The sequence below is a fragment of the Nonomuraea longispora genome (genome assembly GCF_004348345.1).
Lineage (GTDB): Bacteria > Actinomycetota > Actinomycetes > Streptosporangiales > Streptosporangiaceae > Nonomuraea > Nonomuraea longispora.
The window spans coordinates 1-45,876 of record NZ_SMJZ01000053.1; the positions used below are offsets into that span (position 1 = coordinate 1).

General features: G+C 71.3%; 44 protein-coding genes and 1 tRNA gene. 27 read left to right on the forward strand and 18 right to left on the reverse strand.

Annotated features, from left to right (window positions below; translation table 11 throughout):
• Positions 1-65: 65 nt before the first annotated feature.
• Positions 66-443, reverse strand: coding sequence for a hypothetical protein (locus tag E1267_RS16100; RefSeq protein WP_132333311.1), 378 nt, complete (start codon positions 441-443; stop codon positions 66-68).
• A gap of 150 nt (positions 444-593) precedes the next feature.
• A complete protein-coding gene (locus tag E1267_RS16105; protein WP_132333313.1) occupies positions 594-4,298 on the reverse strand; it encodes a S8 family peptidase in 3,705 nt (1,234 codons plus the stop codon).
• Positions 4,299-4,516: 218 nt separating this feature from the next.
• On the opposite strand from E1267_RS16105, the gene E1267_RS16110 reads away from it, so the two are divergent.
• From E1267_RS16110 to E1267_RS16145, 9 genes are all read left to right on the forward strand, one after another.
• A complete protein-coding gene (locus E1267_RS16110; RefSeq protein ID WP_132333315.1) occupies positions 4,517-5,311 on the forward strand; it encodes a hypothetical protein in 795 nt (264 codons plus the stop codon).
• 54 nt (positions 5,312-5,365) lie between these two features.
• Entirely contained in the window at positions 5,366-6,184 is an 819-nt protein-coding gene (locus E1267_RS16115) for an ABC transporter ATP-binding protein (protein ID WP_132333317.1), read from the forward strand.
• An 11-nt stretch (positions 6,185-6,195) separates the two neighbouring features.
• Entirely contained in the window at positions 6,196-7,182 is a 987-nt protein-coding gene (locus E1267_RS16120; protein WP_132333319.1) for an ABC transporter substrate-binding protein, read from the forward strand.
• Complete coding sequence (locus tag E1267_RS16125; RefSeq protein ID WP_132333321.1) at positions 7,179-9,281, forward strand: iron ABC transporter permease; 2,103 nt, start codon at positions 7,179-7,181, stop codon at positions 9,279-9,281. The genes E1267_RS16120 and E1267_RS16125 overlap by 4 nt, the downstream gene beginning before the upstream one ends.
• Positions 9,278-9,439 carry a hypothetical protein gene (locus E1267_RS44350; RefSeq protein WP_165959638.1) on the forward strand — a complete coding sequence of 54 codons (162 nt, stop codon included), beginning with the start codon at positions 9,278-9,280 and terminating at the stop codon, positions 9,437-9,439. Before E1267_RS16125 ends, E1267_RS44350 begins: the two co-directional genes overlap by 4 nt.
• A gap of 301 nt (positions 9,440-9,740) precedes the next feature.
• A complete protein-coding gene (locus tag E1267_RS16130; RefSeq protein ID WP_132333323.1) occupies positions 9,741-11,582 on the forward strand; it encodes a DUF2264 domain-containing protein in 1,842 nt (613 codons plus the stop codon).
• On the forward strand, positions 11,566-12,615 hold the full coding sequence (locus E1267_RS16135; protein ID WP_220449509.1) for a LacI family DNA-binding transcriptional regulator: 1,050 nt from the start codon (positions 11,566-11,568) through the stop codon (positions 12,613-12,615). The genes E1267_RS16130 and E1267_RS16135 overlap by 17 nt, the downstream gene beginning before the upstream one ends.
• A 43-nt stretch (positions 12,616-12,658) precedes the next feature.
• Positions 12,659-13,123 carry a hypothetical protein gene (locus E1267_RS16140; RefSeq protein ID WP_132333327.1) on the forward strand — a complete coding sequence of 155 codons (465 nt, stop codon included), beginning with the start codon at positions 12,659-12,661 and terminating at the stop codon, positions 13,121-13,123.
• Positions 13,124-13,286: 163 nt separating this feature from the next.
• On the forward strand, positions 13,287-13,811 hold the full coding sequence (locus E1267_RS16145; protein WP_132333329.1) for a phospholipase: 525 nt from the start codon (positions 13,287-13,289) through the stop codon (positions 13,809-13,811).
• A gap of 492 nt (positions 13,812-14,303) precedes the next feature.
• On the opposite strand, the gene E1267_RS16150 is transcribed toward E1267_RS16145, so the two are convergent.
• Positions 14,304-14,380 (reverse strand) — tRNA-Lys (locus tag E1267_RS16150).
• Between the two features lie 103 nt (positions 14,381-14,483).
• Here E1267_RS16150 and E1267_RS16155 point away from each other — a divergent pair.
• Positions 14,484-15,323, forward strand: coding sequence for an AAA family ATPase (locus E1267_RS16155; RefSeq protein ID WP_132333331.1), 840 nt, complete (start codon positions 14,484-14,486; stop codon positions 15,321-15,323).
• Positions 15,316-16,689 carry a vWA domain-containing protein gene (locus E1267_RS16160; protein ID WP_132333333.1) on the forward strand — a complete coding sequence of 458 codons (1,374 nt, stop codon included), beginning with the start codon at positions 15,316-15,318 and terminating at the stop codon, positions 16,687-16,689. The genes E1267_RS16155 and E1267_RS16160 overlap by 8 nt, the downstream gene beginning before the upstream one ends.
• A 4-nt stretch (positions 16,690-16,693) precedes the next feature.
• Here E1267_RS16160 and E1267_RS16165 read toward each other — a convergent pair whose 3' ends face one another.
• Positions 16,694-17,440 carry a nuclease-related domain-containing protein gene (locus E1267_RS16165; protein ID WP_246063931.1) on the reverse strand — a complete coding sequence of 249 codons (747 nt, stop codon included), beginning with the start codon at positions 17,438-17,440 and terminating at the stop codon, positions 16,694-16,696.
• A gap of 174 nt (positions 17,441-17,614) precedes the next feature.
• Here E1267_RS16165 and E1267_RS16170 point away from each other — a divergent pair, with 174 nt between their 5' ends.
• The gene (locus E1267_RS16170) at positions 17,615-18,235 is read left to right on the forward strand and encodes a TetR/AcrR family transcriptional regulator (RefSeq protein ID WP_132333337.1); all 621 of its coding nucleotides are present in this window, start codon (positions 17,615-17,617) and stop codon (positions 18,233-18,235) included.
• Here the strand turns inward: E1267_RS16170 and E1267_RS16175 are convergent.
• The 3 genes from E1267_RS16175 to E1267_RS16185 are packed head-to-tail and all read right to left on the reverse strand — an operon-like array spanning position 18,206 to position 21,656.
• A complete protein-coding gene (locus E1267_RS16175) occupies positions 18,206-19,267 on the reverse strand; it encodes an acyl-CoA dehydrogenase family protein (RefSeq protein WP_181957809.1) in 1,062 nt (353 codons plus the stop codon). The genes E1267_RS16170 and E1267_RS16175 overlap by 30 nt on opposite strands.
• Before the next feature lie 26 nt (positions 19,268-19,293).
• Complete coding sequence (locus tag E1267_RS16180; RefSeq protein ID WP_132333377.1) at positions 19,294-20,457, reverse strand: acyl-CoA dehydrogenase family protein; 1,164 nt, start codon at positions 20,455-20,457, stop codon at positions 19,294-19,296.
• Complete coding sequence (locus E1267_RS16185; RefSeq protein WP_132333340.1) at positions 20,454-21,656, reverse strand: acyl-CoA dehydrogenase family protein; 1,203 nt, start codon at positions 21,654-21,656, stop codon at positions 20,454-20,456. The genes E1267_RS16180 and E1267_RS16185 overlap by 4 nt, the downstream gene beginning before the upstream one ends.
• A 107-nt stretch (positions 21,657-21,763) precedes the next feature.
• Between E1267_RS16185 and E1267_RS16190 the strand changes: the two genes are divergently transcribed.
• Both E1267_RS16190 and E1267_RS16195 read left to right on the forward strand, forming a co-directional pair.
• Positions 21,764-22,357, forward strand: a complete 594-nt coding sequence (locus E1267_RS16190) for a GNAT family N-acetyltransferase (RefSeq protein WP_132333341.1) — start codon at positions 21,764-21,766, stop codon at positions 22,355-22,357.
• Between the two features lie 36 nt (positions 22,358-22,393).
• Complete coding sequence (locus E1267_RS16195; protein WP_220449511.1) at positions 22,394-23,020, forward strand: VOC family protein; 627 nt, start codon at positions 22,394-22,396, stop codon at positions 23,018-23,020.
• Here the strand turns inward: E1267_RS16195 and E1267_RS16200 are convergent.
• Positions 23,007-23,603, reverse strand: a complete 597-nt coding sequence (locus E1267_RS16200; RefSeq protein WP_132333345.1) for a TetR/AcrR family transcriptional regulator — start codon at positions 23,601-23,603, stop codon at positions 23,007-23,009. The two genes, E1267_RS16195 and E1267_RS16200, sit on opposite strands and share 14 nt — an antisense overlap.
• Positions 23,604-23,681: 78 nt before the next feature.
• On the opposite strand from E1267_RS16200, the gene E1267_RS16205 reads away from it, so the two are divergent.
• Positions 23,682-24,866, forward strand: a complete 1,185-nt coding sequence (locus E1267_RS16205; RefSeq protein ID WP_132333347.1) for an FAD-dependent monooxygenase — start codon at positions 23,682-23,684, stop codon at positions 24,864-24,866.
• Between the two features lie 6 nt (positions 24,867-24,872).
• Here the strand turns inward: E1267_RS16205 and E1267_RS16210 are convergent, their stop codons facing one another.
• The 4 genes from E1267_RS16210 to E1267_RS16225 all read right to left on the reverse strand — a co-directional run bounded on the left by E1267_RS16210 (position 24,873) and on the right by E1267_RS16225 (position 29,272).
• Positions 24,873-27,245 carry a right-handed parallel beta-helix repeat-containing protein gene (locus E1267_RS16210; RefSeq protein ID WP_165959639.1) on the reverse strand — a complete coding sequence of 791 codons (2,373 nt, stop codon included), beginning with the start codon at positions 27,243-27,245 and terminating at the stop codon, positions 24,873-24,875.
• Positions 27,246-27,420: 175 nt separating this feature from the next.
• Positions 27,421-28,302: a DMT family transporter gene (locus E1267_RS16215; protein WP_132333349.1), complete on the reverse strand. Its 882-nt coding sequence runs from the start codon at positions 28,300-28,302 to the stop codon at positions 27,421-27,423.
• A 156-nt stretch (positions 28,303-28,458) separates the two neighbouring features.
• A complete protein-coding gene (locus E1267_RS16220; protein ID WP_132333351.1) occupies positions 28,459-28,833 on the reverse strand; it encodes a VOC family protein in 375 nt (124 codons plus the stop codon).
• Between the two features lie 94 nt (positions 28,834-28,927).
• A complete protein-coding gene (locus tag E1267_RS16225; RefSeq protein ID WP_132333353.1) occupies positions 28,928-29,272 on the reverse strand; it encodes a PRC-barrel domain containing protein in 345 nt (114 codons plus the stop codon).
• Positions 29,273-29,431: 159 nt separating this feature from the next.
• Between E1267_RS16225 and E1267_RS16230 the strand changes: the two genes are divergently transcribed.
• The 4 genes from E1267_RS16230 to secA2 all read left to right on the forward strand — a co-directional run bounded on the left by E1267_RS16230 (position 29,432) and on the right by secA2 (position 34,841).
• Positions 29,432-30,523, forward strand: coding sequence for an acyltransferase family protein (locus tag E1267_RS16230; RefSeq protein ID WP_132333355.1), 1,092 nt, complete (start codon positions 29,432-29,434; stop codon positions 30,521-30,523).
• 78 nt (positions 30,524-30,601) lie between these two features.
• Positions 30,602-31,417, forward strand: coding sequence for an SAM-dependent methyltransferase (locus tag E1267_RS16235; protein WP_132333357.1), 816 nt, complete (start codon positions 30,602-30,604; stop codon positions 31,415-31,417).
• A 201-nt stretch (positions 31,418-31,618) separates the two neighbouring features.
• On the forward strand, positions 31,619-32,503 hold the full coding sequence (locus E1267_RS16240; RefSeq protein ID WP_132333359.1) for a DMT family transporter: 885 nt from the start codon (positions 31,619-31,621) through the stop codon (positions 32,501-32,503).
• 154 nt (positions 32,504-32,657) lie between these two features.
• A complete protein-coding gene (gene secA2, locus E1267_RS16245) occupies positions 32,658-34,841 on the forward strand; it encodes an accessory Sec system translocase SecA2 (RefSeq protein ID WP_132333361.1) in 2,184 nt (727 codons plus the stop codon).
• Positions 34,842-34,854: 13 nt separating this feature from the next.
• On the opposite strand, the gene E1267_RS16250 is transcribed toward secA2, so the two are convergent.
• The gene (locus E1267_RS16250; RefSeq protein WP_132333362.1) at positions 34,855-35,451 is read right to left on the reverse strand and encodes a nucleotidyltransferase; all 597 of its coding nucleotides are present in this window, start codon (positions 35,449-35,451) and stop codon (positions 34,855-34,857) included.
• 369 nt (positions 35,452-35,820) lie between these two features.
• On the opposite strand from E1267_RS16250, the gene E1267_RS16255 reads away from it, so the two are divergent.
• Both E1267_RS16255 and E1267_RS44355 read left to right on the forward strand, forming a co-directional pair.
• Positions 35,821-36,306, forward strand: a complete 486-nt coding sequence (locus E1267_RS16255) for a DUF1360 domain-containing protein (RefSeq protein ID WP_132333363.1) — start codon at positions 35,821-35,823, stop codon at positions 36,304-36,306.
• A 106-nt stretch (positions 36,307-36,412) separates the two neighbouring features.
• Positions 36,413-36,562: a GPGG-motif small membrane protein gene (locus E1267_RS44355; protein WP_165959640.1), complete on the forward strand. Its 150-nt coding sequence runs from the start codon at positions 36,413-36,415 to the stop codon at positions 36,560-36,562.
• 146 nt (positions 36,563-36,708) lie between these two features.
• Here the strand turns inward: E1267_RS44355 and E1267_RS16260 are convergent, their stop codons facing one another.
• Genes E1267_RS16260 through E1267_RS16270 form a run of 3 tightly spaced genes read right to left on the reverse strand, consistent with a single transcriptional unit; the run spans position 36,709 to position 38,778 of the window.
• On the reverse strand, positions 36,709-37,449 hold the full coding sequence (locus E1267_RS16260; RefSeq protein WP_132333365.1) for a metallophosphoesterase family protein: 741 nt from the start codon (positions 37,447-37,449) through the stop codon (positions 36,709-36,711).
• Positions 37,433-37,681 carry a BON domain-containing protein gene (locus E1267_RS44360; protein ID WP_165959641.1) on the reverse strand — a complete coding sequence of 83 codons (249 nt, stop codon included), beginning with the start codon at positions 37,679-37,681 and terminating at the stop codon, positions 37,433-37,435. The genes E1267_RS16260 and E1267_RS44360 overlap by 17 nt, the downstream gene beginning before the upstream one ends.
• A 44-nt stretch (positions 37,682-37,725) precedes the next feature.
• Positions 37,726-38,778, reverse strand: coding sequence for a DNA topoisomerase IB (locus tag E1267_RS16270; RefSeq protein ID WP_246063936.1), 1,053 nt, complete (start codon positions 38,776-38,778; stop codon positions 37,726-37,728).
• A gap of 54 nt (positions 38,779-38,832) precedes the next feature.
• On the opposite strand from E1267_RS16270, the gene E1267_RS16275 reads away from it, so the two are divergent.
• The 3 genes from E1267_RS16275 (at position 38,833) to E1267_RS16285 (ending at position 42,023) form a co-directional block, all read left to right on the forward strand.
• Positions 38,833-39,090 carry a hypothetical protein gene (locus E1267_RS16275; protein WP_132333367.1) on the forward strand — a complete coding sequence of 86 codons (258 nt, stop codon included), beginning with the start codon at positions 38,833-38,835 and terminating at the stop codon, positions 39,088-39,090.
• A 7-nt stretch (positions 39,091-39,097) separates the two neighbouring features.
• On the forward strand, positions 39,098-40,111 hold the full coding sequence (locus tag E1267_RS16280) for an SDR family oxidoreductase (RefSeq protein WP_132333369.1): 1,014 nt from the start codon (positions 39,098-39,100) through the stop codon (positions 40,109-40,111).
• 82 nt (positions 40,112-40,193) lie between these two features.
• Positions 40,194-42,023 (forward strand): transketolase, encoded by a 1,830-nt coding sequence (locus E1267_RS16285; RefSeq protein ID WP_246063938.1) that lies wholly within the window; start codon positions 40,194-40,196, stop codon positions 42,021-42,023.
• Positions 42,024-42,264: 241 nt separating this feature from the next.
• Here the strand turns inward: E1267_RS16285 and E1267_RS16290 are convergent, their stop codons facing one another.
• Both E1267_RS16290 and E1267_RS16295 read right to left on the reverse strand, forming a co-directional pair.
• Positions 42,265-42,648, reverse strand: coding sequence for a ChaB family protein (locus E1267_RS16290; RefSeq protein ID WP_132333371.1), 384 nt, complete (start codon positions 42,646-42,648; stop codon positions 42,265-42,267).
• A 13-nt stretch (positions 42,649-42,661) separates the two neighbouring features.
• Complete coding sequence (locus E1267_RS16295) at positions 42,662-42,943, reverse strand: hypothetical protein (protein ID WP_132333372.1); 282 nt, start codon at positions 42,941-42,943, stop codon at positions 42,662-42,664.
• A gap of 37 nt (positions 42,944-42,980) precedes the next feature.
• Here E1267_RS16295 and E1267_RS16300 point away from each other — a divergent pair, with 37 nt between their 5' ends.
• The 3 genes from E1267_RS16300 to E1267_RS16310 form a co-directional block, all read left to right on the forward strand.
• Entirely contained in the window at positions 42,981-43,490 is a 510-nt protein-coding gene (locus tag E1267_RS16300; RefSeq protein WP_246063940.1) for a shikimate kinase, read from the forward strand.
• A gap of 11 nt (positions 43,491-43,501) precedes the next feature.
• Entirely contained in the window at positions 43,502-44,056 is a 555-nt protein-coding gene (locus tag E1267_RS16305) for a GNAT family N-acetyltransferase (RefSeq protein WP_132333373.1), read from the forward strand.
• A 106-nt stretch (positions 44,057-44,162) separates the two neighbouring features.
• Positions 44,163-45,876: serine/threonine-protein kinase (locus tag E1267_RS16310; RefSeq protein ID WP_165959642.1), on the forward strand; the 1,714-nt coding region annotated here is incomplete at its 3' end.

The window sequence follows — 45,876 nt, forward strand, 5'->3', positions numbered from 1 at the left end:
GGGTGCGTCCGGGGCGGGGAGGATGGGCCATCGCGCGTCTCCTTGATCGCTGGGGATCCGGCAGGCTAGCGGCGCCACTTCTCCATGAGCCAGGCGCAGACCTGCGGCTCGGTCATCTCGGGGAACTCCGCGACGAACGCGGCGAGCGCGCGCAGGGCCTCGTCGCGGTCGAGACCCTGTGCCAGGGCGGCGTTCAGGTAGTCCTGGCGGGCCGCGGACGGACGGCCGCCGCCCGCGCCCCTGCCGGGCAGGCCGTCGCGCCATCGCACGATCTCCTGCACCCGGTCGGGACGCCAGCCGGGCGCGCCGTCGATCTCGACGTCGGGCTCGGGGAACGGGTGATCGGAGTCTCCCGGATAGCGGGAGCGCCATTTGTGCACCGCGTGCCGGGTCACTCCCAGCGCCTCGGCGATGCCGAGAACGCCCAGGTAGTGCTCGGTCATGGTGCCAACTCGGTCTTTCCTGCCTCCTCCGCGGATCTCATTACTACCACGACGGGCAGAAGCACCCGCGCGGCAAAAACATCGTCTCTGGCGGAGACAGACTTTATCCGGATCCGTAATCTTCGTCAACGCCGGAGACGATGTTTCGGGTCAGCGGGTCCCGTACGCCCGGATCACCTCCTGCGTGACCGTCGAGCCCGCGGCGTCCGAGGCGGTCACCCGCAGCGACACCACGCCCGGCGCGGGCCGCTCGATGGTGGCCGCGTACGTGCCGTGGCCCGTGTCGCGCAGCCGGCGGGCGGGACGCCAGGTCCTGCCGTCGTCCGACGACGTCTCAAGGCTCACCTTCCTGATCGGGTGGCCCTGCGCGCCCGCCTGGTGGGACACGGTCAGGCCGAGCCTGGTCGAGGCGGTGCGGTTGCGCAGGTCGACGGGCGCGTCGTACGCCACGGCCAGCAGCGGCAGCCTGACCGGATCGCCCTCGGCATGCTCCGAGTCGAACGTCCACACCGTCCTCGTCCTGGTGGACAGGCGAGCCCAGGAGGAGCGGTTCTCCACGGTGTACTCCACGCGGTAGCCGGCCCGCTCCGGCGGCAGCACGATCCGGCCTGAACCACCCGTTTGTGTCCTGCCGATCAGTTCGTCACCCTTGTAGATACGCCAGTCCGAGACGTATCCGTGCGGGAACGGGTCGGTCGGCCGGCTGCCGGTGTTCCCCTCGGCGTCGACGAAGGCGCGCATGTCCACGGTCAGCACGTCGCCCTGCCGCTGCGTGGGCGAGTCCGCCGCGAACCCCGGCGCCACCGGATGCCTCAGCCACGTGCGCTCGATCCGCTCGCCCGCCCGGTAGCCGCGCGTGGCGTCCCTGACGGTCATCACGCCCTGCTTGTCCTCAGGGAAGATCGCGTTGTACGACCGCTCCGGCATGTCGGCCGCGCTGTGCCACCGGACGCCGGGGGCCGGGCTCAGGTAGTCGGTCCGTACGCGCGGCGCCCTGGCCACTGTCCTGGACGAGTCCCACGAGAAGTTCTCCCACGGCATCCAGCCGTACTTGACCTCGGAGAGCGTGACATCGTCGGTCAGCTGAGCGTGGAAGGCCGTGTCCACGCGGGCCAGCGAACGTTGCGCCGCCACGTACGACGGCCGCTTCCTGACCCGGCCCTCCTCGCTCAGGTACAGGTCGTAGACGTAAGGGCTGGCCACGACGCCCTTGGCGACGACCTGGACGCGCCGGCGGCTCGCCCGCTCGGCCAGCCGTTCGCCCTCCGGCTCCGCGAGCGTCACCGTCGGCACGGTGAGCAGGCTCTCGTTCCCTGTCACGTGCGTGTCGCCGTAGATCGCCACCATGCGGGCGCCGGCCGCTCCCGCCGCGTTGGCGAGGGCCGAGACGGAGGCGCCGGGCGTGCGGCGGATCAGCGCCAGCCGGCCGCGCAGGTCAAGGCCCTTGAGCGCGCCGTCACCGGCGTCGGCGACCGTCAGCACCGCGGTCCCGTCGAGCCGCGGGTACTGCGTGGACCGGTTGCTGAAGTAGACCGGATCGACGTATCTGGGATGGAGGTCGACGCCGGGCGTCCGCATGGTGATCGCCGGGGCCTCCAGCCGCCACCGCGTGGCCACGGCGAACTCACCCTTGCTCACCGTGCCGGTGGGCTGCAGGTAGTAGTTCTCCTCCAGGCGGCCATCCAGGAGGAAGCTCTCCGTGTGCCTGGGGCCCTTCACCGGCAGCCTCGTGTGGACGAGCTTGGTGGCCGCGCCGCGGTTGCGCGCGGTGCGGTGGCCAGGCGTGTCGATCCTCACCGCGACCGCCTTGCGCGCGTCGAGCACGACGTGGGTGTCGCGGGTGAGCTTCATCTCCGGATAACCGGTGAAGCTCTGGTCGACGACGTCTCCGCGGCCTTGCCTGGTGGCTCCCGGGCGCAGGGTGTTGATGATGCCGAGGATCGAGTACGTGCCCGGCGGGACGAGCCAGCAGAACCCGTCGTCCGACTCGCACGGCCTGTCCGGGTCGCTCGGCAGGCCGCGGCCGAAGAGGGCGCCGTCGTCCACGTCGACCACGCTGGGCAGTACGCGGCTGGGCCGGCCGTCCCGCGCGACGGCGGACACCCGGAGCTCGACCCGCCGCTCCTCGACGTTGCCGGTCAGCAGCGTCCGCAGTGCGGCGCCGCCGGCGGGTGTCGCGACCAGTTCTGCGCGGGCCCAGCCCGCCGGCGTCCTGGCGGGGTCGAGCGTGACGTCCACTTGGCCCTTGCCGCCCGCGGGCAGGGTGAGCTCGGTCGCGGAGAGGGTGAACGGGGCGGCGGCGTCGAGGGCGACCGTGGCGGGTTCCGCGCCGAAGTTGCGGTAGGAGACCGTACGCGTCACCGGCTCGCCGGCGCCGGCCGTCGTGAGCCCGAAGTCGAGCACTGCGTCGCCGGCCAGCACCGTGCGCGCGAGCGCCCCTGCCACGTCGAGCCGGCCCGCGCCGCCCTCGTCCACGGGCACGCCGGGCAGCGCTTCCGAGCCGCCCACGAGCGCGGACCTGATCTCGGGAGCGGTGATGCCTGGCCTGGCCTGGCGCAGCAGCGCGGCGGCGCCCGCGGCGTACGACGCCGACAAGGCGGTCCCGGAGAAGCGGCCGTAGTGGTCGCCGACGGGCTCAGCGGGCTGGAGGTTCGCCGCGCTGGTCGAGACGACGCCTACGCCGGGCGCGCTCAGTTCGGGCTTGACCGCGCGGTGCAGGCCCACCGGCCCGTGGCCGGAGAACTCCGCCGGCTCGCCGTTGGCGTCCACGGCTCCGACCGTGAGCGCGGCCGGGGCGTCCGCAGGACTGTCGACGCAGGCCTCGCAGCCCCGGTCGCCCGTGCTCATGACGAAGAGCGTGCCGTTCCTGGCGGTCAGCTCGTTGACGGCGTCGGTGAGCGGGCCGCCCTGGCCGGGGACGCTCACCGCCATCGTCACGACGTCGGCGCCCGCCTCCCCCGAGGCCCACTCCATGCCGGCGATGGCCCAGGAGGCGAGCCCGCCGCCGGAGCCGTCGATGACCTTGCCGTTGAGCAGCCGCGCGCCGGGAGCGACGCCCGTGTACGTGCCTCCGGACGACGCGCCGCTGCCCGCGATGACGCCCGCCATGGCCGTGCCGCTGCCGTACCGGTCGACCCCGTCGCCGTCGTAGGTGAAGTCGCGCGCGCCCGCGACCTTGCCCGCCAGGTCGGGGTGGCCTGCGTCGATCCCGCTGTCGAGGACGGCGACGGTGGTGCCGGCGCCGGCGCCGTCGGCCGCCGCCCTCGCCGCCGCCCCGGCGGTGGACGCGCTGGTGACCGGCCGTACGGTGATCTTTCGGTCCAGCCAGATCTTGTCCACGCCCGCGGCCAGGCCGGCCGCGAACGTGGCGGCGTCCTTCTTGGCGAGCTTGACCGCGGTCGCGCCGATGCTCTCCAGCCGGGTGACGGCCGTCAGCCCGGTCGGAGGCGCGGCGCCCGCGCCCTGCCGCACGATCAGCGGGATGGAGCCGGTCTGCTGGTCGGTGTAGCCCTGGGCGGCCAGCGAGGTCACGTTGAACAGCGCGGGGTCGAGCTTCTCCGGCACGAGGGCCGCCACGTCGGCGGGCACCACGGACAACTCGCCGCCGTGGTCCACCATCCGGAAGCCGGAACGTGCCGGGTCTCGCGGGGTCACGCTCGCCCGCTGCCTGCCGTCCTCGCCGACGGTGATGTGCACCTTGTCACCGGTGATCAGCGTGACGTCGTAGTCGCGCGGGCGCTCGGCCGGTAAGAGCGCGGGCACGGCGTCGGCCCGCGCTCCCGGCACCGGTGTCACGCCCATCGCCAGCACGGCCGCGACCGCGGCCCCTCGCCGGACCCATCGACCAGGCCACATCACATTCCTCCATATGTACGTCATTTCAGCCGGTCCAATGTGACACAACCTTGCTGGTCATGGGGCTTCAAGGCTTGGCGAGGTTCGGTCATGTCAGGAACCAGCCACGGACCAGCCGAGGGTGAAAAGCTGGTGTTGTCCCGATGCGGACACAACTGTCAACCAAATGCCGTCGTGCGCCGTCTCCTCTTGCGCACCATCTGCCTCAAGGAGCCGCCTTGCGCGTACGACTGGCCGTCCCGGCCTTAGCCCTGGCCCTCGCGTACGCCGCGCTGCCCTCGGCGGCGCACGCCGACACGGTGGCGTACACGTGCGAAACCACCGCGACGGGCATGCGACAGCAGATCAGCCTCGACATCGAGCTGACGGTGCCCACGGACGCCACGGTGGGCACGCAGATGACGATCGGCTGGCGCGGCTCCTACGTCGGTTCCGCCCGCCTGCTCGCCCCCACGACCGGTCTGGACGGGCTCAAGATGTACGCCTACGCCGGCATCAGCGGCATCGACCGGCTGACCTCCGCGACGGGAGCCGGCGAGCTCGGCACCGTCACTCCGGGCCAGGCGATCACGCTGCCCGCGACCACCGTCGAGATGAGGACCACCGCGACCTCCCCGGGCACGGGCACGGTGCACGCGGCCGCCGTCAACTTCGGCCCCACTCCCCAGCAGCGGGTGATCGAGTGCGAGGTCACCGACAAGGACTCGCTCCAGGAATATCCCCTCACCGTCCCGGGAACCGGGGAGTCCACCAGCCCCAGCCCTGACGAGACCACCGGCTCGCCGACGCCCGACCCGGACACCTCCACCCCGGAGGACACGACCACCAGCCCGGCCCCCACCACGACGAAAACCGTGACGGAGACCCCCGAGGGCGGCGTGGCGACCGGAGGCGGCGGCATGGCGGGGCCCGACGGCCGGTTGCTGGTGGCGACGGGGTTGCTGGTGGTCCTCGCCGCCACCGGCGGTCTGTGGTTGCGCCGGCCCGCCCGGCGAACGCCAAATAGCCCGTAAAGTGCGCAACCGCGACATAGTGATTATTTGGCAAGGTTAGCCTAACCTATCCTCATGACCGAGGAGATCTCTCTGCGCGGGGCGGAGCTATGCCTCAGCTACCACGGAACCACCGTGGTCGAGGACGGCCGCATCGCGCTGCGGCCCGGCCGCGTCACCGCGCTGGTGGGGCCGAACGGCAGCGGCAAGTCCACGCTGCTGCGCGCTCTGGCCCGCCTGCACCGCCCTGACCGCGGCACGGTGACGCTGGCCGACGGCGCCTCCGCGCTCGACCTGTCGGCCCGCGACTTCGCGCGGCGCGTGACGCTCCTGGCGCAGAGCCGCCCCACTCCCGGCGGCGTGCAGGTCCGCGACGTCGTCGGGTACGGCCGCCACCCCTACAGGGGGCGCTGGAGAGCCGGCGACCCCGGCGGCGCCAAGGCCGTCCGCCGGGCGATGGAGCTGACCGGCGTGACGGCGATGGCCGGACGTCCCGTCGACGAGCTGTCCGGCGGCGAACTGCAGCGCGTGTGGCTGGCCACCTGCCTCGCGCAGGACACCGGCGTGCTGCTGCTCGACGAGCCCACCACGTTCCTCGACCTGCGCTACCAGGTCGAGCTGCTGGAACTCGTCCGCGACCTGGCCGACGAGCACGGCGTGGCGATCGGCGTCGTGCTGCACGACCTCAACCAGGCCGCCGAGATCGCCGACCACGTCGTGCTCCTGAGGGAGGGCCGGGTCCTCGCCGACGGCCCGCCCGCGCAGGTCCTCACCGAGGACCGGCTCAGCGACACGTACGGCATCCGCATCGAGGTCAGCCACGACCCCAGGACGGGGACCGTGATCACCCGGCCGATCGGCCGGCACACCCGAGACGTCCCCGCCACGACATGACAGGAAGCACCATGACCTCACTGCGCAGCGCGTTGACGGCGCTCGCCGCGATCGTGACCCTCGGCGCCTGCGGCACCACCGAGGCCCCCGTCTCCGAGCAGGCCCCCTCCCCCGGCGGCTCGACCGCCGCCGCCGTGACCGTCACCGACGACCGCGGCAAGCAGGTCACCCTCGACCGCCCGGCGACCAGGGTCGTCAGCCTGGAATGGGGCGAGACCGAGATGCTGGCCTCCCTCGGCGTCATGCCCGTGGGCGTGGCCGACGTGAAGGGCTACGCCACCTGGAACACCTCCATCAAGCTCGACGCCTCGGTCAAGGACGTCGGCAGCCGGCAGGAGCCCAGCGTCGACTCCATCAGCGCGCTCCAGCCCGACCTCGTCGTCATGGAGGCCGAACGCGACACGGCGCTGGTGAGCCAGCTGGAGAAGTTCGTGCCCGTGCTGGCGTTCAAGGGCAGCGACGCCAAGGACAACCTCAAGCGCATGCGCGACGACCTCGACAGGATCGCGGCCGCCGTCGGCAGAACCGCCGAGGCCGGCAAGCTCATGGCCGACTTCGACGCCGCGATGACCGCGGCCAAGGAGAAGATCGCCGCCGCCGGCGCCGCGGGCAAGCCCTTCGTCATGGCCGACGGGTGGAAGCAGGGCAGCACGATCTCGATCCGCCCCTTCGGCGAAGGCTCGCTCGTCTCCCAGGTCGCCATCCGCCTCGGGCTGAAGAACGCCTGGACCGGCAAGGTCGACGAGGTGTGGGGGCTCGGCGCCACCGACGTCGAGGGCCTGTCCGCGCTCAAGGACCCGGACATCCGCTTCTTCTACAACGCCTCCGACGGCGTGGACGTGTTCGCCGACGGCCTGGAGGACAACGCCATCTGGAAGTCGTTGCCGTTCGTGGCCAAGGGGCAGGTCACCAAGCTGCCCGACGGCATCTGGACCTTCGGCGGGCCGCTGTCGTGCCGGCAGTACGCCGAGGCGCTGGTGAAGGCGTACGCGGGTTGAGCGTCCCCGTCCTGACTCCGGCGCCCCCGGCCACGCCCCTGGGGCGGCTGGGGGCCGCCGGGGTCTTCCTGATCGCCGTGGCCGCCACCGTCCTGGTGGCGGCCGTGCACGTGACGCAGGGCACCTCGTCGGTGGGCGCGCTCGACCTCCTTGCCCTGCTCTTCGACGGAGCCTCCGGCGGCAGCGAGGAGGCCGCCCGTGTCCTGCTCGCCTCGCGGCTGCCCCGGCTGCTGGCGGGCGTCACCGTCGGCTGCGCGCTGGGCGTGGCCGGCTCGCTGCTGCAGTCGATCGCCCGCAACCCGATGGCCTCGCCGGACACCCTGGCCGTCAGCTCCGGCGCGCACCTCACCATCGTCACGGCCGCCGCGTTCGGCCTGACACTGCCCCTGCCGGTGTCCGGCGGCCTCGCCCTGTTCGGCGGGCTGGCCGCGGCCGCCCTGGTGATGGCCATGTCGGCGGGCGGGCGCAGCGGCACGACCCGGCTGATCCTGGCCGGCTCCGCCACGGCGATGGCGCTGCACTCGCTCACCAGCCTCGTGATGATCCTTTTCGAGGAGGAGACCACCGGGTTGTACGCCTGGGGCAGCGGCTCTCTCGTGCAGGGCGACCTGCGCGCCGTCACCCAGTTCGGCCCCGTGATCGCGGTGGCGATGGCGGCGGCGATCCTGGCCGGGCCGCGGCTGGACATCCTCGGGCTCGGCGACGACACGGCCTCGGTGCTGGGCGTGCACGTACGGCGCCTGCGGTTGTGGCTGACGCTGCTGGCCATCGTGCTGGCGGCCGCGGCGGTGACCGTGGCAGGGCCGATCGGTTTCGTCGGCCTCTGCGCCCCCGTGATCGTCCGGCTGCTGCCGAGGTCCATCCCCGGGCTGCACCGGCACAGGTCGCTGCTCCCCCTTTCGGGGGTGGCCGGCGTGCTCATCGTGCTCGGCTCCGACATCGCGCTGCGTGCCGTGATGGGTGCGCAGGCCGGGGTGGAAGTGCCGCCGGGCGTCGTGACCACGCTGCTCGGCGCGGGCGCGATGGTGTGGCTGGCGCGCCGCTACCGGGACGCCGGGCCGACGCGCCGCCCGCCGGCCGCGCGCATCGGCTCCACCCGGTCGCGCGCGGCCTTCCTGGCCGTGGCCGGCACGTTGGCGGCGCTGCTGGCCGGGGCGCTGGTCCTCGGCCTGCTGGCGGGTGACCGGTGGCTGCTGACCGGTGACGTGCTCAACTGGCTGCAGGGCCGTACGAGCCGGGGTCTGACGTTCGTGCTCGACCAGCGTTACCCGCGTGTCCTGGCCGCCGTGCTGGCGGGGGCGGCCCTGGCCGTGGCGGGCACCGCCGTGCAGGCGGTGTGCCGTAATCCGCTCGCCGAGCCGGGCGTGCTGGGCGTCACGGCAGGGGCGGGCGTCGGCGCGATCTCACTGCTGACCATGGCCCCGGTGGCCGGGATCTGGGCCATGACCGGCGCGGCGGGCGCCGGCGCGCTGACCGCGTTCGGCCTGGTCTACGGGCTGGCCTGGCGCGGCGGCCTGAGCTCCGACCGGCTGGTCCTCATCGGCATCGCCGTGCAGTACGCCTGTACGAGCCTCACCGTGCTGATCATCGTCAAGGCCGACCCGTGGAACACCGCCCTGGCCCTGACCTGGCTGTCCGGCTCCACGTACGGCCGCGTGCCGGCGCAGCTGATCCCGGTCGCGCTGGCTCTGCTGCTGGCCGTGCCGCTGCTGGCCTGGCTGCGCCGGGACCTCGACCTGCTCTCCCTCGACGAGGACAGCCCTCGCATCCTGGGCGTGTCCCTGGAACCGGTGCGGCTGACCGCGCTCGCCGGCGCCGTGCTGCTCACCGCCACGGCGGTGTCGGCGGTCGGGGTGGTCGCCTTCGTCGGCCTGGTGGCCCCGCACGCCGCACGCGCCATGGTGGGCGCGCGCACCGCCAGGGTCCTGCCGGTGGCGGCACTGCTCGGCGCGCTGCTGGTGAGCCTGGCCGACACACTGGGGCGTACGGTCATCGCCCCCGCGCAGGTGCCGGCTGGGCTCGTGACGGCGCTGATCGGCACGCCGTACTTCGTCTATCTCCTGTGGCGGGCCCGCGCCCACGCGGAGGGATCATCGTGACGGCTGGCGATCACCAGGCGGGGTCCGGTGATCAGAACGCGCGCGATGTTGATGCGCTGCCGCTGCCCGCGGTCGGCCGCCACCGGCAGGCGTTCGGCCAGCGGCGGCAGCTTGCCCACCCGTACGAGCTCGGCGCGGGCCCGCGACTCCAGGGCTGAGTCCGGGAAGGTCGATCCGATCGGTCATGTCGAGGCTCCAAGGATCGAGGGGGAGCAGGTGGCGTAGTAACCGGTTACTCGACGAGTTGCGCTGCACGTTAGGAGCCTGTTACACGATCGTCAAGACCCGACTCCGAGGTTCGTGACCGGCTGTGGCCGGTTCGGCCTGGGCGTTCACCGTTCAGTTCCAGCGATTTGTCAGCAGGCCGTTACTCCGCGGCCACCCGGGCCATTGACGCACAACGGGACGGCTGCTTATCGTCAGGGCGGTCTTGATGTAACCCATTACTATGGAGGTGTCATGCGCGGTGACCATGCTCGCGAGCACTGGGTCGACGTCGCCGACGGGCTGCTCGACGCGGTGACTCCCTACGCCACGCCTGGTCACGCGCAATACCGGCTGCCCGGCCGCACCAGCAGGTCGGGGCCTGAGTCCGACGGGCTCGAAGGGTTCGCGCGCACCTTTCTGCTCGCCGCGTTCCGCCTCGCCGGCGACCCGGCCGCCGCGCCCGCGGCCCTGCTGGAGCGCTACGCCGAGGGGCTCCGGCACGGCACCGACCCCGGCCACGAGTTCGCCTGGCTGCCCGTCGCCGACGGCCACCAGACCATCGTCGAGGCCGCCTCCGTCGCGATCGCGCTGCACGAGACCCGGCCGATGCTCTTCGACCGGCTCGACCCCGGGGTCCAGGAGCGGGTGGTCGCCTGGCTGGGCGGCATCGTCGGCAAACACGCGTGGCCGTGCAACTGGGTGCTGTTCAAGGTGATCGTCGAGCAGTTCCTCGCCGGGGTCGGCGGTCCGTACGACCAGGACGAGATCGACCGGCACCTCGCCGACGTGGAACGCTGGTACGTCGGCGACGGCTGGTACACCGACGGCGCCGGCCAGAACTACGACTATTACTGCGGCTGGGCGATCCACCTCTACACACTGTTGTGGACCAGGATGTCGGGCGCCGACGCGACGGTCCACCGGGAACGGCTGCGCACGTTCCTCGACGGCTACCGGCACCTGTTCGCCCCCGACGGCGCCCCCATGCACCAGGGACGCTCGCTCACCTACCGGATGGCGAGCCTGGCCCCCCTCTGGCTCGGCGCGCTCTTCGACGCCTCCCCGATCGAGCCGGGCGCCACCCGCCTGATGGCGGGCCGTACCCTCGACCACTTCGCCGCCCACGGCGTGCCCGACGAGCGGGGCCTGCTCAGCCTGGGCTGGCACCGCCCCTTCCTGCCCGTGACCCAGAACTACTCGGGACCGGCCTCCCCCTACTGGGCGAGCAAGGGTTTCCTGGGATTGCTGCTCGGCCCCGGCCACCCGGTGTGGAGCGCTCCTGCGGCCGAACCCGACGCCGGAGATCTCAGCCTGGCCCTCCCCGCGCCCGGCTGGCTGCTGCACCGGAGCGAGGGCGTCACCCGCTTGGTCAACCATGGCAGCGACGGCAACGATCCCGACACCGCCAGGGACGACCCCCACTACGCCAAGCTCGGCTACTCGACGCACACCGCGCCGGAGACCGGCCCCGGCGGCCGGGCCGAGAACATCGACAACCACCTCACCGTGCTGCTGCCCGACGGGCGGGCCACCCGCCGCCGCCGCATCGAGCGCATCGGCGTCGCCGACGGCTTCGCCGCCTCCCGCTACGCCGACGGGGAGGTGGTCGTGGAGACCGCGTCCGTGCTCGACGGCCCGTGGGAGGTCCGCGTGCACCGGGTGAGCGCCCCCGCGGGCAGCGTGGTCCGCGACGGCGGGCACGCCGTCGCCTCCGGCGAGCCGTGCGAGGTCACACCGGGCGGGCTCACCGCCTCGGTGACCGCCGCGGCCGGGAAGGAACTGGTCAGCGAGATCGCCGGGCTGCACGGCTGGCACACCGCCGCCGCCGCGCTCCGCCACGACGAGAACGCGTTCGGCACCTGCTCCGCGACCCCCTACCTCGTCGGCGTCCACCCGTGCGGCCGCGTGTCGATCTTCGTCTCGGCGGTGCGGCTGGGGCGGTCCCCGAACGCCGAGGGCCCGCAGATCTCGGTGCACGGCGAGCAGGTCTCGTGGAATGATTCCGACGGCTCGCGGGTGGAAGTCCGGCTCGGACGCGAGCCCCACTACCGCCGGCACGGATCCGTGGGAGAACGCGTTGTCTGGACCGGCTAGACGTGTCACCATCCGCGACGTCGCCGCGCACGCGGGCGTCTCGGTGGCGACCGTCTCGCGCGCACTGGCCGGTGACTATCCGGTGCACCCGAGCACCAGGCGCAAGGTGCTGCGCGCGGTACGCGAGCTCGACTACGTGCCCAACGCGCAGGCCAGGGCGCTGTCCGTGGCCTCGCCCGGCGCGGTGGCCATCGTCATCCACTCGGTCGACTCGCCCTACTACGCCCTCATCGCCCAGGGGGTGGAGGAGCAGGCCGCCGCCGAGGGCCGCCTGTCCCTCATCTGCACCACGGGCAGCGACCCCGAACGTGAGCTGGCCTTCGTCCAGACCATGCGCGAGCAGCGGGCCGAGGCGGTGATCCTGGTGGGCGGCGTGGTGCTCGACGACGACTACCGAGAACGCATGTCGCGCTACGCGCACGGGCTGGCGGCCTCCGGCTCCCGTCTGGTGTTGTGCGGCCGGCCCCCGCTCGGTGACGGGGTGCCGGCCTTCACGGTCGACTTCGACAACACCGGCGGAGCCCGCGCGATCACCGCGCACCTGCTGTCCGCCGGGCACCGCCGCATCCTCTACCTGGGGATCCGCCCCGGCAACAGCACGTCGAACACCAGGGTCGCCGGTTATCGCGCCGCCCTCGCCGATCACGGGGTCACCGCCGCCCCCGCGCTGGAGATGTGCTGCCACTTCGACCGGCGCAGCGGCTACGTGACGATGAAGCGGCGCCTGACCGAGGGACCGCGCGACTTCACCGCGGTCTTCGCCGCCACCGACCTCATCGCGGCCGGGGCCGTCAAGGCACTGCGCGAGCACGGGCTGCGCGTCCCCGATGACGTCTCGATCGTCGGCTACGACGACGTGCCCCCCGCCGAGGACATCGGGCTGACCACCGTTCACCTGCCGCACACCGAACTGGGCCGGGCCGCCGTACGCCTGGCGTTGTCGGGCAAGGATCCGCTGGCCGAACCGCCGATCACGCTCGGCACCCACACCGTGGTCAGGTGCTCGGTGAAGCCGCTGGGCAGCGGACGCTGAAGGGCGGGCGCATGCCCGCCCGCGTGGCGGTAAGACTTGTCTCATGGCAGACACGGCATCTCCCTCAGGACGGGGCCTTCTCGCGGCCGCCGCGGGCTGCGCGCTGGCCGTACCGGTGGCCGTCTGGTGGCTGGTGGGCGACCTCAGCGCGGAGGTGCCGCCCGGCACGACCCTCGACCATCTGATCAGCCCGCCCGGCCTCGGCCCGTGGGCCGAGCGCGCCGTCGGCGTGGGCGCGCTGGTGGTGGCGGGCGTGACGGCGGCCCTGCTGGTGCGGGCGTCGCGTCGGCGCCGGTTCGACCGCCGGTGGTGGGCGGCGCTGATCCCGGTGCTGCTTGCGGGCGCCGTCGTGGGAGCCGGGTGGCGGGTCGTGACGGCGGGCACGGTCGGGGCCAACATCGGCGCCGGGCTGACGATCATGCTGGGCGGCGCGCTCGTGGCCCTGCTCCTGCTGTGGGCCGCCGGCTGGTCGGCGCGGCTGCTGCTGGCCCGGCGCACCGTCCGCTGACCGCACAGCTGACAGAACCGCGCCGCATTGTAAAGATCAATGCTGCGCGAAGCCTGCCCGGAAGTTTGGGCAAGATCTGCTTCGGATTTTCCCGGAATCGCGCGTCATCGTAAGGACATCAGGCGAACCCTGCCATCTCCCCGGGCCTCTGGAGCAGGTTTTCATGGTCAGACGTTCAATCGCCCTCGTCACCCCCGCCGTCGTCCTGCTGTTCACCTTATTCGGATTCGCGCTGCCGGCCCACGCGGTGACGCTGGAGCAGAAACTCGCCGCTCTCTCCTCGTTCAGCCAGCCCACCACCACGAGCGCCAACGCGTGGCGCAACGCGTGGGAGAACCAGTCCGCATGGGCCGACTACGCCTTCGACTGGTCCACCGACCTCTGTTCGAGCAGCCCCGACCAGCCGCTCGGCTTCGATTTCCGCATGTCGTGCAGACGGCACGACTTCGGTTACCGCAATTACAAGGACGTCAACCAATTCCCGGCCAACAAACCACGCATAGACGACGCCTTCTACTTCGATATGCGTCAGGTGTGCGCGCGTTACTCGGGAGTGTCCAAGGCCACCTGTGACGGGCTCGCCTGGACCTACTACCAGGCGGTCAAGGAATTCGGCAACCTGGTCGTCACCGACGAGCAGATCCAGAAAGTCAAGCGCGAGGCCGAACGGTCCGCCGCGCAGCGGTAAGCAGCGAAGGAGGCTCCAGGTCACGGGCGTGACCTGGAGCCTTTCGTGTACGCCGGCCGACGGCAGGCAGCGCGGACGGATCCCCCTCTCTCTCGGCCATCCGGTGGACCGCCGCCACAAGGCTGGGGCAGGCTGCCCGCTCATCTTCGGGCGCAGGCTCGGACAGGCTCAAGGGGCGCACGATCACCCGCGGCGCCTTCAAGGGCGAGACGGTCCACACCTTCCGCGGCTGGCTCGCCGCCATGCGCGCGAGCAGGTGATCGGCCTGGTCGAGATCAAACCGGAGGCACGGCACTCTCTGCTCAGCCGGTCGGCCGCCATCCGGACGCGTGCCTGGCGCGAAGTCCTGGACCCGGTCAGGGAGACCTACCGTTCGCAGGAGGTCGAAACCACAGCTGGATGGGGACCGTACGGTGGCACGCGGGAGGCGCCGGCGGATACGGCCGAGAACCGAAACACCCCGGGCCACACAAGTGGCCTGGGGTTTCCTTCTGGTGCGCCGCCAGGGACTCGAACCCCGGACCCGCTGATTAAGAGTCAGCTGCTCTGACCAACTGAGCTAGCGGCGCTGGCACTGCTGAGGAATATACCGGTGATCCGCATCCTGGTCGAATCGGTATCAGCCCGGCCCGAACGCTAGAATAAAGTTCGGCACCGACGACAGGAGCATCGATGTTCGACTCGCCCGCCGACGTGACGGAGCGGCTCGCCGCCGTGGACTACCTCTCCGACGACGCCATCTCCACGTCGGTGTTCCTGGCCGCGGCGCTGGGCAAGCCGCTCCTCGTCGAAGGGCCGGCGGGGGTCGGCAAGACGCAGCTGGCCAAGGCGGTGGCGCAGGCCACCGGCGCCGGGCTGATCAGACTCCAGTGTTACGAAGGGCTCGACGAGGCCAGGGCGCTCTACGAGTGGAACTACAAGAAGCAGCTGCTCAGGATCCAGGCAACCAGCGCCGACGACGACATCTTCACCGAGGAGTTCCTGCTGGAGCGGCCCCTGCTCAAAGCGATCAGGTCCGCCGAACCCGCCGTGCTGCTCATCGACGAGACCGACAAGGCGGACGTCGAGGTCGAGGGGCTGCTGCTGGAGCTGCTGTCCGACTTCCAGGTGACGATCCCCGAGCTGGGCACCATCACCGCAACGCGCCGGCCGTACGTGGTGCTGACCTCCAACGCGACCCGCGAGCTGTCGGAGGCGCTCAAGCGGCGCTGCCTCTACCTGCACATCGAATACCCCACCCCCGAGCGGGAGCGGGACATCGTGCTCGCGCAGGTGCCGGGCCTGCGGGCCGGCCTCGCCGAGCAACTGGCCGGTACGGTCGCCACGCTCAGGGCGCTGGAGCTGAAGAAGGCGCCGTCGGTGGCCGAGACCGTCGACTGGGCCAACACGCTGCTGGCGCTCGGGCGGGCCGAGCTGGACGAGGCGACAGTCGCCGGCACGCTCGGCGTCGTGCTCAAGCACGCCTCCGACCACGCCAGGGCGATCAAGGAGCTGGGGCTGACGGATGCCTGAGCCCGGGTCGCTGATCGACCGCCACGTGGGCTTCGTGCACGCGCTGCGCGAGGCCGGGGTGCCGGTGTCGGTGGCGGAGGGGCTGGACGCGGCCGGCGCGCTGCGAGCGATCGAGCTGACCGACAGGGAGTCGCTGCGCGCCGCGTACGCGGCCACGCTGGTCAAGAAGCCCGCCTACCGGCCGGGGTTCGACGTGCTGTTCGACCTGTGGTTCCCGGCGTCGACGACCGGGTTGCGGGCCGCGCGACCCGGCGGCGCGGCCGATCCGGAGACGGCCACGGTCGCCGAACTCCGCGAGCACCTGGCCGGCCTGCTGACCGGCGGCGCCGACCCGGAGCTGCGCGCGTTCGCCCAGGCCATGGTAGGGCGGTTCGGCCGCCAGGACTCCGGGCCCGGGCGGCAGAACTGGTTCTCCTACAGCGTCATGCGCGCCCTGTCCCCCGAGACGCTGATGGCCGGCATCCTCCGCGCCGGGCTGCCGGACGGCGAGCGCGGCGGACTGGCCGAGAAGACCCTGCGGCAGCGGGTCGGCGCCGGGCTGCGGCGCTTCGAGGAGGCCGTGGCCACCGACGTGCGCCGCCGGATCGCCGAGGACTCCGGCATCGAACGCATCGCCCGCTCCGCCGTACGCCCGCCGCTCGACCAGATCGACTTCCTGCGCATCGCGAGGGCCGACCTGGCCAGGCTGCGCCGGGAGGTGCGTCCGCTGGCCCGCCGCCTGGCCGCGCGGCTGACGATCAAACACAGGAGGGGCAGGCGCGGCCGGCTCGACTTCCGCAGGACGATGCGGGCCTCGTTGCAGAGCGGCGGCGTGCCGCTGATCGTCCACGTCAAGCCCCCGCGACCGCACAGGCCCGAGCTCGTCGTCCTCTGCGACACCAGCGACTCGGTCTCGTCGTTCGCGCACTTCACGCTGCTGCTCACGTACGCGCTGAGGGAGCAGTTCGCCAAGGTGCGGGCGTTCGGCTTCGTGGACACGGTGGACGAGATCACCCGGTTCTTCGCCCCGGGCGCCGACGTCGTGGAGGCCATGGCCAGGCTGGCGGACGAGGCCGACATGGTGCGCTTCGGCCGGACGAACTACGGGCACGCGCTGGAACGTTTCGCCGAGCGGTACGGCGACGCGATCGGCCCGAAGACCTCGCTGCTGATCCTCGGCGACGCTCGCTCCAACTACCAGCCGCCCGCCCTGGACGTGCTGGAGTCGCTCGTGTCCCGCGCCCGCCACGCCTACTGGCTCAACCCGGAGCCGCGGCGGCAGTGGGACACGGCCGACTCGCTCGCGAGCGACTACGGGCAGGTCGTGCCGATGCACGAGTGCCGCAACGTCGCCCAGCTCACGGCGTTCATCGAGACGCTGGCCTGAGGGGTCAGACCCGCTGGAGCTCCCTGGCCGCCGTACGGGTGAGCACCTCGATCTGCTCGTCGCTGAGCACGCCGCCCTCGGCCGATCTGATCAGCTTGCCGGTCAGGCGCGGTTTGAGCAGCGTGATGCCCTCCGCGTGCACGATGCCGCTCTTGGGCAGCAGGCCGCAGTGCACGGCGAGCAGGGGCGTGATGGTCACCGCGATGCCCGTCTCGCGGTTGAGCAGCTCGGCGAACGCCTCGGCGGCCTCCACCAGCGGCTTGGCCGTCTTGGAGCCGTACTTCTCGCCGAAGAAGAGCCGCCCCGCGTAGCAGGCGATCTCGGTGTCGGGGCTCCACGACTCGTTGTCGACGACCCAGACGCCTCCTGGGCCGATCACGAGGTGGTCGATGGAGGCCTTCCCGCGGATGGCGCGGCCGTCGAGGACGTTGTAGCCAAGGCGCCGCAGTGACCGGCGCAGGTGCCTGCGGGTGATCACCTCACCCCGCCGCGCTCCCCGCCAGACCGCTGTGGCGTGGAAGGCCCGCCAGTGGTAGAGCCAGTCTCCCGCGGCCACGAGGCCGGCGAAGAGCAGCGCGAACAGCGGCGAGAAGGCGGTGAGGTCGAACCTGATCGCCACGGCGGCGCCGAGCACGAGCCCCACCCCGGCCTTGATGTACCGAGACCTGCGCCGGTTCTGGGCGTCCTCGCGCCAGAACTTCTCGTACCACCATTGCGGGGATGATCCTGTGTACTTTTCGTCCTGCTTCACGTAGATAGAGCCACCTGGCACGGCAAACTCCCCGAATGAGTAGATGTCTAGCAGGATCTGCCACGCCGAAGATCCCTCGCCGGTCAAGAGATACCCGCTCCTAACCAAGGCGAGCCTAAGGTGACGGAATTAGTACCTGCAAGACCACCCAATGCGCTCAACCGACCAGTCGGTATGCTAAGGCGGGTGACCAAGGGGGACCACGTGAAAGAAGAACCGGTCAGGCAGCGCATCCTCGCCGAGGCGACCAGGCTGTTCGCCGAGCGAGGCTTCGAGGGCGCCTCCGTTCAGGAGATCGTGGTGGCCGCGGGCGTCACGAAAGGCGCCATGTACCACTACTTCGACTCGAAGGACGACCTGCTGCACGAGATCTACGGCCGGGTGCTGCGCATGCAGACGGACAGGCTGGCGCAGATCGCCGACGGCCCGGGCACGCTGAAGGAACGCCTGCACCGGGCCGCCGCCGACGTCGTCGAGACCACGACCGCCAACCTCGACGACTCCAAGATCTTCTTCCGGTCGATGCACCTGCTCGCCCCCGAGACGCGCAAGACCGTACGCGCCGAGCGCCGCCGCTACCACGAACGGTTCCGCGACCTCGTGGCCGAGGGGCAGCGCACCGGCGTCTTCAGCGACCGGGTCCCCGCCGAGCTGGTCGTCGACTACTTCTTCGGCTCCGTGCACCACCTGGGCACCTGGTTCCACGCGGACGGCCCGCTGAGCGGCGCCCAGGTGGGCAGGCACTTCGCCGACCTGCTCCTCACCTCACTCGGGGCCGCGGACGTCGACCAGTGAGGCCAGCGCCTCCCGGTGGTCGCCCGGCGTACCGAGCGCGATCTCGCCGGCCTTGGCACGCTTGAGGAACAGATGCACGGGGTGCTCCCAGGTCATCCCGATCCCGCCGTGCAGCTGCACGGCCTCCTCCGCCGCGTGCACCGCCACGCCGGCGTTCCACGACTGGGCCACGGCCACCGACACGGCCGAGGGGTCGGCGGCGGCGCTCCTGGCGGCGGCCCTGGCCCTGACCACGTCCAGCCACAGGTCCGCCAGCCGGTGCTTGAGCGCCTGGAACGAGCCGATCGGCCGGGCGAACTGGTGACGCTCCTTGACGTGGGCGAGCGTCGTGCCGAGGCACCATTCGGCCACCCCGAGCTGCTCCGACGCCAGCAGCGCCGCCCCTGCCCGCAGCACCTCCGCCAGGTCGCACGCGCCCAGCCGCCTCGCGCTCGCCCGGTCCAACGTCACGGTGGCGACCGGCCTCGTCAGGTCGAGCGAAGGCACGACCTCGACCGCGATGCCCCCGGCCGTGGGCACCTCGACCGCGTACAGGTCGCCGTTCACGGGGGCCAGCAGCACGTCGGCCACGTCCGCACCGGCCACGCCGGTGACCTCGCCGGAGATCCGGCCCTCGCCGTCCACGCTCAGCGACGCCCCGAGCTCCGGCCGGTAGGGGGAGGCGGCGAACGAGACCGCCAGCGCGGCCATGCGCCTGCCCTCGGCCAGCTCGCCGAGCAGGGTGTCACGGGTCGGAAGCAGCGCGTACGTGGCCAGCACCGCGCTGGTGAGGAACGGCACCGGCGCCACCGCCCTGCCCAGCTCCTCCAGCACGACGGCCGCCTCGCTGGCCGACGCGCCCGCGCCGCCCAGCTCCTCGGGAATGAGCAGCCCGGCGACCCCGATCTCCCCGGCCAGCGTCTTCCACAGGTCAAGGTCGTAGGGCTCGGACTCGACGCGCTTGAGCACCGCCGCGGGCGGGCACCGGTCGGCGAGCAGCCCTCGTACGGCGGCCCGCAGCTCCTCCTCGACGTCCGAATACAGCAGCGTCATGCTCACCGCTCCTCCCTCGCTCCGTGTCATCGCGGCAGGTCCTTCCAGGGCACGTCCTTGTCGACGCGGGGCTCGGAGGGGAGGCCGAGCACCCGTTCGGCGATGATGTTGCGCAGGATCTCGGAGGTGCCGCCCTCGATCGAGTTGCCCTTGGCCCGCAGATAGCGGTAGCCGGGCCCGCGCCCGTAGAAGTCGACGTTCTCGGAGCGCCTGAACGTCCAGTCGTCGTAGCCGAGATCCCGTCTGAACTCGACGTCGAACCCGGTCAGCGCCTGGTTGAGCCGGGCGAACGACAACTTCATGCCCGAGCCCTCGGGTCCCGGCTGCCCCGCGGCGAGCTGCTCGCGCAGCCGCGCCCCCGACAGCCGCGTCACCTCGGCCTCCACCCAGAGCGACAACAGCCGCTGGTGCAGGTCGTGGCTGCGCAGCTCGGGGTGCTCGCGCCAGGCCTCGACCACGGAGGCCACCATGCCGCCGCCGCGCCGCGCGGGCGCGCCGCCGATGGCGACGCGCTCGTTCATCAGCGTGGTCTGCGCGACCCGCCAGCCGTCGCCGACCTCGCCCAGCCGCAGGTCGTCGGGGAGCCGGACACCGGTCAGGAACACCTCGTTGAACTCGGCCTCGCCGGTGATCTGCCGCAGCGGCCGCACCTCGACGCCCGGCGCGTGCATGTCGCAGACGAAGTACGTCATCCCGCGGTGTTTCGGCACGTCGGGGTCCGTACGGGTGACGAGGATGGCCCACCGGGAGTGGTGGGCGCCGGACGTCCACACCTTCTGCCCGTCGATCACCCACTCGTCGCCGTCCCTGACCGCCCTGGTCGCCAGCGTGGCCAGGTCGGACCCGGCGCCGGGCTCGCTGAAGAGCTGGCACCAGATCTCCTCGCCCGTCCACAGCGGCCGCAGGAAACGTCGTTTCTGCTCCTCCGTCCCGAACGCCAGGATCGTCGGCGCCGCCATGCCCAGGCCGATGCCCTGGAGGCCGCCGTTGATCTGCGGCGTGTGCGCCAGTTCCCGCTCCACGACCTGCTGCAGCTCCCGTGGCGCCCCGAGACCGCCCAGTCCTTCGGGGAACCACACCCAGGCGAGCCCGGCGTCGAACCTGGCCCTCAGGAACTCCAGCCGGTCGCCGCCCGGATCGTGCTCGCCGAGGAACGCGGCCACGCGCTCCTTGATCTCCGCCTCGTTCACATCCACCTCTTCAGCTCGCGATAGGCCAGTGACCTCTTGTGCACCTCGTCGGGGCCGTCCGCGAGGCGCAGCGAGCGCGCGTGCGCCCAGAGCGCGGCCAGCGGGAAGTCCTGGGAGACGCCGCCCGCGCCGTGCACCTGGACGGCCTTGTCCAGGATCCACTCCACGGTGATCGGCGTGGAGATCTTGATGGCCTGGATCTCGGTGTGGGCCCCCTGGTTGCCCACCGTGTCCATGAGCCAGGCCGTCTTGAGCACGAGCAGGCGCAGCTGCTCGATCCTGATGCGGGACTCGGCGATCCAGTCCTGTACGACGCCCTGATGGGCGACGGGCGCGCCGAACGTGTTCCTCGTCAGCGCCCTCCGGCACATCAGCTCCACGGCGCGCTCGGCCATGCCGATCAGGCGCATGCAGTGGTGGATGCGGCCGGGGCCGAGCCGCGCCTGGGCGATGGCGAAGCCGCCGCCCTCCTCGCCGATCAGGTTCTCCGCCGGCACGCGTACGTCCTCGAACACGATCTCGGCGTGGCCGCCGTGGTCGGCGTCGGAGTAGCCGAACACGTGCATGCCCCGCTTGACGTGCACGCCCGGGGTGTCGCGCGGCACGAGGATCATGCTCTGCCTGCGGTGTTTGGGCGCGTCGGGGTTCGTCTGGCCCATGACGATGAGGATCTTGCAATTGGGGTTCATCGCTCCCGAGATGAACCACTTGCGGCCGTTGATGACGTACTCGTCGCCGTCGCGGACGATGGAGGTGGCGATGTTCGTGGCGTCGGAGGAGGCCACGTCGGGCTCCGTCATCGCGAACGCCGAGCGGATCTCGCCGTCGAGCAGCGGCCGCAGCCACTCCTCCCGCTGCCATGGGCTGCCGAACATGGAGAGGACCTCCATGTTGCCGGTGTCGGGGGCGGCGCAGTTGGTGGCCGTCGGGGCGAGCGTGGGACTCCGGCCCATGACCTCCGCCAGGGGCGCGTACTGGAGGTTCGTCAGCCCGGCGCCGTGCTCGCCGGGCAGGAACAGGTTCCACAGGCCGCGCTTCCTGGCCTCGTCCTTGAGGTCGGCCATCAGCGGCGGCGGGCTCCACCCGCTGGTCGCCGCCTGCTCCTCGAAAGCGGGCTCAGCGGGATAGACGCATTCGTCCATGAAGCGCAGCAGTCGGTCGCGCAGGTCCTCGGTGACGGTGTCGTAAGCGAAGTCCATGCCGGTGAGCCTACCGACCGGCCGGTATGAGTGTCGACAGTGGTTCTCCGTAAAAGGGCCCAGGTGGCCATCACGGAGAGCGCCCGGCCGTCCGTAGGGTGGCCGCCATGACCTCCAAGCTGCCCGGACCCGTGGTGCTCGAGAACGCCGTCGTCCGGCTGGAACCCCTGGCCATGGAGCACATGCCCGACCTGTTCGCCGCCGGCGGCGGGGACGACGAGGTCTGGCGCTGGATGCCCGCGGGCACGCCGCACACCGAGTCGGAGCTCGCGAAGGTCGCCCGCCACCTGATCGACGACGACCGGCACGTCCCGCTTGCGGTCGTGCACAGGCGGAGCGGACGCGCGGTGGGCTGGACCACGTACGCCGACGTGCCCGGCTTCGACGAGAGCATCGAGATCGGCTGGACGTGGTACGGCCGCGCGCACTGGCGCACGAACGTCAACACCGCCTGCAAGCTCCTGCTCATCGACCACGCCTTCGCGCTCGGCTACAACCGGGTCCTGCTCAAGACCGACGTGCGCAACGTACGCTCGCAGGACGCCATCAGGCGCATCGGCGGCGTGCACGAGGGCACGCTGCGCCGCCATCGCAAGAGGCCCGACGGCACCTGGCGCGACACGGTCTGCTTCGGCATCCTCGACGACGAGTGGCCGCCGCACCGGGAACGCCTGAGCACGCCGCGAGAGGGCCACGCCTGACCTGCCGGTGACCCGCCGTCACGCAGAATTACCCGTATGAGCCTCGACCACCTCGTGTACGCCACCCCCGACCTGGAGTCCACCGCCGCGGAACTGGAGCGGCTGCTCGGCGTGCGCCCGGCGGCCGGAGGGCGGCACCCGGGGTTCGGGACGGCCAACCGGCTGGTCCGCCTGGGCGGCATGAGCTACCTGGAGATCGTCGGGCCCGACCCGGAGCAGGAGCCCCCCGCCGGGTCCCGGCCGTTCGGCATCGACAGGCTGGAAGCGGCGGCGCTGGTCGGCTGGGCGGTGGCGGTCGACGACATCGAAGCGGTCACGGCCAGGGCCCGCGCCCGCGGTTACGATCCCGGCGACCCGCTGGACATGTCGCGGCGCACGCCGACCGGCGACCTACTCGAATGGCGGCTCACCCCGCCCGAACGGGCCGGGCACGACGGGCTGGTGCCGTTCCTCATCGACTGGGGCGACACCCCGCACCCCGCCGGTCCCGGGCTGCCGGCGGCCGAGCTGGTGTCGCTCGCGGGCGGCCATCCGGACGCCGAGGGCGTACGCGCGGCACTGGCAGCCGTCGGCGCCCGGCTCGACGTGGACGAGCAAACCCATCCGGTCCTGACGGCCATCCTGTCCGGCTGCCACGGCCTGGTGACCCTCACGGGCCCCTGAAGGTTTCGCGGCCCTCACCGGGGTCCTGGGGCAGCATACCGGCCAGGAGGTCCTCGACGGCCTGTCTCAGCTCCTCGAAGGTCGGCATGGCGCCGGCCCCCACGATCGCGTCGAACATGAGCCCTTCGCCGAAGGCCACGAGCTGACGGGCGTGCCGCACCGGGTCGCGGGAGCCCTGGGCGGCCAGCAGCGCCACCGCCGGATCGCGGAAACGACTGCCCGCGGCGTCGTAGATCTCGCGCAGCTCCGGCCGCCGCGTCGCCTCCAGCGCCAGCTCGTAGCGGGCCAGCGTGCGCCGACGGTCGTTGAGCTGCACGAGCAGCCCTCCGGCCACCCGGTCCACGATTCCCCCCGCCGGGCCGGCCGCCGGGCTCGCGAGGGCGGGGCCGAGGGCCCGCAGCTCCAGGTCGGCGAGCCGGGACAGGGTCAGCTCCAGCAGGGCGGCGCGCGTACGGGCGAGGTTGGAGGTCGACCCCGGCGGCAGCCCGGCCGCCTCGTCGACGGCCCGGTGGGTGAGCCCGCGCATGCCGCGCTCGGCCAGCAGCGTGATGGCCGTGTCCGCGACCAGCTCTGAGCGTTTCACGGGACCCGATTCTACCGCCGCCCGACTACGGGCGTAGTATGCGGGAACTACAGACGTAGTGAGAGAGGGGCAGAGGACATGCCGAAGGCCGTGGTGATCGGCGGTGGCGTCGGAGGGCTGACCGCCGGGGTGGCGCTCCGGCGCGCCGGATGGGACGTGACCGTGCTCGAACGCGCCGCCCACCTCGCCCCGGTGGGGTCGGGGCTGGCCATGGCGCCGAACGCGTTGAAGGCGCTCGACGCGCTCGACCTGGGCGATCGGGTGCGCCGGCTCGGCCGGTTCGAGGGGCAGGCGGGCATCCGCCGCCCGGACGGACGCCCGCTCGTGCACACCACGGACGACGACGCGCAGGCGCGCTACGGCGACTCGGTGGTGGTCATGTTGCGGGCCGCGCTGTTGGACGTGCTCGCCGGCGCCCTGGGCGAGGCCCGCCTGCGCCTGGGCGTCACCGTCTCCGGCGTGGACGCAGCCCGCGGGGTCGTCCGCACCGGCGCGGGCGACCTGGAGGCCGACCTGGTCGTGGCCGCCGACGGCATCCACTCGGCGACCCGCAAGGCGCTCTTCGCCGGCCATCCCGGCCCCGCCTACTCCGGCGTGACGGCCTGGCGCGGCCTCGTGCCCAGGGCCGGACTGCCCATCCAGAGCACGGAGACCTGGGGCAAGGGGCTGTTGTTCGGGGTCCACTTGCTGGCGGGAGATCTCGTCTACGTGTACGCGACCGACGTCTCCCCCGCCGGAGCCGTCCACGAGGACGGGCGGGAGGAACTGCTGCGCAGGTTCGGCGACTGGCACGAGCCGATCCCCGCGCTGCTGCGGGCGGCCGACCCCACGCGGATCATCCGCAACGACATCTTCTCCTTCGCCACGCCGCTGCCCGCGCTCCACAGCGGCAGGGTCGCGTTCGTCGGCGACGCCGCCCACCCCATGACGCCCAACCTCGGCCAGGGAGCCTGCCAGGCGATCGAGGACGCCGTCGTCCTGGCCCACCTGGCGGCCGGCTCCCCCGCGGCCGAGGACGCGCTGCCCGCCTACACCGCCGCCCGCCTCGACCGCACGTGGCAGGTGGTCCGCCGGTCCATGACGATCTGCCGGCTCACCAAGGTCCGCAACGCGCCGGCCGTACGGCTGCGCGACCTCGCGATGTCCACGGCCGCCCGGCTCCGTCCCGACCTGATGCTGCGCTCCATGGACGAAGTGCTCGGCTGGCGTCCTCCCGCGCCGACCGGCCGGAAGGACGCGCCGAGCATCCCGTCCGACGGCTGAGACTCCCTACCGGGGCCCGATGCCGTCCAGGGTGAAGCGCCTGTTCCACTCGCGCACCCACGCCGGGCCGAAGCCCTCGGCCCGGTTGAGCGGCGTGGCCCTGGCGTCGAACTTGCCGGTGGCGGGATCGAAGGCGACCTCGGCGGCGCTGTCCTTCTTGACGTTGTGCGCGTCGAAGTCCGGGTTGAAGGTCTTGACGTTCAGTCCGCCGGCGTCGTCGGTGTAGGCGAAGTCGCCCGTCGCGATGCTGACCGACCGGGTCAGCACGTTGTGCGACGGCACGTACACGGAGTCCGGGTTCTCCCACACGTGCGCTCGCGTGCACTCGGTGGTGTCGACCGAGGTGCACAGCTCGCCGTCGGCCTTGGACGGGACGTACCAGTCGCGGATGTTCGGGTACTGCCGGCCGTAGCGGCGGTACCACGTCTCGATGTTCTCCCGGGTGTTCGTGAAGCCGCTGCCGTCGCCCGGCTTCAGCATGTCGTTGAAGCGCTCGACCACGACCTTCGAGTTCGGCACCGGCAGGTCGTCCTCGTGGTAGAGCTTGTCGTGCCCGATGTACGTCACGTCCTTGAAGACGTTGTCCGAGGCGACGTTGCTGTGGCCCGCCTGGAAGAACAGGCCGTGCTGGACGTTGTCGAACACGTTGTGGTGCACGACCATCCCCGACATGCCGTCGTCCATGTAGACGGCCTGGTTGCCGTCCGCGCCGATGTCCTTGAACAGGTTGTACGCGACCACGTTGTTCAGGTACGTGTAGTCGCGGCCCGCGTAGATCACACCCTGGTCCGAGGCGTGCGTCACCAGCCGCTCGAACCTGTTGTGACTGATCTCCATGTCGTTGCCCATGATCTGGATCGCCATGTGGGGCGCGTCGTGGACGTGGTTGTAGCGGAAGGTGTTGCCGACCCCGTACATGTAGCCGGCGGGCGTGTAGGTGGCGAGCTTGGAGAAGTCGTAGATCTCGTTGTGCTCCACGACGTGGCCGCCGCGCTCCAGCGAGTCGCGGTCGCCGCCGGCGGTGAACACCCCGCCGCCGCCGAGGTCGTGCAGGCGGCTGTTGACCACCTTGTTGCGGTGGCCGCCGCGGCTCGTGCGGTATTCGGCGACGGCCGTGATGGCGTCGTTGGCCTCGCCGATCGCGATCGCGTCCATGCTGGCGTTCAGGATCTCCAGGCCGTCGACGGTGCACGACTCCGCGTCGAGCAGCCGCACGGCTGTGCCGGTGGTGCCGTTCAGCTTCAGGCCCTTGAGCGTCACCCCGCGCACGTTCTCCAGCTGGAAGAACGGCGCGTCGAAGGAGGTCAGGCTGATCTCCCTGCCTTCGACGGTTCCGCCCGGCGGGTAGTAGTAGAGGATGCCGGCGTCGTTCCAGCGGTCGATGTAATACTCACCCTCGGTGTCGAGCTCGCTCAGCACGTTCTGGGCGACGAACGAGGTCCACTTGTCGGTGGCGGCGTACATCGTGGGATATGTCGTGCGCAGCTCCGCCTCAGCGGGGTCGACGGAGGCGATGCGTACGCGGTCGTTGGCGTAGTTGTTGCCGAAATAGCCGGACAGCCAGCCGTCGGTCTCGAACACCGTGTTGTCGAGTTCCTGGCCCTGCGGCGGCGCCCAGGCGGAGGAGCGCTCCTTCAGGGCGGCGTCGACGGCGGTGTAGACGGGTCCCGGCAGCTTGAGCATGTCCTCGTACGGCAGGGTGGTGCCGTCCTCGGTCTTGTCGGAGAAGTAGTCCCTGGCTCCCTTCGGCGCATCCTTGACCGTGATGGCGGCGCTGTCGAGCTTGCCGGCGTCGTTCGGATACTGCGCCAGGGTCTGGGCCGCGTCGTCGGTGATCAGCTCGGGCGCGAACGGCTGAGGTTTCCAGTTGAACCCGTTCTTCATGATCACCCCGGCGGGGATGCCCGCGGCGCCCAGGTCGTAGACGTGGACCTGGCCGGCCACCGCGTCGGGGACGCGCGCCTTCGACGACCACTTGGCCTCGTCCGGCAGGTCGCTCAGCCTGCGGAACGCGCCGGGATCGAGGGTGGTGACGCCGGCGAACTCGACCTGCTCGCCCGGGTGGGCGGCGTAGGTGACATGGGAGTGCTCCGGGCCGCTCAGCTCGATGGTCTCGGACGTCTGGTAGACGCCTTCCCTGATGTAGACGAGGCCGGGCCGGCGCGCGCTCGTCCGTCCCGCCAGCGCGTCGCGGGCCTGCTCGACCGTCGGGAACGGATCCGTTCTCGTACCGGTGGCGCCCTCCCTGCCGTCCTCGGCCACGTAGACGACGGTCTTCGCGCCGGATAAGCCGGGCTCCGCCAAGGCCGGCGCCGGCGCTCCGGCCGCCGTGACCACCAGGACGGACGCGATCAGGACACCCATCGATCTTCTCGCCATGCTCGTGCCACTCCTGCTCGTATCAGAGCACATCGCTGCAATGTGACAGACCACCATGGTCATCGCCGATGCACCGTAACCCCGCAGGCCATGACAATTCAACCGTTTGACCAACGCGACCGCCGAAGGCGTCACCGCCGCGCGGCGTCACGAGGGGCCGCGCGGGTCGCGTGGCTCAGCTTGCGTCCGACGTCGCCGACACCGGGACGGGGGCCGGTTCGTTGCCGGTCCGAGCCGGGCGGTGGTCGGGGGCCAGGCGGCCGAGCGTGATCGTGCCGCCGATGGTCAGCGCGCCGGCCAGCAGGGCGGGGATCGCCGTGGACGGGGCCGTGGGCAACGGCTCGCCGAGCAGGATCGCGCCCGCGAGCACCGAGGTGATGGGGTCGATGACCTGCACGCCGGCGTAGGCGATGCCGAAGTAGCCGACCGCGTACGAGCGCTGGAGCAGCACGACCGCGCAGACCAGCAGCAGGGGGATGGCGAGGGTGAACCAGTGGGCCAGGCGCCCCAGGTCTCCCTCGAGGCCGCCGCCGACCACGCGGACGAACGTGGAGACGCTCGCGGTCACGGCCCCCGCGCCCACCGAGAGCAGGGCGGCCTTGGCCGGCCCGTGCACCCGGCGGGCCATCAGCTGGGTGACCAGGGTGATCAGCCCGATCACGGCGATGAACCCGATGGCCGCGCCGTCGCCCAGCCGGGGCGGCACGTTGTGCTCCGGCACCAGCATCATGAGCCACAGCAGACCCACCGCCACGGCGATCGATCCGAGGATCTCCGCACGGTAGGGCCTGCGCCCGTACAGGAACGCCGCCAGCGGCACCGCGAACACGAGGGTGGCGACGCTGATCGGCTGGACGGCGACCAGCGGCGCTAAGCTCAGCGCCACCGCGTGCAGGCACGCGCCGGTGAAGCCGATGACGCCGCCGATCCACCAGCGGGGGCGTCGCACCAGCCGGAGGGAAGCGCCCTCGGCGACGGCTTCGTACTGCTGCAGTGCGGCGCCGAGCGCGTAGCCCAGCGCGCCGGCCAGAGCGATCAGCAGGCCGATCCAGGTCATCGCGGCCCGCGCAGGAGCAGGCGTCCTTCCAGGAGCATTGCTCCAGCTTATGAGCCCAACGACCTTCTAGAATCCACCTTTAGGCTGATAAATCCACCTGAACCCACTTTGAACAGCACGAACATGTGACTCATCCATGAACCGGCCGGGCCCGCCCTAGGAACGTTCAGGACAGACGCAGAACAGGTGCCCCTCGGGATCCCGCAGGACCACCCAGCCCGTGCCCTCCTCGGTGACACCCGGCTGGAAGTCGGGCCTGGTCGCGCCCAGCGCGACGTACTCGCCGACCGCCTTGTCCACGTCCGGCACCCTGAAGTCGAGGTGGAACTGCTTGCCCTCACCGGGCCACGCGGCCGGCTTTCGGCCGGGGACCCGCCCGAAGTAGATGTTCGTGGTGCCGTCGCCCACGGCCGCGTACTCGTCCTCGGAGTACTGGATGTCCAGCCCGGTGACCTCGTGGTAGAACGCGGCCAGCTTCCTGGGCTCCGCGCAATCCAGAGTGACCGCCAGGAGCTTCGCTTTCGTCGTCATGGCTTCAGCGTTCCAGCCGTACCTGCCAGCTTCTGTCAGGTACGGAAAGGGCCGCGCCCCGAAGCGGACGCGGCCCTCCCCTCACGACACGGAGTCACCCGTGGAAGCGGCCGTAGTAGTCACCCAGCCGCGTCCGGTATTCGGGCTCCTTGAACGTGCCCTCGTCGAACTCGGGCGCGTCCTTGATCTCGGCCTTGGTGCGCGCGACGAACACGTCGCGCTCCTGCGGGTCGATGCTCGTGACGACCTGCGCCGGAAGCATGACCTTCTTGCCGAAGATCCAGGGGCCGGTGTCGACGATGATGTAGCTCTCGCCGACCTCGTACGTCGCCTCGTCGACGGTCCCGATCTTCCCGTCGGTCGCCTGCACGCGGAAGCCCGCGAGGTCCAGGCTCCTGCCACGGTCGTAGACGTCAGGTCGGTAGTCCCAGAGCTCCATGGGAACTCGTCCTCTCCTCTTGCCGTCTTTCTCGGGCCCCCGTCCGCTACCCGAACAGAGCTCCGTAAACCGGTAACAAAGCGGTTAACAGCTAGCGATCATTTACTAGTCAGCAAGCGGTCTAGGCCACCCTCTTCTAGGACAAGAAGGGTGAAAAAAATGCCAACTAGCTCAGACCGTCTGTACGAGATCGACGGCCTCCGGCTACTGGCGGCGCTCTGCGTCGTGCTGTTCCACTACACGTTCTCCGGCTGGGCCGGCGACCACAGCCCGGTCGTCTTCGCCGCGGAGAGCGCCTGGTCCAAGTACGGCTACCTGGGCGTGGACCTGTTCTTCCTGGTCAGCGGCTTCGTGGTGCTGATGAGCGCCTGGGGCAGGACCCCGCGCGCGTTCGTCGTCTCGCGCGTCGTGCGGCTCTACCCCGCGTACTGGGTGGGCATCGCCGTCACCAGCGTGGTCACCGTGACGCTGGGACAGGGCGTGTTCGAGGTGAGCCTGCCGCAGGTGCTGGCGAACCTGACGATGTTCCAGTCGGTGCCGAACATCGCGAACGTGGACGTGGTCTATTGGACCCTCTGGGCCGAGATGCGGTTCTACTTCCTCATCCTGGCCTTCACCTTCGTCGGCATGACGCGCACCCGGGTCATGGTGGGACTCTGGGCCTGGCTGGGGCTGACGGTCCTGGTCCAGGCTGGGCTGCTGCCGGGCATCGCCGACCTGGTCGTGCAGTCGGAGTTCTCCCACTACTTCATCGCGGGCATGGCGCTGTTCATGCTCTACAGGTTCGGGCTGAGCGTGCAGATCGCCCTGCTGGTGCCGATCTGCCTGGGCAACGCCGTCTACCGGGCCGTCGGGTACGCCGACGCCGTGGGCGAACGGTACTCCGTGGAGTACTCGCACGGCGTGATCATCGCCGTCGTCGTGCTGATCTTCCTCGTCATGACGCTCATCGCGCTGCGCGCCACCCGGTGGCTGGGCAGGCCGTGGCTGGTGACGGCCGGCGCGCTGACGTACCCGCTCTACCTGCTGCACGCGCACGTCGGGTTCGTGATCTTCGCCCGCGTGGGCGACGCGGTCAACAAGTACGTGCTCCTGGCCGGGCTGATCGCGGTCATGCTCGGGGCCGCGTACCTGGTTTACCGGTTCGTCGAGCGGCCGCTCGCGCCCCGGCTGAAGGTCATGTTGTCGGGTCCCGCGCCTGCTCACGTGCCCCGGCACGCGCAGCGTGAGATGTCCGACAGGCCGGGCTGACTGTCCTGACAACCGCCGGCACGCGGGACATCAAGGCTCCAGGTGCGGATACGATCCGCGTCACGGAGAGGGGGCCGCATGAGCGTCACCGACGAGCCGGAGTGGGCTCCACCCGGAGTGGATCCGGCGCAGCCGAGCGTGGCGCGCGTACACGACGCGCTGCTCGGCGGCATGGAGAACTTCGCCGCCGACAGGTCGGTGGCCCGCAAGCTGAAGGACACGGTGCCCGAGGTCGTCGACCTCGTCTGGTGCAACCGCGCCTTCATCGGCAGAGTGGTCGACTTCCTGGTCCGCGAGGCGGGCATCAGGCAGATCATCGATCTGGGTGCCGGGCTGCCCACGATCGAGAACACCCACGAGGTCGCCCAGTTCGCCGACCGCGCGTGCAAGGTCGTCTACGTCGACATCGACCCCATGGTGGAGCCGCACGCGCGGGCGCTGCTGAGCGCCAACCCGAACGCGGGCGCCGTCACCGCCGACGCCCGCGACGTCGACGCCGTGCTCGGCCATCCGGTGCTGCACGGCCTCGTCGACCTGTCACAACCCACCGCGATCATGGCCATCGGGCTGCTGCACCTGTTCTCCGACAAGGAGGACCCGCACGCCCTGGTCAGGCGCTACATGTCGGCGCTGGCCCCTGGCAGCTACCTGGCCGCCTCCAACATGCTCGCCAGCGCCAACCCCAAGGCCAAGGCGCTGGAGGTGATGTTGCAGGCCACCATGGGGGCCGGGTTCTTCCGCGACCGCGCCGCCGTCACCGCGTTCTTCGACGGTCTGGTGCTCGTGGAGCCGGGCGTCGTGCACTTCCCCGAATGGCATCCCGACGAGCGCGTCCCCGGGCCGCTCGCGCCGTGGGAGGTACTGCTGCTGGGCGGCGTCGCCCGCAAGCCGTGAGCCCTACCGGATCATCGGGGTGAGCGCCGCCGGCGTACGGCGGTAGGGTGGTCCGCATGCCGCGACGCATGCTCATCTGCTCTCCCCCGCCCGCCCGCTAAGCGGGCGGCTCTCCGACACTTTCCCGGGTCTGACGGATCCGTGGGTGGTCGCTGCCCGCACACCGGGCCCTTTCCACCACTCCATCCGGAGCAATCTGTCATGACCCATGTCTCCGCGCGGCGGGGCGCCTTCTACGCGTCCATGGCCGCGACCGCCTGGGGCACCGGCGGCGCCGCCGGCTCCCTGCTCTTCCAGACCGGCCAGTTCGGCCCCGTCGGCGTGTCGCTGTGGCGTCACCTCCTCGGCGCCGCGTTCCTGTTGCTGATCGTCCGCCGTCTCGTCCTCGCCGACCACCTCGACTGGCGCGTGCTGCCGGTCGGGGCCGGCATGGCCGTCTACCAGACCGCCTACTTCGCCGCGATCGCCCACTCGGGCGTGGCCGTCGCGACCGTGGTGACGATGGGCGCGACGCCCGTCCTCACGGCCGTGGGCAGCCGGCTCTTCCTGCGCGAACGGCTCACCCGCGGCGCGCTCCTCGCGCTGGCCGCCGCGCTGGCCGGGCTCGTCCTGCTCACGGTGGAGCCGGCGCTGGCCACCTCGGCCACCCCAGCGGCCTCCCCGGTGCTCGGCGTCGCCTTCGCGCTGGCCTCCGCCACCGGGTACGCCGGGGTGACGCTGGTGTCGCGGCGGCACAAGGACCGCGACCCGCGGACCACGGCCATCGGCGGGTTCGCCGTGGCCGCGGTGTGCCTGGCCCCGTTCGCCCTGGCGGACGGCGTGGTGCCGGAGCTGAGCTGGCCGTCGCTGGCCCTGCTCGTCTACCTCGGCGCGGTGCCGACGGCGCTGGCGTACGGGCTGTACTTCGTGGCGCTGACCGTGCTGCGGGCCACCACGGTCGCCATCATCTCGCTCGGCGAAGCCGTGGGCGCGGCGCTGCTCGGCGTGGCGCTGCTCGGCGAACGACTCACGCCGCTCGCCTGGACCGGCTGCGCGCTGCTGCTGGCCGCCGTGACCGTGCTCGCCGTCCGGGCCGACGCGGGGTGACTCGGCCGGGAGCGTTGTGACGGCACAGGCGGCCGGATGGGTTAAGGTCCGGTACGGCGGCGCTTGCCGTATCGTCGCTCCGCTCCCACCCCTTGGCCGAGGGAACGGTCTCGGCGAAGCGTGCGTTGGAGGAACTGTGGCGTCAATAACGGGAATGCTGAGGAACCTGCTGGACCGCCCAGGCGGAGTTCCTCTGGTCCCCTACCAGAAGATCGTCAAGGCCGCCGGAGCGCGTGCCGCCAAGGTCGGCGAGCTCGACGAGCTGCCCAGACCGGAGATGGACGATCTGGCCGGGTTCTGCGCCATCGTGCGCGAGGCCGCGGACCGCACGCTGGGGCTGCGCCCGTACGACGTGCAGTTGCTGGGCACGCTCGCCCTGCTCGACGGCAAGATCGCGGAGATGGCGACCGGCGAGGGCAAGACGCTCTCCGGCGCCATGGCCGCCGCCGGCTACGCGCTGCAGGGCAAGCGCGTCCACGTGATCTCCGTGAACGACTACCTCGCCCGGCGCGACGCCGAGTGGATGGGGCCGTTCTACGCCTCGCTCGGCGTCAGCGTCGGCTGGATCGGCCAGAACTCCACGCATGAGGAGCGGCGGGAGGCGTACGCGAAGGACGTCACCTACGGCCCGGTCAGCGAGATCGGGTTCGACGTGCTGCGCGACCGGCTGCGCACCGACGCCGCCGAGCTGATCGTGCCCGCGCCCGAGGTGGCGCTCGTCGACGAGGCCGACTCCGTGCTCGTCGACGAGGCCCGGGTGCCGCTGGTCATGGCCGGCGCGGCCGACCCCGGCAACGCGGTGCCAGAGATGGCGGCGCTGGTCAGGCAGCTCGTACGCGGCTACCACTACGAGATCGACGAGCAGGCGCGCAACGTCTACCTGACGCCCAAGGGCGCCGACAGCGTGGAAAACCTCCTGGGCGTCGAGCTCTACGACGAGCACGAGCCGGGCACGCTCATCGAGCTCAACCTCGCCCTGCACGCCCACGCCCTGCTCGCCCGCGACGTCGACTACATCGTGCGCGACGGCAAGGTGCAGCTCATCAACCCCTCGCGCGGCCGGGTCGCGCTGCTCCAGCGCTGGCCCGACGGACTGCAGGCGGCCGTGGAGGCCAAGGAGGCGCTGCCGCCGAGCGAGAAGGGCGAGATCCTCGACTCGATCACCGTGCAGGGCCTGATCCGCCGCTATCCGCAGATCTCCGGCATGACCGGCACGGCCGTGGCCGTCAGCGAGCAGCTCGGCGAGTTCTACGACCTCAAGGTGGCGGTGATCCCGCCCAACCGGCCGTGTGTCCGGGTCGACGAGCCCGACCGCATCTACCCGACCGTGCCCGACAAGGACGCCGCCCTGGTCGAGGAGATCCAGGAGGCGCACGCCACCGGCCGGCCCATCCTCATCGGCACGCTCGACGTGGCCGAGTCGGAGAACCTCGCCAAGCTCCTCCAGCGCCGCGGGCTGGAGCCGGTGGTGCTCAACGCCAAGAACGACGCCGAAGAGGCGGCGATCATCGCCAGAGCGGGCGAGCGCGACGCCATCACGGTCTCCACGCAGATGGCCGGCCGCGGCACCGACATCCGCCTCGGCGAGGGCGTGTCCGAGCTGGGCGGCCTCTACGTGATCGGCTCCGGCCGCCACGCCAGCAGCCGGCTCGACGACCAGTTGCGCGGCCGGGCGGGCCGCCAGGGCGACCCGGGCGGCTCGGTCTTCTTCGTCAGCATGCAGGACGACCTGATCACCCAGTTCATCCCCGACGAGCGGCCGCCTGCGGCCGATCCCGACGGCCTCGTCCGCCACCGGCGCGGGGCCTACCTCGTCGGCCACGCCCAGCGCGTCGCCGAGGGCGTCAACCTGGAGATCCACCGCAACACGTGGCGCTACACGCGCCTGCTGGAGCGCCAGCGCGAGCTCATCCTGGAGTGGCGCGACAAGGTCCTGCACGGCGACGCCGCCTCCGACGCACTGGCCAAGGCCGACAAGGAGCGCTGGGAGTCGCTGCCCGAGGACACCCGCGACGAGACGGCCCGCCAGATCGTCCTGCACGCCATCGACCGCTGCTGGACCGAGCACCTGGCCTTCCTCACCGACCTGCGCGAGGGCATCCACCTGCGCGCGCTGGGGCGGATGAGCCCGGTCGACGAGTTCCAGAGAGAGGCGGTGGCGGAGTACAAATCTCTGCTGGCCGAGGTGGAGCGGCGCTCGCTGGAGTCGTTCGAGGCACCCGAGCCGGATCTGCGCCGGCCCACGGCGACGTGGACCTACCTCGTGCAGGACAACCCGTTCGGCACGGAGTGGGACCGCATCCTCAAGCGGGTCACCGCCGCCACCCGGCGCGGCTGAGCGCCGGCGCCGGTCACGGCCACTTGGGGTCGCCCGACGGCACGACCGGCCCTTCCAGCACACCCAGCCGTTCCAGCAGGGTGAGGAACGTCGTCGCGTACGGCGAGTCCTCCACCACGGCCGCCACCCTCGGCCAGTCGACCTGCTCGCGCAGCGCCCGCACCTGTGCCAGCAGCGCTCCGTAGTCGCAGGCGTGCTCCGACAGCGGCAGCAGCCACGAGATCACCAGGTCGGTGGCCTCCAGCACGGGAACGATCACCGCCGACGCCTTCAGCGGCTCGGCCCTGTCGAGCAGTTCGTCGGTGATCGCCAGGTCCGACACCCGGAAGATCAGGTCGACCAGGCGGCCCTCGTCGTACGCCTTGACGAGCCAGTCCTCCGGCGGTTTGGCCGTCTGGAAGCCCAGCCCGCGCAGCGCCTCCAGTGCGGCGGGCACGTCGTGCTCGGTGACCACGAAATCCACGTCGTGCAGCGACGGCGCGGCGCCTCTCGCGTAGGCCGCGCACCCGCCGGCCAGCGCGAACTTCACTCCGGCGTCCTTCAGCCCCGAGCTGGCGCGCTTGAGCGTGTCGAGGATCGCGTCGGTGACAGCGTGGCCGTGGCTGCTCATGGTTCCGGGCTACCCGCACGATCGGCCGGTAGGCGTTGTGCTATCGGGTTCGTCCGCAGTGCTCCGGCCTTCAGGCCGGGGGTGAAGCGGACTGTCCCGCGTAGCGGGGCAGAAAACGACGAATCGCCGTCAAGGCGATTCGTCGTGCGCCTCGCCGGCGGCGAGCGCGGTCTCAAGCAGGTGAACGATCTGAGAGTTCAGGCAGCGCTGGCGCGAGCGTTCGGGTGTGCGTGGACGGTGTTCACCGACGGGCTACGCGCACGGCAGGACAAGGCCGGGCTGAACCCCCGGCCTTAAGCTTCAGGCCGGGGAGCGCGTCAAAAGGCCCGCTGCGAGTAGGGCCTGGACCTGCGGGTAGCGCCAGATGTTATGACCGAAATCCTCGAGAAGACCGAACAGGCCTATGGCGGCGACCACGACCGTCCGCTCGGCGGTTACCTCGGCATCCTCGGCGCGTACGGCGGCACGGTGGCGGTGGCGGCCACCGTGGCGGCCCTGGCGGGGCGGAGGGCCCCCGAGCGCGTGGCGGCGATGGACGTGCTGCTCATGGCCGCCTGCACGCACAAGGTGTCGCGGCGCCTGGCGAAGGATCCCGTCACCAGCCCGCTCCGAGCGCCGTTCACCCGCTACAAGGGCGGGGGCGGGCCCGCCGAGGTGCACGAGAAGCCCCGCGGCCCGATGGGCGAGCTGCTCGCCTGCCCGTTCTGCCTGTCGCAGTGGGTGGCCACCGCGTACGCCGCCGGGCTGGTGCTCTCGCCCAAGGTCACCCGGCTCGTGGGAGCCACGATGACCGCGGTGGCGATCTCCGACTGGCTGCAGCTGGCCTACGCGAAGCTGATGAAGTCGGCGTCCTGACGCCCCGGATGTCTGGTTGCGATAACGGAATGCCATAGATTCCCCCCGCTCGCTTCCCAGCGGAAAAAGATGTTAAGCGGCCACCCCTCAGGGCAGAGGCGGAATCATGGCTACTTTGCTCTGGATCATCGCGGTAATTCTCGTCATCTCCGGAATCTACGTGATTCTGGCCCGGCGCGACCTCCTCTGGGGAATCGTGCTCATCGTGCTCGGTTTCCTGGTCGGGCCCGGCGGGGTCAGCATCTTCAATGTGTAGGGGGGCCACCCCGATGGCTCCCCGCTCGACCCGCTGGGCCGCTCCCCGAGAACGGTCCAGCGGTCCTCCTGACTTGCCGGAGTAACGCAGTGAATGACAACGACAAAGGCCACCGCCCGGGGATGGGCGGTGGCCTTCGACGTATCTCAGGACCCGTTCTCGCAGTCGAGGCAGTAAACGCCGTACGCCCGGCCGAGCACCGGCAGGGCGACGTTGCGCACCCGGATGCCGCCCGGCGTCATGCCCTTCGGGCTGCCTTTGTGGGCGTGCCCGTGGAGGATCAGGTCCGCGCCCGCCGTGTCGACGGCCTCCGCCAGGAGATAGCTGCCGAGGAACGGGTAGATCTCCGCCGGCTCGCCCTCGAGCGTCTCCTTGATGGGCGAGTAGTGCGACAACACCACGCGCTCGTCGGCCACGATCTCCTTCAGCGCTAGTTTCCAGGCCTCGGCGATGGAGCGGGTGTGGGCGACGAAGTTCTTGATCTCGCGCTCGCCGAACTCGCTGGCGCACTTGCCGGCGAACCCACCGCCGAAGCCCTTCCCGCCGACGACTCCCAGCTTCATGTCACCGCACTGGAGCACCACGCCGTCGTCGTCGAGCACGATCACCCCGGCGTCGCGGAGCTCCTCCGCGATCTCGTGCTCCATGTCGGAGTGGTAGTCGTGGTTGCCGAGCACCGCCACAGCGGGGATCGGCAGGTCGCGCAGCTCGTCGGCCACGACCTTGCCCTCCTCCAGTGTGCCGTGCCTGGTGAGGTCGCCCGCGAGCATGAACACGTCGGCGCGTTCCTCGATGCCCTGCAGTTTGCGCCGGTAGTGGCCCCTGCCGTCCTCTCCCAGGTGAATGTCGCCCACTGCGGCGATGCGCAGGTCAGTCAAGATGCTCATCCTCCCCTGGCTCGGTGGCGTCCACGACATTGATCTCGTTGTGCAGGCGGAGCTCCGGGGCGGTCTCGTGCGCCACCTGGCCGAGCCGCGTACGCTGCTCGACCTCGCTCACCTGACCGCGCAGGAACAGTTGGTCGCCTCTGATGTCGACGCGGATGCCCAGCTCGTTGGTGCGCCCGTCCTCGGCCAGCGCCTGCTGGACGCGGGCCGCGACGTACTGCGGAGCTTCCATCGCTCGCCTCCTTTTCTGTGGCCGCATGCCCGGGCATAAACCCGTCAAACGGCACGAATAAGGTCTATAACCGCCCGTTCCACTGGACCCGCCGTGGCGAGCTGTCCGTAGTCGGCGTCCGCCCCGAGCTCGGTCAGCACCGCCGCGATGGTCCTGTCCCGTTCGTACGCCTCCACCACCCGCGGATCCACGTACGAGGCCCGCGCCACGGTCGGGGTGTTGCCCAGATATTCGGCGACCTCGCGCATCACGCGCACGATCGCCTTCTGCTTCTTCGTACGCCCCTCCGAGCCGGCGGGCCTGGACACCGCGAGCCCCACGGCGGCGAGCACCGTGGCGTGCCAGGTGCGGAAGTCCTTGGCCGTGACCTCGTACCCGATGATCTCCCGGAGGTAGTCGTTGATGTCCTCGCTCCTGATGTCGCTCCAGCCGCCCGCGCGCCGGTAACGCAGCAGCTCGCCCTCCTCACCCAGCGCCTTGAGCGCCCTGAGCACCTTGCACACCCCGGGGTCGGCCAGCTCGACCTCCCGGTCGATGTCGCCCTTGGCCGGGTAGGAGCAGACGACGAGGCCGCGCGAGCAGGTGACGTGCTCCATCCGGAGCGTGGCCAGCCCGTAGGTGTCGTAGCTCTCGCCGCCGATGCGGAAGAAGCCGATGTCGAGCAGACGTGCCGCGGCGGCCAGCACCCGCTGCCGGGTCAGGCCGCGGCCCCTGAGCTGGTCGTCGACCGCCTTCCTGAACGCGGGCAGCCGCTCGGCCACCTCCAGCACCCGGTCGAACTTCTCCCGGTCCTGCTGCTCGCGCCACACGTCGTGGTAGCGGTACTGCCTGCGCCCGGCGGCGTCCGTACCCACCGCCTGGAGGTGCCCGTCGGCCGAGGCGCAGATCCACACGTCGCTCCAGGCCGGCGGGATCGCCAGCGCCTTGATCCGCTCCACCGTGGCGGAGTCGCGCACCCGTTGCCCGTCCGGGCCGACGTAGGTGAAGCCCCTGCCGCACCGCCGTCGTACGATGCCCGGCTCGTTCTGGTCGCTGGGCCGCAGGTCGGGACCGCCGGCAGGGGGTCGCCGGCGCACACTCAGGTCAGGCTCGGGCACCGGGCACGGCTACCCATGACGTTACGCCGCAAACGGCACGGGCAGGTGAGCGGCATGTCTGAACACGGAGAGTGGCACGAGGAGAAGTCACGCAGGGGTCACGCGATGGTGCCCGCGACCCCGCGCGACGTGGTGCACATCAGGGTGGGCTCGTTCCTGCTGGTGTTCCTGTTCGCGATCGCGGTGCTGGGACTCATCGGGGGCGCCCCTGTCATGACGGGCATCGCCGCCGGACTGGCGGTGCTCACGGTGATCGACATCACGCTGGCCGTACGCCGTCAGAACCAGCGCAGCGACGGAGAGGCGGGCTGATGTCGACATGGGACCACTGAGCGGGCGAGTGGTGGTGGTGACGGGCGCGAGCGGCGGAGTCGGGCGCGCGGTCGTCCGCGAGCTCGGGCGGCAGGGGGCCATGGTGGCCCTGATCGCCAGGGGCACGACCGGGCTGGGCGCGGCCGCGGTCGACGTGGGCGTGGAGGGAGGCAGCGGGCAGGTCTACGAGGCGGACGTGGCCGAATATGACGAGGTGCGCAAGGCCGCCGAGCGGATCGAGGCGGAGCTGGGGCCGATCTCGGTGTGGATCAACACCGCCTTTTCCTCCGTCTTCGCGAAATTTCAGGACATCAGCCCGGAGGAGTTCACCCGCACCACCGCCGTCACCTACCTGGGCTACGTCTGGGGCACCAAGGTCGCCCTCGACCTGATGCGGCCGCGCGGCACCGGCGCCATCGTCCAGACCGGCTCGGCGCTCTCCAACCGCGGCATCCCCCTGCAGTCCGCCTACTGCGGCGCGAAACACGCGATCAAGGGCTTCACCGAGTCGGTCCGCACGGAGCTGCTGGCGGACGGGAGCGGCATCCAGGTGACGCTCGTCCAGCTGCCCGCCGTCAACACCCCGCAGTTCGAGTGGGTGCTGTCCAAACTGCGGCGCCACCCACAGCCCGTCCCCCCGATCTACCAGCCCGAGGTCGCGGCGCGGGCGATCGTGTACGCCGCCGAGCACCCCGAGCGCAAGGAGTACTGGGTCGGGACGAGCACCGTGGCCACCCTGCTGGCCCAGCGCGTGGCCCCCGCCCTGGTGGACCGCTACCTCGCGCGGACGGGAGTGAGCTCGCAGCAGACCGACGAGAAGTCGCCCAGCGGCGTGTCCAACCTCTGGGACCCGGCCGACGAGGCGACGGACTACGGCGCCCACGGCACCTTCGACCAGCGCTCGCACGCGCACAGCCCGCAGGTCTGGCTCTCCCGGCACCGCCGCCCGGTCCTGCTCACGCTGGGCGCGGGCACGGCCGCCGCCGCCCTCGCCGCCCTCGGCCGGCGCCTGCGGCGCTGACCACCCTCGACGGCGCCCGGCGCCACCCGGCATCCCGCGTCAGGCGGGCGGGGGTGGCCGGGCCGGAACTCTCCAGGAGGTCATGATGCCCGAACCCGATCTGCAGTACCTCGCCGAGCTGGCCACGCAGCTGCGCGTCGACTCCGTCCGCGCCGCCGCCGCTGCCGGCTCTGGCCATCCCACGTCGTCCATGTCCGCGGCCGACCTGATGGCCGTGCTGTTCGCCAGGCACCTCCGCTACGACTTTCACGAGCCGGACAACCCCGCCAACGACCATGTGATCCTGTCCAAGGGGCATGCCTCTCCCCTGCTGTACTCCCTGTACAAGGCGGCCGGTGTCATCGATGACGAGGAACTCCTGACCTTCAGGAAGCGCGGCAGCCGGCTGGAAGGGCACCCGACGCCGCGGCTGCCCTGGGTCGACGTGGCCACCGGCTCACTCGGGCAGGGACTGCCGGTGGGGGTCGGGGTGGCGATGGCCGGGCGCCTGGAACGGATGCCGTACCGGGTGTGGGTGCTCTGCGGCGACAGCGAACTGGCCGAAGGCTCCATCTGGGAGGCCGCCGAGCACGCGGGCGGCGAGGGCCTGGCCAACCTGACCGCGATCGTGGACGTCAACAGGCTCGGTCAGCGAGGGCCCACCCGGCACGGATGGGACACGGGCGCGTACGCCCGCCGCTTCGCCGCGTTCGGCTGGCACACGGTCGAGATCGACGGGCACGACCCCGGGGAGATCGACTACGCGCTGCAGGACGCCTGCAAGACCCGCAGGCGCCCCACCGTCATCCTGGCCAAGACCCGCAAGGGCGAAGGCGTGCTGGAGGTCGAGAACCGCGAAGGCGCCCACGGCAAACCCATCAAGGACGCCGACAAGGCCGTCGACGAGCTGGGCGGGCCGCGGGACGTACCCGTCACCGTGCACGAACCCCACGGGGCCGCCGAGCCGTACCGGTTCGGCGGAGGAGCGCTGGAGCTGCCCGCGTACGAGGTGGGAGAGCAGGTCGCGACGCGGGCGGCGTACGGGGAGGCGCTGGCGGCGCTCGGCGCGGCCTGCGGCGAGGTGGTGGCGCTGGACGGCGAGGTGGCCGACTCGACCAAGACCGAGGTGTTCGCGCAGCGCTTCCCCGAGCGCTTCTTCGAGATGTACATCGCCGAGCAGCAGCTCGTCGCCGCCGCCGTCGGGATGCAGATCCGCGGGTGGACACCGTACGCCGCCACGTTCGCGGCGTTCCTGACCAGGGCGCACGACTTCATCAGGATGGCCGGCGTCAGCCGGGCCTCGATCCGGCTGGTCGGGTCCCACGCCGGGGTGTCGATCGGCGAGGACGGCCCGTCGCAGATGGGGCTGGAGGACCTGGCCATGATGCGGGCCCTGTACGGCAGCACCGTGCTGTACCCGTGCGACGCCAACCAGACCGCCGCGCTGATCACCGAGATGGCCGACGTCGAAGGCGTGTCCTACCTGCGGACCACGCGTGGGACCACACCGGTGATCTACCCGCCGGGCGAACGGTTCCCGGTCGGCGGGTCGCGGGTGCTGCGGCAGTCGAGCAGCGACCGGGCCACGATCGTGGCCGCGGGGGTGACCGTGCACGAGGCGCTGGCGGCGGCCGGCGAGCTGGAGGCGGCCGGGCTGCCCGTGGGGGTGATCGATCTCTACTCGGTCAAGCCGGTCGACTCGGCGGCGCTGGCGGAGGCGGCCACCACCACGGGCAACCTCATCACAGTGGAGGACCACCGGCTCGAAGGCGGGCTCGGCGACGCGGTGCTGGACGCCGTGAGCGAGCTCGGGCCGCGCGTGGTGAAGCTGGCCGTGACGGAGCTGCCGGGGTCGGCCAAGCCGGAGGAGCAGCTCGCCGACGCGGGCATCGACCGCCACGCGATCGTGGCGGCCGTCAAGCGACTGCTCTGACCCGTTCACGCCGTAAGCGCTCGGGCACGCCGATGTGTCCGGGCGCGTCGAGCGTTCGGGCCGGGTCAAGGAGATCGGGCGGGCGGAGGCGGCAGGCCGGACGAGGCGGTCCGGCGGCGCAGGGTGGCCGAGGTATCAGGGCGGGGGCATGAAAAGGCCGGCAGTCGAGGGGGCGGCGCCGTGCCGCCTCGCTCTCCCGCCGGCCTCGTGACGAGCCGGCCGCCTCCGGCCGGCGCGCTGGTCAGCGCGCCTTCGCCGTGGACCTTCTGTTGGCCTTCTTGATCGCCGTCACCAGCTCCTGCTTGGTCATCTTCGACCGGCCGCGCACGCCCAGCTTGGCGGCCACGCTCTGCAGGTGTTCCTTGCTGGCGTTGGCGTCGACGCCCTCGGCCGTCCTGCCGGACCGGTCCTTGGCGCCCTTGTCGGAAGGACCCTTCTTCGACTTCGGCTCCCAGTGGTCGCCGACCTTCTCGAAAGAGTGCTTCAGCGCCGCGAACGCCGTCATGTGGGCGCGTCGCCCCTCGCCGTACTCCTGCACTGCAGAGTCGTGCGCCTTGATCCACGTGTTCTGTGCCTTCTTCGGCGAGCGCCTGATGGTGGACGGCAGTTCTTCGACTGCTGGCATTTCGCTTCACCTCCTACAGCGGTGGTTCGTCGTAGTGACGTCGTTCCTCGTACACGGTGGTCCGTCTGGGCTCGGGCTCCTCGTAGATCTCGTGACGGTGGACCGGCTCGTCGATGGGGCCGACCGCCCGGCGGGTGACGCTGATCCGGTAGATGCCGAACCCGAGTCCGACCAGGCCTCCGAGCATGAGGACCAGACCCACTACGTTGATGTCGAGGCCGGCGAGGTCGAACTCGACGGCCCAGGTGAGGATCGCACCGAGCATGATGAGGATGATGCTTCCGGCGATGGTCATCTGATTTACCTCCTTGACACGAAGGACCTCTATCCACATGTCGAAAAACAAACCAGTCGTGGTGATCGGGCTCATGGGATCGGGCAAGACGACGGCGGGCCGTCTGATCGGCGAGGCGCTGGGGCTGGAGTTCAGCGACAGCGACCCGTTCCTCAAGGCGAGGTACGGCGGCACCGCCGCGCAGATCGCCGCCCGCGAGGGCGCGGCCACGCTGCACCTCTACGAGGCCGAGCACGTGCTGCTCGAACTGGCCGGTCCCCCCAAGGTGATCGCGGCGGCGGCGAGCACGGTCGAGGACCCCGAGGTACGAGCGGCGATGCGGTCCGCGTTCGTGGTCTGGGTCGACGCCCCCGACAAGGTGCTGGCCGAGCGGATGCGTTCGAGCGATCATCGTCCCGACTTCGACCCCGCCGCCATGCGGGCCCGCCGCGGCGGCTATTTCCGTGAGGTGGCCGACACTGTGTGCGACGTGAGCGAACTCACCCCCGAGCAGGTGCGAGACGCTGTGGTGCGGGACATGGGTGCGTCCACCTGTGATCGCGGCTGAAGGCCAGGACGATGTTCGCTGAGAAGCCCGTGCTGGAGGGCTCGCGCGTGACGCTGCGCCCGGTGGGCCCGGAGCACGCGGAAGGTCTGTACGAGCTGGTTCGCGACCCGGAGGTACGGCGGCTGACAGGCTCGCAGGGCGAGTTCGACTTCGAGGGCGCCCGCCGGTGGTGCGCGAGCAGGGCGCAGCACGCCGACCGGCTCGACCTGGCGATCATGACCGGCGACGGTTACGCGGGCGAGGTGGTCCTCAACGCGCTCGATCCCGCCAACCTGTCGTGCAACCTGCGCATCGCGCTGATCGGCTCCCGGGTGTTCGGCAGGGGCTACGGCACGGAGGCCATCGAGCTGGTCCTCGGACACGCCTTCGGCACGACCCCGCTGCACCGGATCGAGCTGGAGGTCTACGCTTTCAACGACCGGGCACGACACGTCTACAAGAAGATCGGCTTCGTGGAGGAGGGCGTGAAACGTGACTCCTTGCTCTGGGACGGCGCATGGCACGACTGCGTGATCATGGCGATGCTCCGCCCCGGATGGCAGGTACGGCGCGGAGGCCTGGCATAATGATCATGACGCATGGGTCCCCCGAGGCGCGCGGGGGACCTGTCGCGTCATTTCGGACAACCATTGGACGGTGTCGTGCATCTAAGCATCAGTGACGATGCGCTTGGTGCCAGGTGACCCTGAGAAGCTTGGCGGCTACTGGCTGGCCGCCAGGCTCGGCGCGGGCGGGCGCGGCGTCACCTACGACGCCTACGACGACGACGGGCAGCGGTTCGCCGTCACGGTTCCGCGTGGCGAGGCGGAGCCCGAGTCGCGGGGCGAGACCGGGCGCAGATTCGGGCGGGTGACCTGCCGCCACCTGGCCGAGGTGGTCGATGCCGGGGTCGACGGCGGCGTCCCCTACGTGGTGAGCGAGTTCGTCGACGGGCCCGACCTGCGGCAGGCCGTGGCCCTGCACGGTCCGTACGACGGCGACGAGCTGCTCGCGCTGGCCGGTTCGCTGGGGGCCGCGCTCGGCGCGCTGCACGAGGAGAAGCTGACCCACCAGGGGATCAACCCGGAGAGCGTGCTGCTGGCCGCGGGCGGCCTCAAGGTGATCGAGCTCGGCCTGCCCGCCTGGCGGCCGATGGGCGAGACGTACACGTACCTCGCCCCCGAAGTTCTGACCGGGCAGGAGGCGGGCGCGCCCGCCGACGTGTTCGCGTGGGGCGCGGTGGTGGTGTTCGCGGCCACCGGGCGCGACCCGTTCCGCGGCGAGAGCCTGGGTGGCATCATGCACCGGCTGCTCACCTGCGATCCCGACCTGAGCGACCTGCCCGAACCTCTGCGCGGGCTGGTCGGCCGCGCCCTCGCCAAGGATCCCGCCGACCGGCCGGTCGCCGCCGAGCTGCTGATCGCGGCCGGAGACGTGCTGCGGCCCCCGCAAGGGCACGCGCGCCCGCGCTCGCTCGGCGCGGTCGCCGAGGACGTCTACCAGTCGCTCACGCCCCGCCAGCAGGAGGAGGTCCCCGGGCTGCTGCTGCGCCTGCTCGACGGCGACAACCCACACGACGAGGGCGACGTGCTCGGCCCGCTCATGGACGCCGGCCTGCTGGTGCGCCGGAGCGTGCGGGTGGCGCCGGTCGAGACGTCCATGGGCAAGCTCGTGGCCCTCAGCGACGACCGGGTGGCCCCCGCCAGCGCCGCGCTCTACCGCGCCTGGCCCAGGCTGCGTGGCTGGGCGGCGGACGAGCGCGACAGCATGCACGTGCACCGCCAGATCCGGATGGCCGCCACGCAGTGGTCGGAGCACCGTCGCGGCAGGAGCCGGCTGCTGCGCGGCGACGCACTCGACACGGCGCTCGGCTGGGCCGCGACCAAACGCCGCCACCTGCGGCTCAACCAGCTCGAACGCGACTTCGTCAACGACAGCGTGGCCCTGTCCAAACAGCGCAGGAAAATCCTCACCCCCTCCATGGCCACGCTGGGCGTGCTGCTGGCCGTGGCCGTGACGATGTCCGTCGTGTCCGTCCACGGCCAGAACGACCTGCGCGGCCGTCTCCTCGACTCCGACGCGCGGGCCGTGGCCGCCAGGGCCGAGGCGATGCGGTCGACCGACCCGCGTACGGCGATGCGGCTCAGCGTGGCCGCCTGGCGGATGTCGCCCGTCTTCGAGGCGCGGGCCGCGCTGCAGGCCTCGCTCGTCCAGCCGGAGCTGGGGGTGTTCACCGACCCGGCCGCCGACCTGCGGGCCGGCTACCTGCTGCACGGGGACGAACTGATCCGCTGGGACACCGGCACGGTCACCGTCTTCGACGTGCCGAACGGGCGGTGGGCCGCCTCCTACCGGCTGCCGCCGGGAAGTGTGGCGCTGAGCGACGACGGGCGCTACGCGGAGGGGG

Bases quoted from the DNA above. Each gene is read 5' to 3' on its own strand.
- E1267_RS16225 (WP_132333353.1), bottom strand. From the start codon at position 29,272: ATGGAGCTCTGGGACTACCGACCTGACGTCTACGACCGTGGCAGGAGC.
- E1267_RS16140 (WP_132333327.1), top strand. From the start codon at position 12,659: ATGGCAGACACGGCATCTCCCTCAGGACGGGGCCTTCTCGCGGCCGCC.
- E1267_RS16210 (WP_165959639.1), bottom strand. From the start codon at position 27,245: ATGGCGAGAAGATCGATGGGTGTCCTGATCGCGTCCGTCCTGGTGGTC.
- E1267_RS16130 (WP_132333323.1), top strand. From the start codon at position 9,741: ATGCGCGGTGACCATGCTCGCGAGCACTGGGTCGACGTCGCCGACGGG.
- E1267_RS16295 (WP_132333372.1), bottom strand. From the start codon at position 42,943: ATGACCATCGCCGGAAGCATCATCCTCATCATGCTCGGTGCGATCCTC.
- E1267_RS16300 (WP_246063940.1), top strand. From the start codon at position 42,981: ATGTCGAAAAACAAACCAGTCGTGGTGATCGGGCTCATGGGATCGGGC.
- E1267_RS16175 (WP_181957809.1), bottom strand. From the start codon at position 19,267: ATGACGCTGCTGTATTCGGACGTCGAGGAGGAGCTGCGGGCCGCCGTA.
- E1267_RS16120 (WP_132333319.1), top strand. From the start codon at position 6,196: ATGACCTCACTGCGCAGCGCGTTGACGGCGCTCGCCGCGATCGTGACC.
- E1267_RS16160 (WP_132333333.1), top strand. From the start codon at position 15,316: ATGCCTGAGCCCGGGTCGCTGATCGACCGCCACGTGGGCTTCGTGCAC.
- E1267_RS16305 (WP_132333373.1), top strand. From the start codon at position 43,502: ATGTTCGCTGAGAAGCCCGTGCTGGAGGGCTCGCGCGTGACGCTGCGC.
- E1267_RS16205 (WP_132333347.1), top strand. From the start codon at position 23,682: ATGCCGAAGGCCGTGGTGATCGGCGGTGGCGTCGGAGGGCTGACCGCC.
- E1267_RS16145 (WP_132333329.1), top strand. From the start codon at position 13,287: ATGGTCAGACGTTCAATCGCCCTCGTCACCCCCGCCGTCGTCCTGCTG.
- E1267_RS44360 (WP_165959641.1), bottom strand. From the start codon at position 37,681: ATGGAAGCTCCGCAGTACGTCGCGGCCCGCGTCCAGCAGGCGCTGGCC.
- E1267_RS44355 (WP_165959640.1), top strand. From the start codon at position 36,413: ATGGCTACTTTGCTCTGGATCATCGCGGTAATTCTCGTCATCTCCGGA.
- E1267_RS16285 (WP_246063938.1), top strand. From the start codon at position 40,194: ATGATGCCCGAACCCGATCTGCAGTACCTCGCCGAGCTGGCCACGCAG.
- E1267_RS16240 (WP_132333359.1), top strand. From the start codon at position 31,619: ATGACCCATGTCTCCGCGCGGCGGGGCGCCTTCTACGCGTCCATGGCC.
- E1267_RS16230 (WP_132333355.1), top strand. From the start codon at position 29,432: ATGCCAACTAGCTCAGACCGTCTGTACGAGATCGACGGCCTCCGGCTA.
- E1267_RS16275 (WP_132333367.1), top strand. From the start codon at position 38,833: ATGTCTGAACACGGAGAGTGGCACGAGGAGAAGTCACGCAGGGGTCAC.
- E1267_RS16215 (WP_132333349.1), bottom strand. From the start codon at position 28,302: ATGACCTGGATCGGCCTGCTGATCGCTCTGGCCGGCGCGCTGGGCTAC.
- E1267_RS16170 (WP_132333337.1), top strand. From the start codon at position 17,615: ATGCTAAGGCGGGTGACCAAGGGGGACCACGTGAAAGAAGAACCGGTC.
- secA2 (WP_132333361.1), top strand. From the start codon at position 32,658: ATGCTGAGGAACCTGCTGGACCGCCCAGGCGGAGTTCCTCTGGTCCCC.
- E1267_RS16260 (WP_132333365.1), bottom strand. From the start codon at position 37,449: ATGAGCATCTTGACTGACCTGCGCATCGCCGCAGTGGGCGACATTCAC.
- E1267_RS16220 (WP_132333351.1), bottom strand. From the start codon at position 28,833: ATGACGACGAAAGCGAAGCTCCTGGCGGTCACTCTGGATTGCGCGGAG.
- E1267_RS16255 (WP_132333363.1), top strand. From the start codon at position 35,821: ATGACCGAAATCCTCGAGAAGACCGAACAGGCCTATGGCGGCGACCAC.
- E1267_RS16155 (WP_132333331.1), top strand. From the start codon at position 14,484: ATGTTCGACTCGCCCGCCGACGTGACGGAGCGGCTCGCCGCCGTGGAC.
- E1267_RS16235 (WP_132333357.1), top strand. From the start codon at position 30,602: ATGAGCGTCACCGACGAGCCGGAGTGGGCTCCACCCGGAGTGGATCCG.
- E1267_RS16250 (WP_132333362.1), bottom strand. From the start codon at position 35,451: ATGAGCAGCCACGGCCACGCTGTCACCGACGCGATCCTCGACACGCTC.
- E1267_RS16185 (WP_132333340.1), bottom strand. From the start codon at position 21,656: ATGGACTTCGCTTACGACACCGTCACCGAGGACCTGCGCGACCGACTG.
- E1267_RS16100 (WP_132333311.1), bottom strand. From the start codon at position 443: ATGACCGAGCACTACCTGGGCGTTCTCGGCATCGCCGAGGCGCTGGGA.
- E1267_RS16105 (WP_132333313.1), bottom strand. From the start codon at position 4,298: ATGTGGCCTGGTCGATGGGTCCGGCGAGGGGCCGCGGTCGCGGCCGTG.
- E1267_RS16290 (WP_132333371.1), bottom strand. From the start codon at position 42,648: ATGCCAGCAGTCGAAGAACTGCCGTCCACCATCAGGCGCTCGCCGAAG.
- E1267_RS16115 (WP_132333317.1), top strand. From the start codon at position 5,366: ATGACCGAGGAGATCTCTCTGCGCGGGGCGGAGCTATGCCTCAGCTAC.
- E1267_RS16280 (WP_132333369.1), top strand. From the start codon at position 39,098: ATGGGACCACTGAGCGGGCGAGTGGTGGTGGTGACGGGCGCGAGCGGC.
- E1267_RS16190 (WP_132333341.1), top strand. From the start codon at position 21,764: ATGACCTCCAAGCTGCCCGGACCCGTGGTGCTCGAGAACGCCGTCGTC.
- E1267_RS16195 (WP_220449511.1), top strand. From the start codon at position 22,394: ATGAGCCTCGACCACCTCGTGTACGCCACCCCCGACCTGGAGTCCACC.